The organism is Bacillus cereus group sp. Bce019, assembly GCF_051781745.1.
In the GTDB taxonomy this organism is placed as follows: domain Bacteria; phylum Bacillota; class Bacilli; order Bacillales; family Bacillaceae_G; genus Bacillus_A; species Bacillus_A cereus.
Genome location: NZ_JBPWJX010000003.1, coordinates 343,761 through 394,312, shown reverse-complemented (window position 1 = coordinate 394,312; position 50,552 = coordinate 343,761). Strand labels below are relative to the sequence as shown.

The following is a 50,552-nucleotide window of genomic DNA, read 5'->3' as shown; positions in this document are numbered from 1 at the left end:
AATATTCATTCCGGAAAGACTAGTTTAATAGAGTTTACAAATAATGTAATAGAATAATAGGAATGAATATTCATTCCTAAATAGATTTAAAAAATGAGAGTAGGAGAGGGTATTTGTGCAACTAAAGGAATGAATATTCATTCCGGAAAGACTAGTTTAATAGAGTTTACAAATAATGTAATAGAATAATAGGAATGAATATTCATTCCGTAACTAACGTAAATTTTAATCGCGGGAGATGATGCAAATGAGCAAGCTGAAAAATTGGAGAAATTTATCTTTTCTATTATGGATAGTTATTACCATTACAATGATCGTAACGATGCCTAATATGGATAAATTAGTGAAAGAAAAAGGGCACATTACGATTCCTAATACAGAACAAAGTAGTATTGCTGACAAAATGATAAAAGAAATGGATAAAGACGGGACAGAAAAGTATGACATTATAGTTGTTTTTAATAGTGACAGTAAAACAGCTTTAACGACTGAGCAAAAAGAGGAAATAATAAAAACAATCAACGCTTTGCAAAATGAAAAAGAACAATTAGGAATTAAAGAAGTTGTTTCACATTTAGATAATAAAGAATTAGAGAAACAATTAGTTTCTAAAGATAATACGACTATTTTAACGCAAATATCGATAGATAAAAAGCATGGTGAAATATCGAAAGTTACAAATAACCTTCATAATAAAGTGAAAACGAAAGGGGTAACAACGTACTTAACAGGAAGTGATTTAATAGCAGGAGATTTCCTTACATCTTCTCAAGAGGGAGTGAAAAAGACTGAAGTTATTTCAATCATTTTCATTCTTGTAATATTAATCATTGTATTCCGTTCACCTATTGTTCCAATTGTTTCTCTTCTTACTGTTGGGGTATCATATTTAGTTTCAATGGGGATTATTGCTCATTTAGTAGATCAATTTAATTTTCCATTTTCTAACTTTACACAAGTGTTTGTTGTTGTTGTCCTGTTTGGGGTTGGAACAGACTATAACATTTTATTATTTACGAGATTTAAAGAAGAATTAAGTAAACAAGAAAACGCATTTTTGGCTACGAAAGAAACATTTAAATCGGCAGGGAAAACCGTTTTATATAGCGGGATAGCAGTACTAATTGGTTTTGCATCTCTTGTTTTAGCGAGTTTTAAACTATATCAATCTACTTCAGCGGTAGCAATTGGTGTCGCAGTTTTATTACTAGTATTAACTACGTTAAATCCGTTTTTTATGGTGCTTTTAGGAAAAGGGATGTTTTATCCCGTTAAAACATTTAAAGGTCATGAAGACAGTCGTCTATGGGGATTCTTTGCGAAAAACTCAGTAGTGAGACCATTTGTAGCTTTAATTATTGTATTCGTGATATCAATTCCTTTCATATTAAAGTATTCTAATACACTTAATTACAACGATTTATTTGAAGTAGACAATAAATATGAGTCGAAAATGGGGATTAACGTAATAGAAGAACATTTTCCACCTGGTTTTTCTTCACCAAGTACGTTAGTCATTCAATCAAATAACAAGTTAGATGAGGCGAGTTCGCTTCAAACTTTAGATGAACTAACTGATAAGATTTTGAAAGTAAAAGGTGTTTCAGAAGTATATTCACCGACACGTCCAACTGGTGATAGGATTAAAGAACTATATATAAATAAACAAGCGGGTGAACTAAATACAGGTTTAGGAGATGCCAATGGTGGTATAAAGGAAATTAATGATGGATTAACTACTGCGAAAGATAAGATGGGTAATAAGGACTCAAATAGTCTTGCGAACGTTCAAAAGTTAATTGATGGAACAAATGAAGCGAAAAGTGGTGTATCAGCATTAGGAACAGCTTTAAATCAACTATCCAATGGCATAAATGACGGAGCACAAGGTGCGCAGCAAATTGAGAGTGGGTTAACGTCAGTAAATGAAAATATAAGTGTATTATCTCAAGCAACTTCACAACTTCATGCTGGCTATACACAGTTAGAAAAAGGTTTAAGTTCTTACGATCAATACTTCGGAAGTATTTCTCAAGCGATTGACGGTGCGAAGAAAGGTTATGAACAAATTGAAATGTTAATGACCAATTTCATTCAAACGAAACCAGAATTAGCAAATGATCCTAACATTCTGCAGACGATAGGAATTGCTAAAGAGGCTCAAAAGCAATTAGGTGGGTTTTCAAATGAATTAAATAAATTGAAAGCGCAGCATAATGCGGCGATGGGATCATTTAAAGAAGCGAATCAATCGTTATTGAAAGTGGATAATGGCTTAAAAGAAATGAACAATGGAGTTACTAAGTTACAAAAAGGAGCAGCTGATCTTAAAAATGGATTAAATGAAGGTGCTTCAGGTTCAAAACAAATTGCGAACAAGTCATCTGAGTTACAAACCGGATTAACGAAAATAAACGATGGGCAAGGTCAGCTATTAACCGGACTGAAAGACTTGCAAGAACAGATGGGTCAATTACAATCCGGACTAACTAAAAGTACAGAAGGCCTTGAAAAGGTAAGTAATGGCCTAGGGGATGCTCAGAAATATTTAGGAGAACTGAACGAATCAAAAAGCTCTGAGAAATTCTATATTCCAAAAGAAGTTTTGGAGGGAGAAGATTTCCAAAAAGCTTTGAATACGTACATGTCACATGATAGAAAGACTGCTAAAATGACAATCATTTTAGACGTAAATCCGTATTCAAAAGAAGCGATGCCAATTATTCAAGAAATCAATAACACAATAGATGGTACTTTGAAGGGGTCGGAATTAAATCATGCGAAAACAGCAATCGGAGGAACGACAGCTAGAAACGTTGATTTAAAAGAAGTAACTGGGCAAGATTTCTTACGTACAGCTACAATTATGTTAATTGGAATCGCGATTGTATTAATTGTGATTACACGTTCATTATTAAACACCATCTTTATTATTGGATCGTTACTATTAGCTTACTTTGCATCATTAGGGATAAGTGAACAAATTAGTACGCATATTTTACATGTAGATTCATTAAGCTGGAATGTTCCATTCTTTAGTTTCATAATGATTGTCGCTTTAGGAGTGGATTATAGTATTTTTGTAATGATGAGATACAATGAGTTAGAAGGGGACCCAGCGACGAAAATTGTAACTGCTTCTCGTCATATCGGAGGAGTCGTATTATCAGCGGCACTTATTTTAGGTGGTACATTTGCTGCATTAATCCCTTCAGGTGTATTAACGCTTATACAAGTAGCATCCGTAGTTGGCGTTGCACTTCTTCTATTAGCTTTAATTGTGATGCCGATATTATTACCGGCGTTAATAGGGTTAACGAGTAAAATGAAGAATTATGCAAAGAAATTAAGTGAAAGAAAATAAAAGAATCCCCTTTTAAAAGTAACTGGTTCAGTTATAGGAGATAAATTATAAAATAACATACAAATTAGGAATGCTAAATCACATATGATTTAGCATCCTTTTTTTATATAGTTCACTCAAATAATGGTGTACTATCTTTTTTAAAAGGTAAATGGAAAATTTATGTTAAAATAATGATGGAAATTATGAAAAAATGTTCTTAAACGAACGGTCAGGTTACTTTAAGAAGGGTTTTTCAAAGGAAATGTTGAATATTGTATTTTGAAGGAGTGATTGCAGTGGAGTAAGTAATTTTTTTAATCTTGGTTAAATACTTTGAAGGAAGGGATTTATAACTATGAATACAAAACTAATAATAGTAGAAGGTTTACCTGGATTTGGAAAATCGACCACTGCACAGCTAATAAATGAAATTTTAAGCCAAAATAAAATTGAGGTTGAACTATTTTTAGAGGGAAATTTGAACCACCCAGCCGACTATGATGGTGTATCTTGTTTTAATAAATTTGAGTTCGATAGATTAGTATCTAACAGTGGAGATTTTAAAGAAGTGCTTCTTAAAAGAGTTCTAAAAAAAAGAAGCAATTATTTATTACCATACAGAAAGATAAAAAATGAGTTTGGTGACCAGTTTTCGGACGAATTATTTAACGATATTTCAAGAAACGATATATATGAATTATCATTCGATAAAAATGTTGAATTAATTGCTGGTAAATGGCAGAACTTTGCTGGAATTGCTCTAGAAGACAATAAAGTTTATATCTTTGAATGTTGTTTCATACAAAATCCATTAACGATTGGGATGATCAAATACGGTGAACAAAAAGAAAAAATAATAAATTATGTAATGAAAGTTGCAAAAATCATAGAGAATTTAAATCCAATGTTATTCTATGTAGAACAAGATAATCTTGAATTTTCATTTAGGAAGGCATTAAAAGAAAGAAATCCAGAATGGGCCACAGGAATTGTCGACTATTACACGAACCAAGGCTATGGGAAAGAACATAACCATTCAGGAGTAGAAGGAGCGATAAAAGTTCTTGAAGCTAGAAGGAATTTAGAGTTAGAAATATTCGATATGTTAAAAATGAAAAAAGAAAAAATCAATAATACAAAATATGAAATTGACTCATATAGATCAATGTTAAAAGATAAGTTAACAATACAAATGGTGAAATAGCTTTTTACATTTAATTGAAGAAGGAAATAAAAATGCTCAGAATATTTTCTGAGCGTTTTTATTTGCTATTTATAATAGGAAACGGGGTGCGAAATGCATATAAATTATTTTGTTATTACTACATGCGGTTAAGGAAGTAAGAGATAAACATAATGCTCCAATTATTAATATTTTCTTCAAAATAACCCCTCTTAAAGTGTGTACGTAACTTTAATATAATAAAAAACAAAGGTTTTATTCAAGTTTGGAAAGAAAGGAATAGCAATCAACCGTTGCTATTCATCCAGCTTCTACTATATAATAGCTATAGTCTACAATAATTGAGTCGTAATATGCGATTTTTTAAGACAATCGGTGAGAAAACGCTGAAATAAGCGGTATTAGTAGGAGGACACAAATGATTACAGTAAGTAACGTTAGTTTGCGTTTCGCGGATCGCAAATTATTTGAAGATGTTAACATAAAATTCACGCCAGGTAACTGCTACGGTTTAATCGGAGCAAACGGTGCTGGTAAATCTACATTTCTAAAGATTTTATCTGGGGAAATTGAACCATCAACAGGTGACATACATATTACGCCAGGTGAGCGTCTAGCAGTATTAAAACAGAACCATTTCGAATATGAAGAGTTCCCAGTATTAGAAACAGTAATTATGGGTCACACGCAACTTTACAAAGTAATGCAAGAGAAAAATGCTATTTACATGAAAGAAGACTTTAGTGATGAAGATGGTATGCGTGCTGCTGAACTTGAAGGTGAGTTCGCTGAGCTTAACGGTTGGGAAGCTGAGTCAGAAGCTGCAATCCTTCTTAAAGGTTTAGGTATTGGTGAAGATCTTCATGATAAGAAATTGTCAGAATTAACTGGGGCAGAGAAAGTAAAAGTATTACTTGCTCAAGCTTTATTCGGTCAACCTGACATTCTATTATTAGATGAGCCTACCAACCACTTGGACTTAAAAGCGATTCAATGGTTAGAAAACTTCTTAATGAACTTTGAAAACACAGTTATCGTAGTATCCCATGACCGTCACTTCTTAAATAAAGTATGTACGCACATGGCTGACCTTGATTTCGGTAAAATTCAACTTTATGTTGGTAACTATGACTTCTGGTATGAGTCAAGCCAATTAGCTTTAAAATTAACACAAGATGCTAATAAGAAAAAAGAAGAGAAAGTAAAAGAGTTACAAAACTTCATTGCACGCTTTAGTTCAAACGCTTCTAAAGCGAAACAAGCAACTTCTCGTAAAAAATTATTAGACAAAATTACATTAGATGATATTAGACCGTCATCACGTCGTTACCCATTCGTTGGCTTCACACCTGAGCGTGAAGTAGGAAATGACTTATTAACTGTTGAAGGTCTTTCTAAAACAATTGATGGTGAAAAAGTGTTAGATAATGTGTACTTCACTTTAAATAAAGGTGATAAAGTTGCATTTATCGGCCGTAACGATATTGCGATGACAACATTATTTAAAATTCTTATGGGTGAAATGGAGCCTGATAGCGGTTCATTCAAATGGGGTGTTACAACCTCTCAGTCTTACTTCCCAAGAGATAACTCTAAGTACTTTGAGAATAGTGATTACAACTTAGTTGAATGGTTACGTCAATTTTCTCCACAAGATGAGTCTGAAAGCTTCTTACGTGGTTTCTTAGGCCGTATGTTATTCTCAGGTGAAGAAGTTAAAAAGAACGTTTCTGTATTATCTGGAGGCGAAAAAGTTCGTTGTATGTTATCTAAAATGATGTTAAGTGGTGCGAACGTAATCACACTTGACGATCCAACGAACCACTTAGACCTTGAGTCAATCACAGCATTAAACAACGGTTTAATTGCATTCAAAGGTACAATCTTATTCACATCTCATGACCATCAGTTCGTGCAAACAATTGCAAACCGCATTATCGAAGTAACACCAAACGGTGTAATCGATAAAGAGGCTACTTATGATGAGTTCTTAGAAAATGAGGAACTTCAAAAACAAGTAGATGCAATGTACAAAGGTCAATAATATATAATGAAAAAACTCGCTCTTTTTAGAGCGAGTTTTTTTGTCGAGAAAACGTAACATCGCTGGTCGGTCAAATGAATAATTATTCAAATATAATATTAATGAACAGGAGAATTTTTTCATGTATGAAGGGATGTAATGACTTTAAGATTTAAAGAGTTAGTTGAAGAAGGGAAATGTAAGTGGAGTAATATAATCAAATCGTATTATTTTGTCATGTGAAATATGTACCAAATTTGGAGATAGAATAGTTTGCGAATGAGTTTATAAAGGTATATAGTATGGGGTGTCATAATTAGTGGATGAATCTTGGGAGAAAACAGGAAATGTTACAAATTTATTTTGTTAAATAGAAACCAAGGTCAAAATGTCTAGAAAGAAATAGTTGAATAAATACTAGCTTCAAATTATAATTACTAATATTCTTCATATAGTTAAATAAAGATAATCTATTTGAAGAAGAAAATTTGAATAGAGAGACAGACTTATAAAAAAATAAGCCTTGGATGATCAAAAGAGGTGGAGAAATGAAACAGTTCTTATTAAAGAGCAAAAGTGTGTTAAGCAATCATTTTGGATTCTTTCTGTTTGCCGTTATTTTATTGTGGCTCAAAACATATGCAGCTTATGTAACGGAATTCAATTTAGGAATTTCAAACACAATTCAAAAATTCTTGCTGTTTTTTAACCCGCTTAGTTCAGCAGTTCTATTTTTAGGACTTGCATTATTTGCAAAAGGGAAACGATCTTATATTTGGTTAATTATCATTAATTTGTTATTGTCGATTCTTTTATACGCAAACGTAGTATACTATCGCTTTTTCAGTGACTTTATTACGTTCCCGACATTAACACAAACGAATAACTTTGGAGATTTAGGTGGTAGTATTCTTGCGTTGCTACATCTTTATGATCCATTATACTTCTTAGACACGATTATATTAATTGTGTTAGTCGCAACAAAATTTGCAAATCCAAAACCAATTCGTGTTGCGAAGCATAAATTATCTCTAGTATTTGTAGCAGGTATTTTATTATTCAGTGTTAACTTAGGTCTTGCAGAGTCTGACCGTCCTGAATTATTAACAAGAACATTTGACCGTAATTATATTGTGAAATATTTAGGTGCATACAACTACACAATTTATGATGGAATTCAAAGTGCGAAAGCATCGACAGAACGAGCATTAGCTGATGGCGATAATATGACAGAAGTACGAAATTATTTAACATCAACTTATGCAAGTCCAAATCCTGAGTATTTCGGTAAAGGAAAGGGAATGAACGTAATTTACATTCATTTAGAGTCATTCCAAAACTTCTTAATTGATTACAAATTAAATGGTCAAGAAGTTACACCGTTCTTAAACTCATTTACAAAAGATGCGAATACACTTTATTTTGATAACTTCTTCCATCAAACAGGACAAGGGAAAACATCTGATGCGGAGTTTATGTTAGAGAATTCAATGTTTGGTTTACCGCAAGGTTCTGTCTTTACAACGAAATCTCATAATACGTATCAATCAGCACCAGCTATTTTAGGACAACAAGGATACACATCAGCAGTATTCCACGGTAACTACAAAACATTCTGGAACCGTGACGATATTTATAAATCATTTGGTTTTAATAAATTCTTTGATGCGTCATACTACGATATGAATGAAAAAGACGTAGTAAACTACGGGTTAAAAGATAAACCGTTCTTTAATGAATCTATTCCGTTATTACAAACGTTGAAACAACCGTTCTATACGAAGTTTATTACGTTATCGAACCATTTCCCTTATCCAATCGATAAGGCAGAAGCAACGATTGAACCAGCAACAACAGGTGATTCATCAGTAGATACGTACTTCCAAACAGCACGCTATTTAGATGAATCTGTAAAAGGCTTCATCGATTACTTGAAACAATCTGGTTTATATGATAACTCAATTATTGTTATGTACGGAGACCATTACGGTATTTCAGATAATCATAACGCAGCAATGTCAAAAGTAATGGGTAAAGAAATGAACTCATTTGAAAATGCACAGTTACAACGTGTACCATTAATCGTTCGTGTACCAGGAGTGAAAGGTGGCGTACAACATCAATACGGTGGTGAAATTGACGTTCTTCCAACGCTATTACACTTACTAGGTACAGATACAAAGAATTATGTTCAATTCGGTTCTGATTTATTATCACCAGATCATAAACAAGTCGTTGCGTTCCGTAACGGTAACTACGTAAGCCCAACAGTTACTGCACTAAACGGCAAATACTATGATACAACTACTGGAAAACCTGTAGAATTTACAGATGAAATAAAGAAAAATGAACAAATGGTTCAAAACTCACTAAAATACTCTGACCAAGTCGTGAATGGTGACTTATTACGATTCTACACACCGGAAGGATTCACTCCAGTAGATCGTTCGAAGTATAACTATAACAACCGCGATAAAAACAAAACGAAGGTAAAAACGACTCCGGAAGGAGAAGCTAAATAAATAATAAAAGGCGCTATTCATATGAATAGCGCCTTTTATTTGTAAATATACCATCATTATGAGACAGAACCAGCTGTTGCTTTTTGTTTAGCCTTTCCGAAGAAAACTACACCGATGATGATAATAATGATAAATGCCCATTTAACGAAAGGGTTACTTTCGAAAAATCCAGCGAACCATTTCTCATCTACAATCATTTTCGCGGCAGTATAAGCTAAAACGGCTGCTCCAATCGTAATGATGACAGGAAAACGATCCACCCATTTTAAAATCAATGTACTGCCCCATACGACTACTGGAATAGACACTAATAATCCGATGATTACTAAAGAAAAGTTACCATGGGCAGCTCCTGCAACAGCGAGTACATTATCGATGCCCATTAACGCATCAGCAATAATAATGGTTTTAATAGCAGACCAAAATCCTTCTTCGGCCTTAATATCATGATCTTTGCCTTCAGCAATTAATTTATAAGCAATCCATATAAGGAGTACACCACCAATTAGAAGTAGCCCTGGTATTTTTAACAACCAAACAACAACTAAGGTAGCGAGGGCTCTAATCGCGATTGCCCCGATAGTTCCCCATATAATAACTTTCTTTTGCTGATCTTTCGGTAATCTTCTTGCTGCTAATCCAATTACAATGGCATTATCACCGGCTAACACTAAATCAATTACAATGATGGCAAGTAGGGCGGACAAATATTCAGGTGAAAGAAAATCCATATATATATCACTCCTTAAGAGTAATATGTACTAAAGTGTTGATAATATAAAAAAAGGATTGAAATTGTATATTCAATCCTTTTTTTGTCTGAATTCTGATATGTATGTTTTTATTTTGAATAAGTCGCTTTTGTAGTTTTTTACTTATCGCGTTTCTTTCTTAAATTGATTCCAAGCTTCTTCAGTTTGTACTATAAATACGATCATATAATATCGACTTATTTAAACTAGGTTAAAGATAGCATGTGATATTTCAAAGTTAAATTTATTTGATAAAAGGGAAGGGATGTATAATATTGATATGGTGCAAGCGTGTATAGGTTTTCTCTATAAGGAAATTCTAAAAACGATAAAAAAGACTTGATAACCTACTACAGGGAATCAAGTCTTTTCATTACATACGATTATCATGCCAGAAGTTTAATGGGAAGTGTTCGTTCTCATTATATGCTTCTAATTCATATCCTTTTTCTTTCAGTCCTTTAATAATTCCAGGAACTGCTTTTACTGATTGTGGATGAATATCATGCATAAGGATAACTTCTGTTGGATTTGTAGCACCATGTAACACGTTTTCTACAATTTTAGCAGATGCAGCATCAACTTGCATTTTGTTATATTTCCAGTCTAAAGAATCAATTGTCCAATCCCAAACTTTTAAGCCATTTTCTACAACTTTGTTGCGAAGAGCTTCGTTTAATCCTGGCATAGAGCCGTAAGATGGACGAGTTAATACTGGTGATTTACCTAAAACACCAGCGATTAAGCCTTGGTCTTCCTTCATTTCATCTACGTAATGACCTTCAGTGTAGAGTTTTTTGTAGTTATGAGTCATACTGTGCATCCCAACGTAGTGGCCTTCAGCATCTTCGCGTTTTACAAGATCAGGGAAAGCTTTTACGTTTGAACCAATTAGGAAGAATGTTGCTTTTGCATTTTCTTTCTTTAACATATCTAAAAGCTCAGCTGTGTATTTTCCAGGACCGTCATCAAATGTTAAATAAGCGACTTTTCTAACTTGCCCGTTATAATGTTTTGGCGCTTCTTTCGGAGCAAGAGATGTTTGAATCTCACTTACAAGTTGAACAGATTTTGCTTCATCCTCTGTACTAGCTAGAGCAGTATGTACTGATCCAAAAGCCACTTCGTATGTGAATAATACCCCCGCACAAACTAACATAGCCCTTTTTACTAAAGTTGTCATTCGAATTCCATTGTGCATAATTTTCCTTCTCTCTATAAAAGTTCTACTCTACTATATTAGCAATTATAGGTAGGGAAATGCAAAGAAACTTTTTTACAAGTGTAAAAAAGTTTAGCCAAAAGTATGCAAGATTTTAAAGGAATGTCATTTTTAAAGAAATGTCACAAATAATTGGATAAATTGAATTATTAATTGGAAACAATATAAGGGATATTAATTTTAGGAGGTGCTTTAATTGAATTATAAAAAAATGGTTTCAATATTTATGACAAGCATATTTACAGTAGGATTATTAATTGGTTGTAATCCAGCTCCAAAAGACGAAAAGGAGCCAGATCCAACGGAGGAACCTTCTGAACAAAGACAGGAGGAAAAAAATGAAAAACAAGATCCTGCTAAAGAAAAAAATAATGAATTAAACAAAAAGGATGAACAAGAACCAGACCCAACAGAAGAACCTTCTGAGGAACAAAAGAAGAAAAAAGAAAACGAGTAGTTGTAGTTTAATGAAATATGTAGCGTGACTTTGTAAAAAAGAATACTTTCTAACACATACAACCACTTTTCTTGTTTTATAAAAAGTGGTTGTATAAAACTGTATATGAATTTAAAAATTTCATGGATATAAATTTTGCTTTAAGGCTATTTATTAATTCATATAGTTTGTAATATTTATTTCCCCTAAAATGAAGCTTGAAATCAATATTAATCTCTCTTTACAAACTCTTCAATTATCATATTAAATTCACCTGTTAGTTTTATCAACAAACTTTACATTGTTACTGCCTTCCGTATTAAATACTTCATACAGCATAATTATCTCTCCTTAATTTAAACCTAATACACTCCTGATGTGTAATAGTAAGTATGGTTGTGTTAAAGTTGTGACAAAAAATTAATTGATTCGTTTATTTTATGAAGATTTGTGCTTTCTTTTAATGATTAAAGTGTTAAATATATTAGAAAGTTTTAATAAAATTAAAAACTATTACCTTGGAAGTAGGAAATAAAAAATTTATAGGAATGAGACTAAAGTCTTAAAACCGAAAGGAGGCTAATCATACTTTCGTATCACTTCATTTTCGTTCTAATTATTGATTCGAATATTTGTATTTAGCCGACTATATAATGCATTTCATGGTGTGGTGGAAGATACGAATAAAGCTGTACAAAGATCTGCTGATCGGTATATAAAGGCTCTGCAAGGAGAACTATTTCATACGTAATAGCTTATATTTCATCTCTACATTTATATAACTAGTTTTATATGAATTTTATACTAAAGTCCTATTGTTTATTAATTAATAGGTCTTTCAACTTAGGAAGCTCACACTAATGAGGGGTGTTAAAGGGAATATATGTAACCTATACTAATTACTATAAAGCTTTGGAAAATGAAAAGGAGGAGATTTGCATGAAGAATTGGGTTCAATTTAGAATTGCAAGACCAACAGATAAATTTGAAGAAGTGATAAGTTTTTATGAAACAGGATTAGGATTAAAACGTATAGGGGAATTTCACAATCATGAAGGATATGACGGGGTTATGTTTGGGTTACCAGATGAAGAGTATCATTTGGAGTTTACTTCACATGTTAATGGAAGTCCATGTCCGGCACCGACAAAAGATAATTTACTAGTTTTTTATATGCCTAATAAAGATGAAATTGAAAAGATAGTAAATCGATTAAGTAATATAGGCTATCATGAGGTGGAACCAGAAAACCCGTATTGGATAGAGAAAGGAACCACAATAGAGGATCCAGATGGTTGGAGAATTGTGATTATGAATGCATCTGAATAAGGAAACTATTTTCATATGAAATAGAGTGTAACAAAATGATTTAGACATAAATCCCTACAGTGTTTGTAGGGATTTTTATATAAGAAATTTTTATTGAGAGAGTTATTAAAATGTAGAAAGTATTTTGGCTAAGAACAAATGTAATAAACATAATTTATGAAGGAGGTATAAAAGTATGATAGTAAACCATTTTGAAGAGTTTTCTAAACATGTTGGAAATACACATCTCATTAAAAGTTCTTTCGTAGTTTATATCTTATTCTACGCAAAATTGATATCATCAAAAAACTGTATGTTTAACATATATAGTTTTTTGATGGTGTAGCTGTGCAATGTTTAGAAATTTCACATACCGTATTTTAAAAATAAATATAGGAAAAACAAAAAGTAATGTAGAATATATCGTACATACATATATACAGTCAACATAAAAGATAAAGAGGTGGGTATATGTTACTTGAGGAAGTAATGCAGCAACTAGAGGAATATGGAACAGAACAAAATCGAAAAACGTATAAAAACCACGGAGCGAAAGAGCCGTTATTTGGAGTTAGTTTTGCGAATTTAAAATTGTTAAAAAAGAAGATAAAAAAAGATCACGATTTAGCAGTTGGATTGTGGGAAACGAAAAATATGGACGCAATGACATTAGCAACTTATATTTTAGATCCGAAAAAAATAACGACAGAACAGCTTAATAGTTGGATTCAGGATGTTGATTATTACTGTTTAATGGATGTTCTGATGACATCTATATGTACTTCGCCAATTGCAATAGAAAGAATGGAAGAGTGGACAAAGTCTAATGATGAATGGATTGGAAGAGCTGGCTGGTCTTTATTAGCAAATATAGCGATTAAAAATAAAACGTTACATGATGATTTCTTCTCTCCGTACTTAGAAGAGATTAAAGAAAATATACATAATGAAAAAAATAGAAAAAAAGAAGCGATGAATAGTGCTTTAATCGCAATAGGAATTCGTAATGAAGACTTAGAGCGACAAGCGATTGAAATTGCAAGTGAAATTGGAAAAATAGAGGTTGATCATGGTGCAACATCATGTAAAACACCAGATGCAGAAAGCTATATAAAAAAAGCGAGAGAAAGAGCTGAAAAAAAGAAAGTGAAATAAGAAAAGAGGATCGGTTATGAAACCAATTGAAGCAGCACAAAACATAATTACATTACAATTTCCGAATTGTGATGTAGCTTTACTCGGCGGAAGCGTTGCACGAGGAGAAGCGACGAAAACATCTGACCTTGACATTGTAATAGTCGATCAAAGTTTAACTTCTTGCTATAGAGAATCTTTCTATAGTAATGGATGGCCTGTTGAGGTGTTTGTTTATAATTTCGAAACATATAAAACCTTTTTCAAAATGGATTGTGATCGAGGGAGGCCGTCGTTACCACAATTAGTTTCAGAAGGGATTGCCTTAAAAGGGGAACAGGAAATTGTTGAGAAATTAAAAAAAGAAGCGAATGATTTACTACATAAAGGACCAGCTAAATGGACCGAAGAAACGATTAAGCAGAAGCGATATTTTATTACGGATACTTTAGATGACTTTATTGGTGCAACAAAAAGAGAAGAAGAATTGTTTATCGCTAATTTATTAGCCGATTTAGTACATGAATATGTATTAAGAGTAAATGGTAAGTGGCTTGGGAGTTCAAAATGGTTTATTAGAGTGCTAAAAAGATATGATGAGCAATATGCAAACAAATTTGTAGCGGCTTTTGATCATTTTTATAAAACGGGAGGGAAAAATGAATTAATTCATTTTATAGAAAAGACGTTAGAACAGTATGGTGGAAGAGTGTTCGAAGGATTTTCTATTGGTAAATAAAGAGAGGAGAAAAAAATGAATGTACCATATGTTCAATTAAGAGAATTGACACTAGATGATGTAGAAGATCGCTATCAATGGTCATTAGATAGAGATGTAACAAAGCATTTAGTCGTACCAGATCAATATCCTCCGTTCACTCGTGGAGATACGAGAAACTGGATTGAAGCTTGTATAAGCCGAAAAAATGGTTATGAACAAAGGGCAATCGTTACTGAGACAGGTATACATATTGGATGGGTAGACCTTAAAAATTTTGATAAAACAAATAAAAATGCTGAACTAGGAATTGCGATTGGAAATAAAGACTATTGGGGTAAAGGATTTGGAATGGCAGCTCTAAACAGCATGTTACAAATAGGTTTTTCTCAGTTTGAATTGGAGAAAATTTGGTTACGTGTAGATGAAGATAATACAAAAGCTAAAAAGAGTTATGAAAGTGCCGGATTTGTATGCGAAGGGTTAATGAGAAATGATCGATTGAGACAGGGAAAGCTCATTCATCGCTATCGTTACAGTATATTAAAAGAAGAGTATGAATCAAAAAATAATAACCTATAAAAATATTATGTAAATTAAAAAGGGGAAAATAAAATGATTCGATTACTTACAAAAGCGGATGCAAAAAAATATTGGGAGTTGCGTTTACAAGCACTACAAGTAAATCCAGAAGCATTTATAACGACTTATGAAGAAGCAGTACGTCAAGAAAACCCCCTTGAACGAGTTGCTAGTAATCTTTCATCCAACAGTAGTTTTACATTTGGTGCTTTTAATAATGAAAATCGTTTAGTTGGGGTTGTTACTTTATTAACAGAAGAAAAAGACGCATATAAGCATAAAGGACATATCGTTGCAATGTATGTAGATACTGAAAATCGAAGAAGTGGTCTTGCACGTGATTTAATACGTAAAGCGATTGAAAGGGCAAAAGAGATGAAGCTAGAGCAATTGAATTTAGGGGTTGTGTCAACGAACGAACCAGCCAAACGATTATATGAGTCAATGGGATTTAAAATATACGGAATTGAAAAAAGGGCTATAAAAATGAATGGTGTGTATAGTGATGATGAACATATGGTGTTGTTCTTTTAAGAGAGGAAGTTTTGTATGAAAAAGGGGAAACCGCGACAATAAGATGGGGAATATGGCATATAGCAGATCATAATCGGTATCATCAAGCTCATATAAGTCGATTGAGGAAATTATACAGAGAATATAAACTACATATTCTTTAATTTTTGAATGAACGAACGCCCCTAAATAATAATTAAAGGAGGCGTTTGTTTTTATTCGTTCGCTTTTCTTCCCAAGCTATCATTAAATTTTTATGATAATCTTTTGGTTTCTCAATAGAAAACCAGTAAATTGAATGTGCAATAGTTGGTAGCCATCTTTTATAGCGGATGCGTATATTTTCATGGTGAGTATAGTGGGTCGAGATTAAAGTAGATTTTGACCCTTGAAAATTTTGATATGTAATGGCCTCGATTTCATACCAATGCACTTTATTCCCATGTAAATCTACTACAATTCCTTCATCATCCTAAAGTGAAATGTAAGTTTGAATGTAGATTTTTCATCGCGTATACTAAAATATAGGTCATAGAGATAAAAAATTAAATACAAGGGGTTTTACAATGAAAGCAATTGTTATAGGGATACTGGCATCATTTTTCTTTGCCTTTACTTTTGTTTTAAACAGGGCAATGGACTTAGAAGGTGGAAGCTGGATTTGGAGTGCATCATTACGGTATTATTTTATGGTTCCAATGCTATTACTTATTGTTATGTATAGAGGGAACTTAAAGCAACTCTTTCAATATATGAAAAATAATCCGAAAGAATGGTTAGTGTGGAGTATCGTTGGATTTGGTCTCTTTTATGCACCGCTTAGTTTTGCTGGAGCGTTCGGACCAGGTTGGCTCGTTGCATCAACATGGCAAATTACAATCGTTGCAGGGATTTTGTTAACACCATTTTTTGCGGTGGATCCACTACATAAAAAACTTCCGATGAAGGAATTAGTAATGTCGGGCATTATTTTATTCGGTGTCGTTCTCATGCAAGTAGAACATGCTTCTTCATTAGGTATTCGTGAAACCGTTTTATGTGTAGTTCCTGTACTTATTGCAGCATTTGCGTATCCTCTTGGAAATAGAAAAATGATGCAAGTTTGTAAAGGGGAATTAGATGTATTTCAGCGGGTACTCGGTATGACATTAGCAAGTTTACCATTTTGGTTTTTATTATCTGGTTACGAAGTATCAACAGGCGGATTACCGTCAAGTAGCCAAGTTTTTCAATGTTTTATTGTAGCAGTTAGCTCTGGGTTAATCGCGACAGTATTATTTTTCTTTGCAACAGATCTTGTGAAAGATGATCCGCAAAAATTAGCAACAGTGGAAGCGACGCAGTCTGGTGAAGTTTTATTTGCGCTAGTAGGAGAGTTGATCTGGTTATCTGCCCCAATCCCATCATCATTATCTTGGATTGGTATGAGTCTCGTTATTATTGGAATGATACTTCATAGTTATGTGGCTGTCGTTGTAAAAAAAGAAGAAAAAATAACGGCGTAATGAGATTAGCTCTTTTTATTAAGAGCTAGTCTTTTTTCATAGAAAGGGATGAAAGTATGAATTTACAGTGTGTTAAACAAATTGAGAAAGATTCAATATTGAATGTGCTACAATATGCCGTCGGTCCAAATGAAATAAGCTTAAAGAAGGCAGTAATATTTTATCAAAGTAATAAAGGGACTTTGTACAAATATGAAGAAAAAGCTTGTCTAGGTATTGAAATAATCGGAGAAACTAAAGCACGCATATGTCATATAGCAGTGGCTCCAGATTATCGTCAAAAAGGAATTGCACTGCAAATGATTAAAGAAGTGGTAAGGATATATCAATTGACTTATATAGAAGCGGAGACAGACGATGGGGCGGTAGAATTTTATAAAAGAATTGGTTTTCAAGTTAAAAGTTTAGGAGAAAAATATCCAGGGATAGAAAGACTTCATTGTTACATGGAAAAATAGTATAAAATATGCATATGGAGTATAGTTTGAAAAAATAGGATTTACATTTTTCTTCATTTCAAAAAAACTCTCGCTCATCATTATCTACGATTTTAATAGAGTTTTGAGGCTTCAGTATAATAATATACATATTTTTGTAGTAATGAATATGATTAAGTTAAAAATTGAGAAAAATATGATAATATATTTATATAAAAGTTTAAATTTACGTGGCTAGTGGGGGAACCAATATGAAAATGAATGAAATAGTAGCAAGTACACAATTTCCAAATACAATCGAAACAATAACAAAAGATTTAAAAGCATTAGGAGTCGAAAAAGGAATGACAATTATCGTTCATTCATCACTAAGTTCTATCGGGTGGATATCTGGTGGTGCCGTTGCTGTAGTAGAAGCATTAATGAAAGTTGTTACGGAAGAAGGAACGATAATAATGCCAACGCAATCTTCGGATTTGTCCGATCCGAAACATTGGTCAAGACCACCTGTACCGGAAGACTGGTGGCAAATTATCCGAGATAACGTCCCAGCATTTGATTCACGTATAACCCCAACAAGGGGAATGGGTGAAATAGTTGAATGTTTTCGTACATATCCGAATGTAGTACGTAGTAATCATCCGTTAGGAAGTTTTGCTGCATGGGGAAAACATGCAGTAGAAATAACAATGAACCATTCGTTATCAATGAGCTTTGGAGAAGAATCTCCATTAAGAAAAATATATGATTTAGACGGGTACGTATTATTAATTGGTGTTGGATATGATTCCAATACGTCTGTTCATTTATCCGAGGTGCGTTCTGGTGCATGTGAGTTAATACAAGTAGGAGCACCTATTATAGAAAACGGTGAAAGAGTGTGGAAAGAGTTTGTTGAAATGGATTACGAATCTGAGAAGTTTGTAGAAATTGGTGTGGAGTTTGAGCGAAAAGGAACTGTAAAAAATGGGAAGATAGGGAATGCAACGTGTCGTCTAATGAAACAGCGTGATATAGTTGACTTTGGAACAGAATGGTTTCGTAAGAAAAATTAGTAAGGGATGGTTACAATGAAGGGGAAAAAGGTATTAATTACGAGCGGTGGTTGTCTAGAAAAATGGGATCAAGTACGCGGGCATACGAATATGGCCAAAGGTACAATCGGAAGGATAATCGCAGAAGAACTTCTAGCTAAAGGGGCACATGTTATATATTTACACGGTTATTTTGCGGAGAAACCGAGTGATGTACATAGAGGGTTAGAATTACATCCATTTGAAGGAATCGTTGATTTACAAGATAAAATGAAAAGTATCATATCACATGAAAAGGTTGATGCAGTCATTATGGCAGCGGCTGGATCAGATTGGATTGTAGAGAAAATTTGTGATCAAGATGGTAATGTTCTTAATATGAACGGAAAAATTTCAAGTGATATAGCACCGATTATTCACTTTCAAAAGGCTCCAAAGGTATTAAAACAAATAAAAGAATGGGACCCAGAAACAGTACTTGTTGGTTTTAAACTTGAAAGTGATTTAAATGAAGAAGAACTGTTTGAAAGAGCAAAAAATAGAATGAAAGAAGCAAGGGCGAATGTAATGATTGCGAATTCACCACATTCTTTATATTCGCGCGGGGCTGTGCATTATGTAATTGGACAGAATGGTAAAGGGAAGTTGTGTAATGGGAAAGATGAAACAGCGAAAGAAATTGTCAAAAGCTTAGAGGTATTATGTAATCGTGTCACTGCTTTTTAAAATTAAGTTTTTAGATGAGAATGAATCCGCATAGTAATAAGTAAGCGAAACTTTAATTGGTGGGAATTTTACTTTTACACGAATGTGAAGCGTATACCAATCAAGAGCTATACACAGAATAATTGGTGAGGAGTGGATTCTATGGAACATTTATTAAAGCAAGCTATTAAACTTAGAAATGAAAAGAAATATGCGCAGTCTAAAGAGATGCTTATAGGATTAACAAACTTTACAAAGGATGCAGAAGTACTGTATCAGTGTGCGTGGATACATGATGTAATGGGGCTAGAAACAGAAGCAGTTCCATATTATGAGCAGGCAATCGCAAATGGACTTGATGGCGAATCGCTTTGCGGTGCTTATATTGGTTTAGGAAGTACATATCGTTGTATAGGGGAATATGAAAAGGCAATTACAGTATTAGAAGCTGGGGTGAAAAAATTTCCAGAGAACGCTCCGATGAAAGTATTTTTATCATTAGCAAAATATAACGTAAACGATCACGAATCAGCGATGAAATTATTACTTGAAACTGTCGTGAAAGTAGAGGAAGTAAAAGAATTTGAACGTGCCATTTCATTTTATAAAGACCATTTAAATGAGGTTTTTAAATAAAGGAGTGAACGTATGAAGGTTACACTATCACGAAGGCGAAAAGGTATTTGGATTGGACTCGTCTCTTTAATTATGCTATCAAACTATTTATTGTATGCCCTTCCAATTGTACCAGTTGCGCCGAAAGAAGTTGTGCTTGGGTCATTATTAGATCGCATGTTTGTCATTCCAATCATCATGTATTTCTTCATTATTCGAAAAAGATACTCGTTAACATATATAGTTCCTGTTGTAATAGCTGGTTATATTTTTGCAAGATTTATTATTCCAAGTGATTATTTACAAGCTTTTTCATTCATCTCTTATATTATTGTTGCGGCTGAAATTGCATTTGTAGGTCTAGAATTATTCCTTCTCTATAAAATTGTTAGAGTGCTTCCTAAAATAATAAAAAAATATAAAGAATATAGAAGAGAAAATTATTCCTTTTCTTATGCAATTGATGCAGCGTTTGACGCTACTATGAAAAGAGGTAAGTTAATAGATGTCATTCTAACAGAGTGTAAGTTAATCTATTATGCGTTTTTATCGTGGCGTGAAAAAGTACCAACAGGTAAATCTGTATACTCATATCATAAAAAGACTGGTGCTATAGGTGTGTATATCATGATTATTCATGCAACAGCAATTGAAAGCATTGGTTTTCATTATTTACTACATCAGTGGAATCCAGTAATAGCATGGATTTTACTTATTTTAAATGTATACGCGATGATTTATTTTATAGCTGAAATACAAGCGATGCGCAAAAATCCACTTGTCGTAACAGAAGAACAAGTAATCATTCAAATCGGATTAGGAAAGAAAATTGTTGTGCCATTTACACAAATCGATAATATTGCGTTCTACAAGGGTGAATTGCTAACGGCAAAAGAAGGGAGACAGGTGTTGGATGCAACTGTTATGGAGTTCATAAAAGAACCTGCTACTTTTGAAATAACATTAAAAGAGCCAGTGAAAGCGCAGTTGTTATACGGCTTTTCTAAAACAGTAAGTCGTGTTTACTTAAATGTTGATGAAGAACGAAAATTTTATGATGCGGTTAAGGAAAAGTTAAAACATGAGTAATAGTACTGTTAGTTGCATGAAAACAAATGAGTTTCCGTTAGAAGTGAAAAAATATGAAACATGGATAGTGAAAAACTCTTTCTAAATAAGAAGGAGTTTTTATTATGTACTTGTATAAATCATTATATAAAAAACTATACACTTCTTTATCACTACATAAATAGATATAATTGAGGATAGAACTAGCATAAGGGGAAACAAAATAATGAATAAGTTACTTACATCGAAAATTGAAATTATAGAAAGAAAAATCCGGTATAACTCAACAATAGTAGATCACAATTGCTTATTACTTGAAAAGCAATCACAAAGTATCGTTTTATTTCACGAGGTGCAGTATTCATTTACAATGACTGCGAATGATACTAAGTTAACAATCCCAAAAGGTAGTTATACAATCGCATATTACTGGAGAAATCGTCCGTACAATTTATACGTATGGAGAGATATAAAAGGAAAGTATTTAGGTTCCTATTTTAATATCGTAAAAAACACACAAATAAAAGATGAAGTGGTTTCCTTTGAAGATTTAATCATCGATATTATGGTACTTCCAAATGGAGAATACTTCATATTGGATGAGGATGAATTACCAGAACCATTAGGAAATTTCGAAGGTGGTTATGTGAAGAAAGCTCTTTATGTATTAAAAGAAATCATTCCAAAAGAGCTTCCACCAATAGTTTTGGAGACAGCCAGGGTGCGGAGGAAATAAAATTTAATTACATAAATATTTTGAATGGAAATGAGTGGTCTCAAGTTATATGATCTAACTTTTTTGATAAATCTAAGGTTAGTAGCATATTTCTTGAGATTACTCTTTTTTTGTAGAAATTTCGTCGCTTAGTTATTAAATCGATTTTAAATTTATGAAATAATATTGACTGAATCGAGTTCAGTGGTTTATGATTGAATCAGATTCAGTCGTGGTGAAAACATTGTAGGAGATGACGTATGAAAAGAATATCAAAAGAACCAGATGTAAGACGCCAAGAGTTAATGGATATTGGTTTTGAATTATATATGAAAAATGGTATGAAAGGATTTGGCATAAAAGATGTTGTGAATCATGCAGGTGTAGCAACGGGGTTATTTTATTATTACTTCAAGTCTAAAGAGAATTTTGTTGATGAAGTTTTAAATGACTGTATTGTGAAAAATATGGAGTTAATTGAAGAAATACTTATTTCAAATGAACGGTCTGTCATACAAAAGATGAAAGATTCACTAGATATATTTTGGACATTTATTGAAAAGTTAGCACCCTATAAAAATGTGAGTTCGTTTCAGACGGAACAACATTTTCAACTGGAACAGAAATTATTCGCACGTATGCAACCGTTAATTAGACAAGTAATTGAAGAGGGAGTGAAAACAGGGATTTTTTATACTGATAACTCATTATTAGTTTCTGGGTTTATTTTATACGGTCTTAGCAGTATTGCTCATTCAGAAGTAAAGTTGAATCTAGATACAAAACAAGAAATGGTTAATTTAGTATTAACTACACTACGATACAATCAAAAGGAAGGAGAGAGTATATGAAGATTATAATCGATGGAAATAATATCTCACAAGAGCAACTTATAAAATGGAAAAGAGAACGGATAAAAAAAGTATTATATATATTAGGACATAAAGAGCCTGAAATAAATGATACAGACGTCATGATAAAACAGCTAACGGAAATAAAGTTGCGATATACATACAATGAAATGTACGAAAAGTTGAAATCAAAACTTAGATTAAGTGCAATAGGTATGCGTATCTGTACTCTTTTATCTGGCGATAGACGAAAATTTTCAAAAACTAGTATTTATTTAGATGGGATTACAGCAGAAGAAGCCATACATGGAATTGATAGTTTGATGCTTGAACAATCACGTGAAAATAACAAAGTGAATTTATCTGCTTGTCCTGATCACTATGTACTAAGGCCCTTTGAGGAAAATGAATTAGAGGTTATCGAAACTACTGGTAATTCTCCGTTTCCAGTTCAATTTTTCATTGTTTTTGGTGACGAAACTGGATTGAAAACACCAAGAGATAAATCTTATCAATACCAATCAACAGGTGTTGCACGTATGAAAGATGGTACTACTATTGGTGGAGTTCGACATCAATTTAAAGATACTGATACAGGGATAGAAGTAAGTCTAGTTGTTGAGTTCCCAGCCCTTTGTCCTAATAGTCTAATTAAATCCCATCAAATGCATTTAGCGTGTGAGTTTTCTTATTGGTTACAGTGGATTAAAGATCAGAAAAAATAGTAAGTAAACGATATCGTTTAAATAAACAAAAGTAAAATATTCAAACAAATCATATGTATGTTTTAATAAAACCCAGTTGACTTATCGGAAATATTTGTATAATATGTACTTAATTCCATAACGTATTGCTGATTGGAGAAACCAAAGGCATTTTATCAACAGATAAAATGCCTTTGGTTTTTTTATTGCACAAATACTGAATCTGTTCATTTATATGAATCATTTTAAGGAGGGGAAGAAATGACTGTTTCAATTGATGGGGTATCAAAATATTTTTTGAAACAAACTGGTACGGTTCAAGTGCTAGAGAATATTAATTTTCAATTAGAGAAAGGGGATTTTGTTACAGTAATTGGTCCGAGTGGTTGCGGAAAAAGTACACTATTAAAAATTATTGCAGGTTTAGACAGCGATTTTGAAGGTGAAATCATTATTGACGGGGAGCGTATAACAAAACCGAGTAAGAAGCAAGGATTTATATTTCAAGAACATCGATTGTTTCCATGGCTAACAGTGGAAGAAAATATTGCAGCTGATTTGTCGTTAAAAGATAAGTATGTGAAAGATAAGGTGAGAGAATGGGTTGAAATCGTTCGGTTAGATGGCTTTGAAAAATCGTATCCGAAAGAAATTTCAGGCGGGATGTCACAACGTGTTGCGATAGCGAGAGCGTTATTAAGAGATCCAAATGTATTATTACTTGATGAACCTTTTGGAGCGCTGGATGCTTTTACTCGAAGTCATTTACAAGAAGTATTGCTAAATATTTGGGAGCAGAAGAAAACAACAATGATATTCGTTACACATGATATAGACGAAGCGATATATCTTTCAAACCGAATCATCATTATGAGTGCAAAACCAGGGAAAATACATAAAGTGATTGAAAATAATTTGCCTTATCCGCGAAATAAAACTTCTCAATCGTTCCAACAACTTCGAACGAAAGTATTACAGCAGTTTGAATATGGAGGGTTGATTCAAACAAGTATATAGGAAAAGGGTGATTTTATATGTATAAAAAATTTAAAATTCTTTCTTTTGCTTTAGCTATATCAGTATGTTTATTAGGATGTGAAAAAAGTACAGCAAGTAGTAAGAAAGAAGATGTAACAATACAAATTGGTATACAGCAAGGGTTAAGCCCGCTATTACTAGCAAAGAAAAAGGGGTGGTTTGAAGAGGAGTTTAAAAAAGAAGGAGTTAAAGTGAAATGGACAGAGTTCCAAAGTGGACCTCCTTATTTTGAAGCAATCGCATCAAACCGATTAGACTTTGGTGAAGTAGGGAATTCTCCAGTCATTTCAGCGCAAGCAGCAGGTATTGGATTTACCGAAATCGCCAATACAAGTTATGCAAGAAAAGGAACTGGAATTCTCGTTCAAAAAGATAGCAAGATTGCGAGTGTAAAAGAGTTAAAAGGTAAAAAAATTGCAGTAGCAAAAGGAAGTAGTGCCTTTAATTTATTGTATCGAGCACTTGATAAAGAAGGGATTGATGCAAAAGAGGTAAATGTCATTCAATTACAACCAGATGAAGCGCAGCCTGCATTCGAATCAGGATCAGTAGATGCATGGGCGATTTGGGACCCTTTCATATCATTACATACGTTAAATAAAGGTGCGAAGGTGATTGCAGACGGTGAAACATTAAATGTCTCTTCACCAGAATTTTTAATTACGAGAACAAAATTTGCGAAAGAACATCCAGAATTAGTTGAGAAATTCCTCAAAGTTTATGAGAAAGCACGTGTATGGCAAGATGCTAACTTAGATGAAGCAATAAAAGTATACACTTCTGTAAAAAAGATAGATGCAGAGATCGTAAAAGAAGTGTTTAATCACGACAAACCAATTTTAGTTCCGGTAACGAAGGAAATAATAGCAGAACAACAAAAGACAGCGGATTTTCAATATAAGCTCGGTTCTATAAAGAAAGAAATTAAGGCGGAAAAAGTTGTAGATAATTCTTTCGTAGAAAAAGCATTGAAAGCGAAGTGAAAAGAGGTTTTGTAAAGTGGAAAATACGAAAGCTGTTATTAAACCAGCGAGTATAACGATTGAGAAAAACAGCGTTAAGAATGTGCGAAAGTTAAATGTAAAAGTTTTAGTAAGGGCGATTACTATACCGGTTATTATATTAATAATTTGGCAGTTAGCTGGCGTATTCGGTCTTGTTTCTAAAACAGTTTTACCAACACCATTAGATATTTTTCTAGCTTTCCAAGAGCTTATTAAAACAGGAGAGTTATTCGGCCATTTAAGTATTAGTGTATTCAGGGCTGCGGCTGGTTTCTTTATTGGTGGGGGCTTAGGAATCATTTTAGGAACGATTGTTGGATTTTCAACGAGAAGTGAGCAATATTTAGATCCATCTGTGCAAATGTTAAGAACTGTACCTCATCTAGCTGTTGCGCCACTTTTCGTATTATGGTTCGGTTTTGGTGAAACATCGAAAGTGTTATTAATTGCAGATGGTGCATTTTTTCCTTTATACGTAAACGCATTTTTAGGTATTAGAGGTGTGGATTCAAAGTTATTTGATGTTGCGAGAGTGTTAGAGTTTAGCAAAAGAAAACTAATTACGAAACTCATTTTACCATCTGCATTGCCTAACCTTTTACTAGGAGCAAGGTTATCGTTAGGTGTTGCATGGGTGAGTTTAGTAGTAGCAGAACTTATGGGATCTACAGAAGGTATTGGCTATATGATTATGGATGCAAGGCAATTTTCAAATACAGATATCGTATTTGTCGGCATAATTATCTTTGCATTTGTTGGGAAGTTTTCTGACTCTCTAGTACGTTTACTAGAAGTGAAGTTTTTAAGATGGCGAGATAATTTTAAAGGTGAGACTGGGAATTAACATATAAATTATTAGGGGTAATTTATATAGAATTTGTTAATATACGTTTCAAAATAAATAAGGGGTGTGTAAAGGTATGGAATTATTATGGTTTATTCCGGCTTATGGAGATGGTCGATATTTAGGAACGACAAAACGAGGAAGAGCAGCTGAATATGGTTATTATAAGCAAGTTGCTGCGGCAGCTGATTATTTAGGATATACGGGTGTTTTACTTCCAACTGGTCAAGGATGTGAAGACCCTTGGGTGTTAGCTTCAGCTCTTGCTGCTGAAACAGAAAAACTAAAATTTTTAGTAGCAGTGAGACCAGGACTAATGTCACCTACAGTTGCAGCGAGGATGGCATCTACATTTGATAGAATTTCAGATGGGAGACTACTTATTAATGTAGTAGCTGGAGGAGATCCAGTTGAACTACAAGGAGATGGATTATATCTTGATCATGATGAAAGGTATGAAGCAGCGGATGAATTTTTAAAAGTTTGGAAATCGACATTGCAAGGTGAAACGATCTCTTTAGAAGGAAAACATATTAAAGTTACAGATAGTAAAGTTGTATTCCCACCAGTTCAAACGCCATATCCTCCTATATATTTCGGAGGATCATCAGCTGCTGGAAAAGAAGTAGCAGCTCAACATAGTGATGTATATTTAACGTGGGGAGAGCCGCCAGAGCAAGTGAAAGAAAAAGTAGAAGAAGTAAGAAAACTTGCAGAAGAGAAAGGGCGTACAGTCCGATTTGGCATTAGATTACACGTAATTGTAAGAGAGACAGAAGAAGAAGCATGGGAAGAGGCCGAACGTTTAATTCAATATGTGGATAATGAAACAATTGAGCTTGCTCAAAAGACATTTGCAAGATATGATTCGGTTGGTCAAAAACGGATGACACATTTAAATAAAGGTACGAGAGAGTCGTTAGAGATAAGCCCTAATTTATGGGCTGGAATCGGACTTGTAAGAGGTGGGGCAGGTACTGCACTTGTAGGCGATCCGCATACAGTAGCAGAAAGGATAAAAGAATATGAATCGTTAGGAATTGATACGTTTGTTTTCTCAGGATATCCGCATTTAGAAGAAGCGTATGAAGTGGCAGAATTGTTATTCCCATTATTGAAAGACAAGAAGAAAGAAGAAAATAAAATTGTTGGTGAAATGATTGCTGATGCATATGCATTAAAAAAATAGTTAGAAATAAAGTTTCACTTATTTATTGCTTCATTTTGTTTACTGCCTGTTAATAGGGTATAAAAAATCCGCAAGTTATTCGCTTGCGGGTTTTCATCGTAAATTATTAGAAAATATGGTAAAATCAAAGGGTAACTTAAGGTGCGGTTGGTTGTTCAATTATCACTTCTCCGAGTAGGAGGGGGGTGATAATACGTGAGTGAAATAGCGTTGCTACTGCAGGGTGGACTGTTTCTCGTTGCATTGTTAACGTTCGTCGTCCTTTTAATAGACAAGCTCAAAAAATAACAACCCACCTATGCCTATAGAATGTGGGTTGTTTTGTTTGTAAGAAACAAATAGGATAAATGAACAATCCAATCTGCTAAGTTACGTGGACTAGTGTGTAGCCGCACACTAGTCTTTTTTATTTATATACAATTTATAATTGGTTTATGTGATTGTATTGTTCTTTTCATACTCATTATAACACAGTGTCTTTTCATCAAGAAAGGAGACCGTATGTTCTGGTATCTATTATATAGTAGGTGCTTTTTCTTTGAACAGCCCATCCATATACTGTTTTAAACTTTGGACATAAAATTTCTGTGTATTCACATTATTTACACCGACAATGGGTGATGGAAGGTCAAATCTTTTTTCTGATAAATGAACGACAACATCAAAGATGTCAAACAAGCGAATGAAGCAAAACAGACCGTCTTTATCGCTAAGTAAAATAAAGTAATGATTTTCACTACTTGTATTTAGCGTATTCCATAAAGAACTTTTGCTTAAATCACGTACAATGCTTTTTTCTTTTAGTTCCACGAAATCTGCATTTGAGAGAATGGTAGAGATATCAATCGCATCTTGATTTTCAAAGTAGCCATCAACTGTTTGTACAGCGAATGTATAAGCCATTTTTAATATACTCATTTTATATTTACGGTTATCTAATAGCAATTCACGTTGAATAGAACTCGCTACTTTCGTTACACGTTCCTCTTTCCAAATTTCATTATGTAAGGAAATATCGTGCTTTTTACATAGTTTCATAATTAATGCATTAGAATAAAGAATTTCGTCGCTTACTTCGACAACATCAGTCTCAGCAGCCGCAAGTTCCTCACCGTGCTCATTCGTATAGAGTGGGGAATCAATTTGTCTTTTCATTTGTTCAATCTTAAATTGACTCAATTTATGCCTAATTAAAGGACGATCAATATTTGTTGTCATTTGTTCATGACAAGTATCACAAATTGAGTTTGTGAAATAATATCCACATAATATTTCTGGAATGACATATTGTTCACTAAGTTCTTTCGTATCTTTTCTGCAAATGATGCATTGTGTCATTTTTATCACCTTTACCTGCAAATTTGTATGTAATCTCATTGTAGTGTATTTATTGGTATTTTGGAATATTGTAAAGGAAAATATTATGTGAAATTCATACTTATTTTGGTACAATGAAGAGAAGTGCTAGTTTAAAGGAGGCCATTTTTTTGAAATCAAAAGTGCACTTTTGGACATTAGAAGTGCTAATGGTTGTAGGAATCATATTTATTTGCACAAAAATATCATTTTTATTTCAACCGATTGGTATCTTCATATCAACATTATTTTTCCCAATCTTAATCGCGCTTTTTTTATACTTCATATTTAATCCTGTATTAATCTTTTTGGAGAATAAAAAAGTACCTAGAAATTTAGCGATATTGCTGTTATATCTTTTTATCATAACATTAACTGCGGTTGGCGTTGGAGTAGTTGTTCCTACGATTTCACAACAGCTAATGGACTTAGTAAAAAATATGCCAGGCTACATAAAAGAGGGAAAAGTATACATACAAGAATTATCACATCATAGGTTGTTTGAATGGTTATCTACACAAAACTACGTTTCCATTGAAACAATTGAAAAAAATGCGATTGAATACTTAAAAGATATACCAAATACAATTACGTCGAGTGCAACGGCTTTATTTGGTATTATCACGAACGTTGCATTAGTTGTATTTACTGTACCGTTCATTTTATTTTACATGTTTAAAGATGGACATGCCTTTCCAGGAAAAGCGGTAAGTTTATTACCAGAATCTTACCGTGAAGAGGGGCTTCGTATCATTAAGGAAACGAACGAAACATTATCTGCATATATTCAAGGGCAAGCGCTCGTTTGTATATTTGTAGGTGCGTTTACTTTTATCGGTTATTTAATTATTGATTTACCGTACGCTTTCGTTTTAGGAATTATCGCAGCATTTACAAACATCATTCCTAACTTAGGTCCATTTATCGGGGCAGCACCAGCTGTTATTGTAGGACTGTTCGTATCTCCGATGCAAGCCTTATACGTAATTATTATCGTAACAATTGTACAACAGTTTGAAAGTAATATTATTTCACCACGTATTATGAGCTCGAAATTAAATATTCATCCACTAACAATTATTATTTTAATTTTAGGGGTAGGTAACTTTGCGGGAATTATCGGAATGATTTTAGCAGTACCAGTTTATGCAGTAACAAAAACAGTTGTTTCGAACTTAGTGAGATTGTTTAAGACGAAGAGAAGTAACCGAAAATAGTAAAAACTGAGGGAGATACACCGCTTTTTAAGTGGTGTATCTTTTGTTTATAAATAAATAATTAAAAGCGGGTTGATTTGATTTTATTATATATTTTTTATACATCAAATTCAGTGATAAACTTGTGTGGTATAAGCTCTATAAAATTATGTGGAATCCCTCTGAACTATCCAAATCATTTCCTTACAGCGTGCTATCAACATCATAATCGACTCCTTTCAATTCCATATAGTTAAACGATTAAAGGTGAGTGTAGTATTTGCTTCTACGATCTCGAATTTCATTAATAACTTGTTTATATTGTCTTTCTTGTTTTAATTCATTTTGAGATATTGTTTCTTTTTGAATCGTAATCGTTAAAAAGAAAAGGTGAAACTTCATATGTGAATTCCTCCTTTCGAATTGGAATTACAGATGACTACAGTAATGACTTTGTCTTTCTTTTACAGAATTCATAGCCTGATTAATTTGACGTTCATGAAGCATTTCAGACTCAGAAAATTTATTTTTTTGAATGGTAATGGTTAAAAAGAATACTTTAAATTTCATAAAATAATTGCCCCTTTATAAGTGATTTAGAAAAAACGAGTGTAATAAGAAATTACAGGTGACTACAGTAATGACTTTGTCTTTCTTTTACAGAATCCATAGCCTGATTAATTTGTCGCTCATGAAGCATTTCAGACTCGGAAAATTTATTTTTTTGAATGGTAATGGTTAAAAAGAATACTTTAAATTTCATAAAATAATTACCCCTTTATAAGTGATTTAGAAAAGACGAGTGTAATAAGAAGATTGGCGCTCTTTTACTTCGTCCATAATGTTTTGAATGTGTTGTTCACGTAAAATCTCTTTCTGTGAAAGCTTACGTTTTTGAATGGTGATTGTTAAAAAGAATGCTTTAAATTTCATGAATATATTACCCCTTTAAAATATATTTTTAATACATTTGAGTGTAGTATGAACTTTTAATGTCAGTTATTTTATCAGTCAGTTGTTTTAACTGTTGTTTACGATTGATTTCAGTTTCAGATAAAGTATGTTTTTGAAGTACAGTCGTAAAAAAGAAAATATGAAAAGTCATAAATGAATTCCTCCTTTCGAAAAGGAATTACAGGTGATCACAGTAAAGTGCTTGGCGCTCCTTAACATCATTCATAGCTTTTTCAATTTGCTCATTATGAAGAATTTCATCTTTAGAAATTGTATTTCTTTGAATCGTAATACTTAAAAACAATACGCTAATAGTCATTGAATGTTGCTCCTTTCTTAGAAAAATAATGTAAGAGACTAAAAAATCGCGCAAAAAAACCACAGGAAGATACAGTTCTCCTATGGCTGGGCGTGAAAAAGCCACAGGAAAGTATACGACCTCCTGTGGCGAATTTATGAATTAAATGAAATAAAGTACGATTTTCAATTCTCCATTAGGGTGGTCGAATTCATATTTAATTGTCCAGAAAACACAGGTGCAGTTAACGCTAAAGTTAATGCATGTAATTGTAATTTCATCATTTCCTTCGACCTCCTTTTAGAATTTTTTTCTTACGTTAGTAAGTATATACAATTAATGGATAATTGTAAACATAAAAAATGAAAATTTTTAATTTTGATTAAAATGCGTATATTTAAAAAGGGATTTGAAAGTAAATATTGTAATTAACGAAATATCGATAAAAATGGGGGATGCTAAATGAAATATATGCATCATAACATGATCGTTATGCTAACAATTTTTTTATTCATTGCGGCTTGTTCTAACGGAGAAAGAATAAAAGATATATATGATGTTAGGTCAGATGATTTTAAGAAATATACTGGGACATACGTTGGTAATAATTCAGATGTGGTTGTAATTGTTAATCATTTACCCGGTGGTGGAACAGTTCAAAGTATAAGTTTAGAAAAGTTTGGCGGGAAAATAATAATCATGCTATATGAAAACTTCTCATTTGAGAAGTTTTTTTATTTTTACAGGTAAGCAAAACAAGTTGTTGAAGGGCAGGCTGTCATAGAATATGATACATATTATAATGAGGAAAAGTTGAGAGGATAAAAATGCGTACAATTTTACTTTTTCTAAACAACATGTTCATTAGCGAAATCGAGGACATTAGGCAAAAACATGATCCTTTATTTGGATTAATTTCACCGCATATTACAATTGTATTCCCATTTGAAAGTTCGATTTCAAATGATGAGCTGAAATTACATATTATAAATGTATCAAAACCGATACAGAATATAGAAATTGAATTTACGAATCAAATTACAAGTGAAAGAGAATATTTGTTTTTACGAGTTGAAAAGGGGAAAGAACAAATAGAGGAACTACATAATATTCTATATACAGGACCTTTATTACAATTTTTGAAAGAAGACATTCCGTACATCCCGCATGTAACAGTCGGAAGAAAAGAAAGTGCCGAATTAGCTGCTGAAGTAGTGAAGGAGATTCCTAGTTTTCATGGGAAGTTAAATTGTGTGATTGATAGAATAAGCGTGGAGCGAATTGGAGAGAACGGGGAATCAATTATTGAATTTGAAGTGCCATTTCTAAAAAGCTGACAAAAGTCAGCTTTTTATTTCGTAGCATGAAGTAATGCACCAATTGCACCGCTATTACCACCATCTTGTAAAAAGATTGGTGTTTTATTTTGATATTCGGTGTAGCTACTAATAATATGTTGAAGTTGTACGTTATTACATAAAGTCGAACCAATATAAATAATATGTTCAATGTTTTTTGTTTCAGCGAATTGAAGGCTTAATGCAGTAACGACTTCACCAACAAGTCCTTGTACAGTAGCTAGTATATCGGAGCTACTATTATTTGATTCTGTAATGGCTGCTTTTCCGAAGTTACTAGCAGTTAAGTTATTATCGATAGGGGAAAGAATACCACCATAAATATCTCCAACCGTAATATCTAGTTCTTTTCTAGATCCTACTTTTGTTAGAGGGATTACATCTTCAAAATGATCTATACTTGTTAACAATTTTGAAAGTCCCATAATAGTCCCACCACCAACTCCGGTTCCACCAGCGCGAATATATTGTTGATTATAAACGTAATGGATAGAAGTACCTGTACCGATATTGGTTAAAATAAAATTGCGTATAGCATGTTTTTCTTCTTTTAATATGTATTGGACACCTGCAAGAGTAGCTTCAAATTCGTTTAGCTCTATTATTTTATATGAACCTGTAAGCAGATGCTGTAATAGTTTCGATTTACCACCCGTAATACATATTTGTTTTATGCCATTGTTGTTTTTAATCCAATCTATTATTTTATGTTGTTCATGCGAATAAAATTTTTCAAAAGTTAATAGCTTTTTTTCGTTAAAATAAGCTATTTTCGTTAATGTGCCTCCAGCATCGATACCGATAGTACGTTCCATTTTCCTACTCCTAACTACGTAATATGTTTTCCTATTTACTTAATTGGTTGAGAATAGATATTTCCAACTGATATAAGGAACACTTTAATTTGCTTGATATATTAATAGTTTTTCTATAGTTACAATAGGCTGGTCGTTTACAGTTGCAATACCTTTACCAAGAACAAAACCTCGGCGATTGCGCGTTAGCTCATAATGTAAATCAAGTTTATCACCGGGACATGCTTTTCCATGGAATTCAACTCCATCTAAAGAGGAGAGGAATCCTAGTCCTTCAAAATCACTTGTATGTACAAATGCACTAAGCTGAGCAAGTGCTTCTACAATTAACATATGAGGCATATGTTTTTGACTATCATTTATAAACCATTCGTTATTTGTAATGAGTTTATATCCTGTAACGGATTCACCTTGTTTTACATTTGTTACTTTATCAATCATTAAAAATGGATAACGATGGGGAAGCGTGTCTTTAATATGCATATGAAAGTACCTCCAATTAATAATACCCCTGCTAAAGTTAAGCAGGGGAGTGGGAACTAATTTTTAACTAATTCATCTACTTTTTCAAGGGCGAAAATGCCGCTATTTCTAATGTTTTCAACAACTTGTTGCAACACTTCTTTATCTTGAACGAGTGCAATACGTACGAAGCCTTCTCCGTGAGGTCCAAATGCATGACCAGGTGTAACAACGACATTCGCACGATCCATTAATGCATAAGCGAAGTCTAGAGAAGTCCATCCTTGTGGAATTTCTGCCCAGACAAACATACTACCAGCTGGCTTATCGACATTCCAGCCAAATGTTCGGAATCCATCGACTAAAGTATCTCTCCGTTCTTGATAAATATTGCGGTTTTTCTCACAAAATGCAGCGCCATTTCTTAGTGCTGCAGATGCCGCTTTTTGAATTGGTAAAAATACACCGTAATCGGTATTAGATTTAAATTGAGTAAGTGCACGAACAATTTCTTCGTTTCCAATCATATATCCAATACGGCTACCTGCTAAACTATAACTTTTTGACAAAGAATTGATTTCTACACCAACTTCTTTAGCACCAGGTACAGAGAGGAAGCTAATTGGCTTATTACCATCGAAATAAAATTCAGCATAAGCAAAATCATGGACAACGATAATATTATGCTTTTTCGCGAATGCGATTACTTCTTTAAAGAAATCTTCATGAGCCATTGCTGGAACGGGATTCCCTGGGGAGTTTAAAATCATCATCTTCGCTTGATCGGCAATTTCTTCAGGGATGACTTCTAAGTCTGGTAAGAAACCATTCTCTTTCTTTAAAGGCATGTAGTAAGATGTTGCACCAGCCATTTGAATACCTGTTTCATAAGCTGTATATCCTGGATCAGGAACTAATATAATATCACCTGGATTTGCATAAACCATAGGTAAATGAACGAGCCCGTCTTGTGAACCCATTAATAATAAAACTTCTTTATCCGCATTTAATAAAACGTTATGAGTGTTGTTGTAATATTCAGTTACAGCTTCGTGAAATTCTTGAATACCTGATAATGTATACCCGTAGCTCTCTTTCTCACTCGCTGTATGTACCATTGTTTCTCTTACAAAATCAGCGGGCGGCATATCAGGATTTCCGATGCTCAAATCAATCATGTTATGACCTGCTGCAATTTTTTCTTTTTTATAGGCTCCTAATTCACTAAATATAGAAGATTGGAATGCTTTCATTCTAGTTGCTAACTTGTAAGTCATCAAAACCCCTCCTAAAAACAGTGCTTTCATTCTTCGTTTTTAATTATTCTGAAAACACATGTTTACATTTTATCATTTTTTTATGAAAATTAAAACGATTGACAAATTTAGAGGGAGGATTAGCCTATTTTGAAAAGTATCGATGTAAATAGCGTAGATATGTTAATTGAAATGTGTATTATATGATTCATTTTATATAACTTAAGGTGTTTTCTAGTTTCTATTAAGTATATTTCTCATGCTTTAAATGAAAAAGAATACGAAAACAAGGGCTATTTTTGCGGACGATTTCTAAAGTGAAATAACGCAGAAAATATTTTCTGCGTCTCCTCTGAAATGTAATCATTTCTTTTTATATGTGCATAATTTTTCGGCTGTCAAAAAGTATACATTTAGTGTACCGTCGGCAACTTTTAAAGTTTGGTCCGATGTAAATGAATTACCATAATCAATGTGATATACATTAGAATTTTTGACAAATGAGCCTTTATATAAATCGTCTTTATTCTTTGTTGTTTGCATTTCTACTAAATTTTGCACAATTTCCTCTTTATTTTCTTTTTTGACAACTGTTTCAAATTTATAATATACAGGGCATTCACCTTTTTTATTGTCAACGACTTCCCAAGAACCGTATATATCGTTATTGCTGCATCCACTAAGTAGGATGATTAGTATAGGAATTGTAAGTAGAACCTTTTTCATTTTGTTCTCCTTTCTTTTAAATTTGAATAAACGTGCGAATACGATAGGGATATTATAATAAATAAAGTTTAAATTTTTTTAAAGAATTATTTAATTTCATATAAAAATTTAGGAGAAATTAAATAAGCATGAATCTAGTGTAAAGTCAGATTCATGCTAGTACTATAGCCTACGTTATGTCTTTTTTGAGCATAAATAAAGAGGAAAGCAGAATCACTATTCCATTTAATATATATACGCTTGCGATCATAAAGGCTAACGTACCTGCGCCAAATCCTGCTTTATCGAATATAGAAGTAAATGTTGTGATAGTCAAAAAGATAATGGGAGTCAGTAGTAAAAATATGAAACCTGCCATGATTCTTTTTTTAAAACTATGTCCAGATAAGGAAATGGCTAAAAAGTTTAGGATGCTAAACAGAGCAATTGCAAAGAGCAGGACAATAAATACTTCGATGCCATCAGACATTTTACCACTCCTTTTATAAAGAGTACTTTTTATAATCTATTCGAAATTAAAGGGGGATACTCCTTTAGGTAATTTCAATAAACGTAATAAATAGGCGTATTATAAAACAAAGAAGTATGGATTCAATATTAGATCCATACTTCTTTGTTTATTTTATAAATTCGCAGATTGCGAATGCTGTTTTTCATAATGTTTCTGCTTAGAGAGGGAAATAGAAATAATCAATAATGAAACGACTCCGAAGATGAGAACCATATATTGTAACCCAATTGTATCTAAGGAGAAGCCTGTGCCAAGTAAGACGATTTGGAACATAACCCTCTCAAACATATTACGGAATGAGAAGAGGCGACCGTGATAACTTTTTTCCACTTTCGTTTGGAAAATCGTCGACATAATAGGGAAGAAGCAGCCAACACTAAACCCAAACAAACCAAATGATGTAAGAGCCATCCATTTTATATCGCTAAAGAACAATGACAGGTGTGCAAAAGCAGTACAAACTGCGAAGAAATATAGTAATTTTTCAGGTTTGAAATGATCAGATAGACGTTTAATTACGAAGGCACCTAACATAAATGCGACACCTTCAATTGTATATATGAACCCTTTAATCGTAGGATCATGTTGCATTTCGCTAATGTTAATAACCATTAAATTAAACCCAGCTATAAATAATAGAGGGATGACACTTAATATAAGTGCTGTAAAAGCAATAGGAATTCCTTTTAAAATACGAAATACTTCCATAAAGCTATTATCTTTTGCAGCTTGTTTACTTGGTGTTGTTGATTTCTTGTCTTCGAATTGTAGGAAGAAAGTCGAGAGGAATAATAAGGCGTATGCTGCCATTGAGAAGGCATACATGTACTGTAAACTCATCACAACTAAAAGAATTCCACCTAGTGAAGTACCTGCAATACGAGCAATTGTACCAACATTCATATGTACACCGTTCATTTGTAATAACTCATGTTCACGTACGATGAGTGGAATTACAGATTGTAATGCAGGGAAATAAAATGCTGCTGAAATTTGAAGAGCAACCATAAATGCAATCATAAATGCGATACTTTCAAATTGAATAGCGAAAAACATAAAAATAACACTTAAAACTCGACCAAACCCAGCGTAAAGAAGAACTTTTTTCTTTTCATACTGATCGATGACACGGCCAGCCATAGGTCCAACTAGAACACCGGCTAATAGTCCGATAAATAATATAACTGATTTCATGAAATCAGAAGGGACATATTTTTGCATAAATTCAAGGTTGCCAAGAATACCAAGCCATAATCCTAGACCTGCAATAAACTCCCCAATTAAAACAATCCAAACGTTTTTATTACGCCACATAACATAAAACCTCTCCGTCTTTTAAAATGAAAAACTCGTATATAAAACCTCCTTATTTATGTAGTATTTTTATACAAACTTTTTTAGAGTCAGAGTCTATATTACGTGTTTCATAATTGGATTTCAATCTTTTTGATTTGTAAAAAATTTGATGTATTAATTGATGAAATAAGTGAATCAAAACGCAAAAAAATTATGATTAAAGCTAATAGAAAGTAAGGATAAATATAAAAAAGCAAGAACGTATAACTACGTCTTGCTTTTTTTAAGTATAAAATTAAACATTAATTTCACTTAGCAACATTTACGCTCTTGTCCAATATATAAAGCGCTAAAAGATAGAGGACCAACAACTTCTGCACTTGCACCACTAGTAAGGTTTTCTACAGTTAATGAATATTCGTGTGTCCCACTGCCAACGTTTTGATCTATAGCTTGAAATGTTTGTACGTACAATTGCTTTATTTGGAGAAAAAGGGACTGCAAAAGTTGTTTCATCAGTTTTACTTACAGGATGAGTAGTTTGGACAAATACTAGAATATTTTAATAAAGTCGAAAACAAGTGTTGGAAAGAAGCAATTCACATAAAAGCATCAAGAATATATCACAATAAGATGATATTTTTCTTAATGCTTTTTGTAATTAAGCAGAATATTCTTCTTTACGTACTTCGAAAAATTCATTACGTCGTAAGTAATTATAAATTTTCTCTGAAACCTCTTCTTCTTCAGACACTAAGAAACGATGATCAAAAGCATAGAAAGATTGACCTTTAATTAATTTTACGTAATACATATTAAACGCCTCCTGACACTAGATTATTACTTGCTTCGTATTATAATGGCCTATATGTCTGCTAAAAATACTTGGAGTTTCAAAGGGGCTAAGTAAAGGAATGAAAGAGCTTACAATTCTGTAAGGTTTATGTCACCTTTTTCGATAGTTTACATTCACCAATTTCTTCTATACTACAAATAAGTTACATAAAATAAGGGGGGGAAAAAGATGGATGAAATAATTGGAGAAGTTGTAGCTGGTATTTGTGAATTTGTAGTGGAAGTAACAGCGGATGCTATAGGAAGTTTAGTTTCCGGAAATGATGAGGAAAAAGAAACATTATAATAATTTGTAAAAGAATAAAGTTGATCAAATTATAAAGGCTGATTTCTAAAGGGAATTCAGCTTTTTTATTTTTTACATTATATTAACTTAATTTGAATATTCATTTGTTATCATATTTAAGAAGCCTATATAAGGAGGTGAATAAACGAATATGTCGAATTCAGGGCCTGATTTATCTGTTTCTCGTTTGATTGTGGTAAATATAGAGGAAAAAGAATATCATTTTATTGTTCGTGAACATCCGATTGTAGGGAAATTTATATCGCTATTTGAAAATGGAAAAGAATATGGTTTAATAGATAAACAAATCGCTAATAAAGATAAATTTATTACATCGGAGCTTACTAAATTAGATTATTTTAATATAGATGTTTTATATCGTACACCTGGGTGGATATGGATTGGTATGGATCAATTTGGTTTACATGCTCGTGAGGCTACTTATAACGAAGTAGATGTTATTATGAAGTTGAAAGAGGATTTATATTATATAGATATATACGAAGAAATAAAAATGTAGTAAATATTTAGTCAGGTTAGGGGGCAAGTTCCCGTAGCCTTTTTTTGTTTATAGAATAACGTATAATCATATTATTTTGATTATAAGGGAATGTGATGAGAAGTGAGATGAAAAGAGGATTTGAAAATACATGAAGAGAATTGTAATAATTATATGAGTCGTATATGTAAATAACAATAGAAAGAAGATGATAATATGAGTAAAGAAGAGCTTGTGAAAAAACAGTTTGGCAGTAATGCAGATAAATATGTAAATAGTAAAATACATGCTAAAGGACTGGATTTACAATATGTAGTTCAACAAGTTGAGTCTCGTCATAATAATCGTCTTCTTGATGTTGCTACTGGTGGTGGACATGTGGCAAATATGTTAGCACCTATGTTTGAAGAAGTAGTTGCACTTGATTTAACAGAACAGATGTTAGAAAAAGCAAAAGTTTTTATAAAGCAGAATGGTCATGAAAATGTATCTTTTGTAGCAGGAAACGCAGAGGATTTACCATTTGCAGACCATTTTTTTGATACAATCACATGCCGGATTGCAGCCCATCATTTTACGAATCCGGCTCAATTTATTTATGAAGTAAATCGTACATTGAAGGATAATGGATTATTCATCTTAATAGATAATGTTTCGCCAGAAAATAATGAATATGATACATTTTATAATTTTATAGAAAAAAAGCGAGACCCAAGTCATGAACGAGCTCTAAAAAAGACAGAATGGCTTACTTTATTAGAAAAAAACGGTTTGCAAATGCAGTCATGTCTTACTTTTGATAAGAAGTTTGATTTTGACTGGTGGTGTAATATGATGGATGTCCCTTTACAAAAGCGTGAAAAATTAACAGAATGTATGATGAAAGCACCAAACGAAATGAAGGGATATTTTAATATTCAATTTAAAAATAATAAAGTAGAATCGTTCTATACTGAAATGGCTATGTTTATATGTAAAAAAAGTACAACGTTAAAAAGATAAATGTGTTGCAGTCTTTCTGAAGTACGATATACTTAGTACAGAGAAACTGAGAATTGAGGAATAGTTATAATGATTCGTGTACGCATTGAAGGTTCTGAGGAAGAAATGCTTGAATTTATGGGGAAAATGCCAGACATTCCTGGATTTGAAAAGACACATATGAGAGAGCCGAGAAAAGGAAATAACCCGAAATACGATTCAAGTAAAAATGTACTTGCATATTTGTCTTATAAAAAGATTGAAGTCGCCAATAAATAGGCGACTTTTTTAGTTTGCGCTGTTTCACCGCCTTGTCTTTTTCACATAATAATAATAGTAGATTATGCTTAAGAGGGGTGAGAATAGTTAATAAGAAAATTATCTTTTTTGGAGACTTTGGTATTGATGACGCCGTAGCGTTAATTTATGCAAATAAAACATGTAAATTAGATATTCTAGGTATTGTTGCTGAGTACGGGAATGTATCACGAGATATCGTTACGGAAAATGTTTATTTTTTAGAAAGGTACTATGCTACACAAGTGAAAATTATTGAAGGTGCGAGTAGACCGATGACAGCTGAAGAGCCTTTGTTTTTCCCTGAAATCCACGGGGATCACGGTTTAGGTCCTATTATTCCACCTGAGATGAGAATTTGTAAACGAGAAAATTTTTGTGAATTAATCAAATTAATCGAACCTTGTCCAGAAGATATTATAATTGTGGCGACAGGGAGACTAACGACGCTTGCTACGTTATTTTTATTGTATCCAAATATAATGGATCGTATTTGTTCGTATTATATAATGGGCGGCGCTTTCCTATTTCCAGGTAATGTTACACCAGTATCTGAAGCGAATTTTTATGGTGATCCAATTGCAGCAAATATTGTTATGAAATATGCGAAAAACGCTAGCATATACCCGTTAAATGTAACACAGGGCGCGCTTATTACGCCTGAAATGGCGAATATAATAGATAAACAAGGAACTGGACAGGCGAAACTCATTAAACCAATGATTGATTTTTATTATGAGAATTTCTATAAAAAAGAATATCCGGGTATTGGTGGAAGTCCTATACACGATTTACTACCGTTTATCTCGTTTATAAATGACAGTATTTTCGAATATAAAAAATCGGCAGTGTGGATTAGTACGACAAATGATGTGACTAGGGGCCAAAGTGTAGCAGACTTTAGAAAAATAGCTGAGCCAACAAGGTTTGATGATCGGTCGATTCAAAGAATTGCTGTTGGTTTTAACTATGCAGCTTTTAAAGAAGAGTTTATGCGAACAATATTGAAGCCAGATTGTTCTTAATGTGTGTAATAACAAGTCGGATAAATCGTTAGTTCAAAAAAAGGTTTAATCTGTGTGTATTATTCTCAAAAATCTTAAAGTTGAACAACATGAATAACTTATGAAAAATGTCACATAACTAATGGTAAGCAATTGTTTCTAATTATATTTTGATTGGTGAAATGTAAAGGAGGTTATTATATGATTTGGTCTTTAATCGTCGGTGGTATATTAGGATGGCTTGCGAGCTTAATTACTGGAAAGGACGTACCTGGTGGTGTAATTGGTAATATTATTGCTGGTATTATAGGTTCTTGGGTTGGTTCGAAATTACTTGGTAGTTTTGGTCCAGTCATTGGCGGATATGCAATTATTCCAGCTTTAATCGGTGCGATCATTTTAATTTTCATCGTAAGCTTCTTATTACGAGCAATGCGAAAATGAATGTAAGGACTGTTTACATTTGTAAGCAGTCCTTTTTATATGTTATGCTAGTATTATACAATCAGGAGGTGTCAGCATTGAAATCATTTACAGTAAATTTCCATCAAGAAGATAATGCAAAAGCGACAACAGTACATAAATTAAGTGAAGAGGACTTCAATAAAGCAACTGAAAAAGGTACTCGTCATTTATTTGATTTAGATACAAACGTTGGCTTCTTCGTATTCTTTGATGCAGAAGATGCAGAAGGAAATGATCAATACTTAATGTTACAATATGAAGGGGATCATGAAGAACCAACTGCATGCTACGGATTTGATTTAAAACTATACTATCAATTTTTAGCACTATACTTAAACGATCTTGAATTCCAAGGCGAAACAGATGAGGAAGAGGAAGAATACGGTCCAATTCATCATTTAGCGCATTTACTTTATCATATTGTTGAAGATGGTAAATCAATTGAAGTGTAATATACATATTTGAAGCTGCTCTTTTTGGGCAGTTTTTTTATATGACATTAAAATGGTGTACTGTAAGCTAAATAAGGTGAAATTTTAATCAGTGGGGGTTTTGTTCATTCCCACTGATTATCAGCCCTCACCAATTTAGCTTTTACGGGCAGCAGGGCCCCCACCTAACTTCTTTGTTTCCGCTGAATTTTGAGGTGGGGATCTTACTGCCCAGCAAATAGCGGGATAAATTAATAATAGAAATTTATTTATTACTTTCATGTTAGCGTCGTAAAACACCTGTTATAATGATTGTAATTAAATTCTTGGAGGCTAATTCTATGCTTGTAGATGTAAAAGCTTTTATTAAAGCTGCAGGTTTAGCATGTATTTCATCATTAAGTGGAGATAACACGTTTGCTTATAATTTTGAAACAGTAAAAAACACTATCGCTACATTTTTTAAGAAGCTAAGATTTACCGTTTAATTTCATTTCAACCAGTAGGAAAAGAGTAATCACTTCCTACTGTTTTTTTTGTTTCAAGGAGCTGTTGTGACAGCGTGTTTTAAGTTATAGATAGAGGATATTATCATCGAGAAGAGAAGGTTTAAAGAAGGAGATGAATACGATGATTAACAATATAATTCCAAGTTTTTTAAAATTATGGGAAAGTGACGATTTAGAATTAGAAGTCCTTAATTAATACTATACTTCGCATCCGGTTGATTATCGAAATGAATAAAATACAATAGGGGGTAAAAATGATGAAAGTATATTTCAAAATAGTTATGTTATTTCTTGCTTTTACATGCACATTTGCATTAGCAGCATGTAAAGGGACAGACGAAAAAAAGGAAGCAAATCCAGCCTCGGAAAATCATAAAAATGAACAAAGCAATTCTTCAGAAGAAAAGAAAAATCTTGAAGCAAAACCAAGTAATGAAAAAACAACAAAACCATCAGCTGAGCAAGATTCGAAAGATAGAACACTTAATCAAAAATCAATTAACCACGTTAAAGATTTGTTTGAACTAGCAAAAGAAGGAAAGGTACCTAATGTGCCATTTGGAGCCCATACAGGGGATATTGAAGAAATTGAAAAAGCGTGGGGGAAAGCAAATAAAACCGAATATGCAGGGAATGGAATGTACGCAACTTTTACAAATAAAAATGTTGTTTTCGGATTTAATAAAGGGTCACAAGTTTTTGATGTACGCTCATATCATGCAGAACTAAAATTGATTACATTACAAGAAATTGAAAAAGCATTAGGAAAACCATCTTCAGTTAAAGAGAATGGTGAAGATAAAATATATGTATACAAAGTAAATAACCAGTATGAATTGAAATTTGTCATTCCAAAATCGACTGGTAAGGTCGATCATATTTCCGTATTTTCGCCAGAGGATAGTATTAATAAAATGGCAGGATAAGAAATTAAGTGATTTCAAAAACACCTCACTTTCTTGAAGTGAGGTGTTTTTAGTTGTAAACAAGGAACGTCTCCTGTCATATAAAACATACTTTCATATGCGAAATACTTCACTTTTATTTTTTAGCATTTATCCAATAAGAAATGTTGATCTACTGAAAAAGTAGTAACCTATAAATTATGTGTAGGATGGTTCACGATTTTTTTACGTTCCAAACTTTGAACAAATAGCGCTTGAACAATACCTCCAACTAATAAGAAGCTAGCACAAATATAAAACAGCATACTTCCATTTAACTTACTTAATATAACTGCACCAATAACTGGTCCACACGTTCGAGATATATCCCAGTGTATACCGTAAATTGAAAAATATAAACCACGTTTATCATGAGGTGCAATTTCTGAAACGAATCGTAATAAATGGTTTAGAGCAATACTTTCTCCAATGACTAAAAAGAGTAAGGTGAAGAATAACGACAATATCGTCGTTGAATAACTAAAGCCAACTGCAGCTATTGTATAGCAGGCGTAAGAAATAAGGATGATTTTCGCCATAGAAAATCGTTCAGACCATTTTACGAGGAAGATTTGTAGAATGATTTCCAAAATGGCTTTGCATGTTGAAATAAATGCGAGTATGAATACGAGATTAGGAAATACATGTTCTGCAAAAATACGATAATTCGTCTCAGTTTGTGCATAAAAAAAACTAATAGGAAGTGTAGAAACCATAAGACCGAATATGGCGTAATGTTTAAAAACAAATTGCTTTGGTGAACTTGCCTCAACTGTTTGTTTCGACTTACTTATAGGTGGAATAGTTTCTGGGAGCTGGGTCCAAACAACAACGGCATATATCGTAAGAGTTACACTTTGCACGATAAATAAATATTCTGGGTGAGTATTATAAAAACTTGCACCGATTAAAGGGCCGACTACGGATCCGATTGCTCCCATCGTTTGTAGGAGAGCAAAAATTTCTGCTTGCTGCTCTTGTTTTGTTAAATCAGCAATTTGTGCACGTTGAGCTGGAATATATAAGGAACGGCCAATACCATTAATGACATATAACAGTGCAAATATAAAAACGGATTGAGCGAAAACGAAACTACCGATTGCAACACCTTGTAGTAATAATCCGAGTAACATAATCTTTTTTCGGCCATATTTATCAGTAATTCCTCCAGCAATAAGTGTAAATAAAATGTCTGAAAGTGGCTGCAGTCCGAAAATCAGCATAGTTATTATTACATTGCCGTTTAACATTTTATTGACGTAAATAATCATAATGAGAGCTAACATAGATTCAGTCGTTCGGGTTAATAATTCACCGCACAGTCTAATGAAAATAGGTTTATTGTAACGAAGTAAGAGATAATTCAATATTAATTCCTCCTTTCTATATTGAAATGATAAGATGAAAGGAGAGTTGGAAAAAGGGTAGAAACAATAGGGAGTATTTTTCACCTTTTAGGGGGAGTATGATGTTTATTTTAGATCAATACATTGAACTATGGATTGCTTATGGAAAAGGGAAAAAAGAGGGAGAACGATTGGAAGTAACAGTGCAAAATATATCTGAAACATTATTTTGCACAGAGCGTAATAGTAAATTAATTATAAAAAAATTAGATGATTTAAATTGGATTAAGTGGTTTCCAGGTCGCGGCAGAGGAAATCGTTCTAAGTTAATATTTCAAAAGCACCCGATTTCTTTAGTTTTAGATAGAGGAAAAGAAATAACGAAAAAAGGGGATGTGAAAAGCGGAAGCATATTTGTGGAACGCTATAGCTCGCATTTTCCATCGGTAAAGGGAGAATATCACTGCTGGGTGGATTCAATATTTGGTCATAAGGTTGAAATGACATCTGAAGGGAGAAGAGATGTACTCCGGTTGCAAGTACAAATGAATTTAGATATCACATTAGATCCTGTATACGCTACAATGCGTTCAGAATGCCATATGGTAAAACATATATTCGACACACTCGTGTATGTAGACGGTAATACAAACATTATAGAGCCAAGACTTGCATTTCACTGGGAATATAATGACGCTGAAAAAATATGGACGTTTTACTTACGAAAAGGAGTTCACTTTCATAATGGAAAACAACTTACTGCACATGATGTTATATACTCGTTGAATCGATTTATGAAGCTGGAAAATAATGCACACGCATGGATGTTACAACACGTTGAAAATATCCGTTCAGTGGATGACTACGTTTTCGAAATTCAATTACATACGGAAAATCGAATGTTTTTACATATGCTAAGTGCAGAACAGTGTTCTATCGTGAATGAAGATGAAGCAGGAGGGTTAATTGGAACAGGGCCTTTTCAATTATATAAAAGTAATGAAAATCTGTTCATTTTAGAAGGACATCCTTTATATTTTCGTGAAAGACCTTTTTTAGATCGTATTGAGTTGTGGAATGTAGAACAAGGTGTAAGTACATACGATGTTTTAGTAAAGGCGCAGTATAAAGATAAAGAAAAACATAATAAAGAATTGTCTCGGCTTGAGTCGAACGTGACATATATAACATGTAATCTTACGAAAGAAGGACCAATGCAAGATGCGTTATTTCGGAAAGCGTTATATCAAATCATTCATGGTTATACAATCGTTCAAGAACTCGGCGGAGAACGTGGAGAAGTGGCAAAGAAACTAATATTAGCAAATGAAAGCATAGTAGATATTGACGAAGATATCGAAAGTTTAATTAAAAGGAGTACTTATCATAGTGAAGTGCTACAACTCTACACATTTACAGGACGAGATCATGTTGAAGATGCACAATGGATACAAAAAGAGTGTGCGAAGTACGGGATTCGTGTAGAAAATAATTTTCTTGAGATAGAAGAGCTATTGGAAGTAAGTACGATACAAAAGGCCGATATGATGCATGATAGTGCCACAATAAGTGAACGAATAGAAGATAGTTTATTATATATGTTTCTTACAAAAAATAGTTTTATTCATGGACAAAGCAGCATGGACTTTCATGAAAAGTTGTCTCCTTATTTTAGACAAGAAGAATTAGAGAAAAGAGTTACACTGTTACGCGATATCGAGGATACTTTGTTACGTCAAATTCATATTATTCCTTTATATCGTAATAAACAAGAGGTAAGTACACATGAAAAAGTTCAAAATATAATGATTAATTCACAAGGTTGGATTGATTTTTATAATATTTGGTTTAAATCTTGATATATAAGGGCTTTTGCACATTTTCATAAGATGTGTAAGAGCCTTTTTTTATGTGAGAATAGGTTTGTTTTACACATTGTTACGCTACTTGTGATAAAAGTCTATTTACAGCGTAACAGTGTTATGTTACATTGTTATCAGGAAGGAGTGTTATACAGTTGAGTACAGATTTAATTTCAAAAAAAGATTTATTAGAACTAACTGGTATTTCATACGGACAGTTATATAGGTGGAAAAGAAAAAATTTAATTCCGGAAGATTGGTTTGTACGAAAATCAACGTTTACAGGTCAAGAGACATTTTTTCCGAAAGAAAAGATATTAGAGCGTATCGATAAAATCCAAACGATGAAAGAGGATTTATCACTTGATGAACTAGCGAACATGTTTTCACCGAGTGTGAGAGAAATTCTTTTAACAAAGGAAGAGATTTTACGCAAGGGGATTGCATCAGAACCAGTTTTACAATTTTTCATAGAACAAACGAATAAAACAGCAGAGTTTCAATTTGTAGACATTCTTTATGTGTACATGTTAGAAGAATTACTACAATCAGGAGAGATTAGTTTAGAAGAAGGAAAAATGGTCTTGCAAGTTTTACGTGAAAGTTATGAAGCAATGAAACATAAAACTTGTGACTTAATCATTGTCCGAAAGTTAGGTATTTCTACATGTTTATTAGTTTCAAACGTGGACGATTTAATTTTTGAAAAAGGCACCAAAATCGTTTTACGCGAAGCGATTATGAAATATACCGAAGCATTAAAAACTAAATTGTTGTAGTGGAGGAGAAAGTATGCGTACAGATAATTTGATTATAAATGGTTACGGTTCATCGAATGGTGGCGAGTTTCATAAAGTGCAATTAAACGGAAAAGGAACTGTGAATGGAAATGTTGAATGTGAGCAATTTGAATGTAACGGTTACGGTGCAGTTACTGGCGATTTGAAAAGTAGCAGTGCACGAATTAGCGGATCTGGTAAAGTTGATGGCACAGTTCATGCTGAAACGATGCGAATTGATGGAAAAGCAACAATTACGCAAAATGTAAAAGCAAACAGTTTGAAAATTGCAGGAAAAGGTACGATAGGTGGAAATGTCACTGGTGAAGAATTTAAAGTCAATGGTCAAGCTACAATTGACGGTAATTGTGAAGTGGATACTTTTTCTTCAGAAGGACAATTTACAATCGGTGGTTTATTAAGCGCAGATGAAATTAATATAAATATTCACGGTACATGTCGAGCGAAAGAAATTGGTGGTCAAACGATTAAAGTAAGACATAGATCAGGTACATTTAGTAGGCTATTTAAAACAGTATTTGGCTTGCAGTTAGAAGCTGAACTATTAGAAGGTGACAATATCGATATTGATTATGCTCACATAAGAACGGTAAGAGGAAACAATGTTACAGTAGGAGCAAACTGTGAGATTGAACTGATTGAATATACGGGTGTTCTTACTGTTGATAAAAATGCAAATGTAAAAGAAATTAAGCAGGTTTAACGGAAGGGAGAAATCAGTATGGAACATCCACATAGTCTCACAGTAAATGGTTCTGGTAATTCAGCAGGCGGAGATTATAATAAAGTGAAGATTCGCGGTGAAGGAACAATTACCAATGATATGAGTTGCAATGAGTTTAAAACGTACGGAACGAGTGATGTACGCGGTAATGTGAAAGTGAAAAACTATGTCGTGTATGGAGATAACGAAGTACAAGGAAATGTAGATGCGGAATATGTAAAAGTATATGGTAATACACAAATTCATGGTGATGCTCATATTGAAAAAACAAAAGTTAGAGGTATGATAGATATTGCAGGAAAGTTTTCAGGTGATTTCGTAGATGTAAAAGGTGCTTTAAATGTGAAGGGAGATATTGAAATAGAAGATTTATCATTAACTGGTGGTCTTGAAAGTGCTGGATTACTTAATGCTGAAAATATTCAAATCTCACTTCGTTATGAAGGCAGTAAGGTAAGAGAAATTGGTGGTAAAAAGATTACTGTTCGTAAAAAAACGAGATTTATTCCTTTTACTAGTCATGCTGGAAACCTCCAAACTTCGATTGTTGAAGGAGATGATATCTATTTAGAACATACGATTGCTGAAGTTGTAAGAGGCAACAACGTCACAATTGGTCCTGGATGTGAAATTAGTGTTGTAGAATATCATACTAGTTTTAATCAAAAAGGTAATGCAGTCGTAAAAGAACATAAACAAATATAAGTAGTATGAGGGAGAGCAAGAGATATGGTTGAGAAGAATAATAAGCTCGGCTTTGTTGTGGCGGGCTTATTGCTAGGTATTTTAATGGCATCGATGGATAATACCATTGTCGTAACGGCGATGGGAACAATCGTTGGTGACTTAGGAGGCCTCGAAAACTTTGTATGGGTCGTTTCTGCCTATATGGTCGCAGAAATGGCAGGCATGCCGATTTTCGGTAAGCTATCAGATATGTATGGTAGAAAGAGATTCTTTATTTTCGGTTTAATTGTCTTTATGATTGGTTCGGCACTTTGTGGTACTGCTGAAAATATTACACAGTTAGGTATTTATCGTGCCATTCAAGGTATTGGCGGCGGGGCATTAGTGCCAATTGCGTTTACTATCGTTTTTGATATTTTCCCACCTGAAAAACGCGGGAAAATGGGTGGCTTATTCGGAGCGGTATTTGGATTATCTAGTATTTTCGGGCCATTACTTGGCGCTTATATTACCGATTACATTAGCTGGCACTGGGTATTTTATATTAACTTACCACTTGGCATTTTAGCACTTATTTTTATTACATTCTTTTATAAAGAATCACGCGTTCATAGAAAGCAAAAGATTGATTGGTTTGGTGCAATTACTTTAGTTGGTGCAGTAATTTGTTTAATGTTTGCTTTAGAACTAGGTGGACAAAAATATGATTGGGATTCTAGCTTTATTTTAAGCTTATTTGGTGGATTCGCCATTTTAATCATCGCATTCATTTTTATTGAACGAAAAGTAGAAGAACCAATTATTTCATTTGAGATGTTTAAGCAGCGCTTATTCGGAATGAGTACAATTATTGCTTTATGTTACGGTGCTGCATTTATGTCAGCAACTGTGTACATTCCGTTATTTATTCAAGGTGTATACGGTGGTACCGCAACAAACTCAGGATTATTACTTTTACCGATGATGTTAGGATCAGTCGTAACAGCGCAGTTAGGCGGATTTTTAACAACTAAACTTAGCTACCGAAACATTATGATTATTTCTGCGGTTATTATGCTAATTGGACTATTCTTATTAAGCACGTTAACACCAGAAACAAGTCGTGCATTATTAACAGTTTATATGATTATTATCGGATTTGGAGTCGGTTTCTCATTCTCTGTACTAAGTATGGCAGCTATTCACA

At 33.2% G+C, this 50,552-nt stretch carries 55 protein-coding genes and 5 pseudogenes (1 of these 60 only partly in view); 42 read left to right on the top strand and 18 right to left on the bottom strand.

Features of this window, described 5'->3' with window-relative positions; genetic code table 11:
- Positions 1-247 precede the first annotated feature (247 nt).
- The 4 genes from ACS2QP_RS08270 (at position 248) to ACS2QP_RS08255 (ending at position 9,074) form a co-directional block, all read left to right on the top strand.
- The gene (locus tag ACS2QP_RS08270) at positions 248-3,364 is read left to right on the top strand and encodes an MMPL family transporter (protein ID WP_438882326.1); all 3,117 of its coding nucleotides are present in this window, start codon (positions 248-250) and stop codon (positions 3,362-3,364) included.
- Positions 3,365-3,701: 337 nt separating this feature from the next.
- On the top strand, positions 3,702-4,550 hold the full coding sequence (locus tag ACS2QP_RS08265; protein ID WP_001093216.1) for a hypothetical protein: 849 nt from the start codon (positions 3,702-3,704) through the stop codon (positions 4,548-4,550).
- Between the two features lie 397 nt (positions 4,551-4,947).
- Positions 4,948-6,573, top strand: coding sequence for an ABC-F family ATP-binding cassette domain-containing protein (locus tag ACS2QP_RS08260; RefSeq protein WP_000633864.1), 1,626 nt, complete (start codon positions 4,948-4,950; stop codon positions 6,571-6,573).
- Between the two features lie 527 nt (positions 6,574-7,100).
- Entirely contained in the window at positions 7,101-9,074 is a 1,974-nt protein-coding gene (locus tag ACS2QP_RS08255) for an LTA synthase family protein (protein WP_000808770.1), read from the top strand.
- A 56-nt stretch (positions 9,075-9,130) separates the two neighbouring features.
- Here the strand turns inward: ACS2QP_RS08255 and ACS2QP_RS08250 are convergent, their stop codons facing one another.
- Positions 9,131-9,805, bottom strand: coding sequence for a TerC family protein (locus tag ACS2QP_RS08250; RefSeq protein WP_000346943.1), 675 nt, complete (start codon positions 9,803-9,805; stop codon positions 9,131-9,133).
- Between the two features lie 394 nt (positions 9,806-10,199).
- Positions 10,200-11,027 (bottom strand): peptidoglycan-N-acetylglucosamine deacetylase, encoded by an 828-nt coding sequence (locus ACS2QP_RS08245; RefSeq protein ID WP_000551452.1) that lies wholly within the window; start codon positions 11,025-11,027, stop codon positions 10,200-10,202.
- A 217-nt stretch (positions 11,028-11,244) separates the two neighbouring features.
- Here ACS2QP_RS08245 and ACS2QP_RS08240 point away from each other — a divergent pair, with 217 nt between their 5' ends.
- From ACS2QP_RS08240 to ACS2QP_RS08135, 22 genes and pseudogenes are all read left to right on the top strand, one after another.
- Positions 11,245-11,505, top strand: coding sequence for a hypothetical protein (locus ACS2QP_RS08240; RefSeq protein WP_001106988.1), 261 nt, complete (start codon positions 11,245-11,247; stop codon positions 11,503-11,505).
- Between the two features lie 616 nt (positions 11,506-12,121).
- Positions 12,122-12,235, top strand: a pseudogene (locus tag ACS2QP_RS08235) (hypothetical protein); the annotation flags it as partial.
- A gap of 188 nt (positions 12,236-12,423) precedes the next feature.
- Positions 12,424-12,813, top strand: coding sequence for a VOC family protein (locus ACS2QP_RS08230; protein WP_000800665.1), 390 nt, complete (start codon positions 12,424-12,426; stop codon positions 12,811-12,813).
- A gap of 450 nt (positions 12,814-13,263) precedes the next feature.
- Entirely contained in the window at positions 13,264-13,947 is a 684-nt protein-coding gene (locus ACS2QP_RS08225; protein WP_061457364.1) for a DNA alkylation repair protein, read from the top strand.
- 16 nt (positions 13,948-13,963) lie between these two features.
- A pseudogene (locus ACS2QP_RS08220) lies at positions 13,964-14,724 on the top strand (nucleotidyltransferase domain-containing protein).
- A complete protein-coding gene (locus tag ACS2QP_RS08215; RefSeq protein ID WP_001102499.1) occupies positions 14,681-15,226 on the top strand; it encodes a GNAT family N-acetyltransferase in 546 nt (181 codons plus the stop codon). Before ACS2QP_RS08220 ends, ACS2QP_RS08215 begins: the two are co-directional and overlap by 44 nt.
- A 33-nt stretch (positions 15,227-15,259) precedes the next feature.
- Positions 15,260-15,760 (top strand): GNAT family N-acetyltransferase, encoded by a 501-nt coding sequence (locus ACS2QP_RS08210; RefSeq protein WP_000620313.1) that lies wholly within the window; start codon positions 15,260-15,262, stop codon positions 15,758-15,760.
- Positions 15,757-15,903 (top strand): annotated as a pseudogene (locus ACS2QP_RS08205) (DinB family protein); the annotation flags it as partial. The gene ACS2QP_RS08210 and the pseudogene ACS2QP_RS08205, both read left to right, overlap by 4 nt.
- 402 nt (positions 15,904-16,305) lie before the next feature.
- Entirely contained in the window at positions 16,306-17,244 is a 939-nt protein-coding gene (locus tag ACS2QP_RS08200; protein ID WP_000644594.1) for a DMT family transporter, read from the top strand.
- 56 nt (positions 17,245-17,300) lie between these two features.
- Positions 17,301-17,702 (top strand): GNAT family N-acetyltransferase, encoded by a 402-nt coding sequence (locus ACS2QP_RS08195; protein WP_001053116.1) that lies wholly within the window; start codon positions 17,301-17,303, stop codon positions 17,700-17,702.
- A 230-nt stretch (positions 17,703-17,932) separates the two neighbouring features.
- Positions 17,933-18,736: an aminoglycoside N(3)-acetyltransferase gene (locus tag ACS2QP_RS08190; protein ID WP_000783346.1), complete on the top strand. Its 804-nt coding sequence runs from the start codon at positions 17,933-17,935 to the stop codon at positions 18,734-18,736.
- A gap of 15 nt (positions 18,737-18,751) precedes the next feature.
- Positions 18,752-19,441: a phosphopantothenoylcysteine decarboxylase domain-containing protein gene (locus tag ACS2QP_RS08185; RefSeq protein ID WP_061457363.1), complete on the top strand. Its 690-nt coding sequence runs from the start codon at positions 18,752-18,754 to the stop codon at positions 19,439-19,441.
- Between the two features lie 141 nt (positions 19,442-19,582).
- Positions 19,583-20,056 carry a tetratricopeptide repeat protein gene (locus ACS2QP_RS08180; RefSeq protein WP_000400636.1) on the top strand — a complete coding sequence of 158 codons (474 nt, stop codon included), beginning with the start codon at positions 19,583-19,585 and terminating at the stop codon, positions 20,054-20,056.
- Positions 20,057-20,068: 12 nt separating this feature from the next.
- Positions 20,069-21,124: a hypothetical protein gene (locus tag ACS2QP_RS08175; RefSeq protein WP_438882325.1), complete on the top strand. Its 1,056-nt coding sequence runs from the start codon at positions 20,069-20,071 to the stop codon at positions 21,122-21,124.
- 205 nt (positions 21,125-21,329) lie between these two features.
- Complete coding sequence (locus ACS2QP_RS08170; RefSeq protein ID WP_061457362.1) at positions 21,330-21,839, top strand: DUF402 domain-containing protein; 510 nt, start codon at positions 21,330-21,332, stop codon at positions 21,837-21,839.
- Positions 21,840-22,078: 239 nt separating this feature from the next.
- Positions 22,079-22,669 (top strand): TetR/AcrR family transcriptional regulator, encoded by a 591-nt coding sequence (locus tag ACS2QP_RS08165; protein WP_061457361.1) that lies wholly within the window; start codon positions 22,079-22,081, stop codon positions 22,667-22,669.
- Complete coding sequence (locus tag ACS2QP_RS08160) at positions 22,666-23,394, top strand: hypothetical protein (protein WP_061457360.1); 729 nt, start codon at positions 22,666-22,668, stop codon at positions 23,392-23,394. The genes ACS2QP_RS08165 and ACS2QP_RS08160 overlap by 4 nt, the downstream gene beginning before the upstream one ends.
- Positions 23,395-23,634: 240 nt before the next feature.
- Complete coding sequence (locus ACS2QP_RS08155) at positions 23,635-24,390, top strand: ABC transporter ATP-binding protein (protein WP_061457359.1); 756 nt, start codon at positions 23,635-23,637, stop codon at positions 24,388-24,390.
- A gap of 17 nt (positions 24,391-24,407) precedes the next feature.
- Positions 24,408-25,394, top strand: a complete 987-nt coding sequence (locus tag ACS2QP_RS08150; protein ID WP_000276909.1) for an aliphatic sulfonate ABC transporter substrate-binding protein — start codon at positions 24,408-24,410, stop codon at positions 25,392-25,394.
- A gap of 16 nt (positions 25,395-25,410) precedes the next feature.
- Complete coding sequence (locus tag ACS2QP_RS08145; protein WP_061457358.1) at positions 25,411-26,259, top strand: ABC transporter permease; 849 nt, start codon at positions 25,411-25,413, stop codon at positions 26,257-26,259.
- Positions 26,260-26,335: 76 nt separating this feature from the next.
- Positions 26,336-27,448 (top strand): FMNH2-dependent alkanesulfonate monooxygenase, encoded by a 1,113-nt coding sequence (ssuD, locus tag ACS2QP_RS08140; protein WP_438882322.1) that lies wholly within the window; start codon positions 26,336-26,338, stop codon positions 27,446-27,448.
- Between the two features lie 195 nt (positions 27,449-27,643).
- The gene (locus tag ACS2QP_RS08135; RefSeq protein ID WP_438882320.1) at positions 27,644-27,736 is read left to right on the top strand and encodes a putative holin-like toxin; all 93 of its coding nucleotides are present in this window, start codon (positions 27,644-27,646) and stop codon (positions 27,734-27,736) included.
- A 228-nt stretch (positions 27,737-27,964) separates the two neighbouring features.
- Here ACS2QP_RS08135 and ACS2QP_RS08130 read toward each other — a convergent pair whose 3' ends face one another.
- Positions 27,965-28,786, bottom strand: a complete 822-nt coding sequence (locus tag ACS2QP_RS08130) for an HNH endonuclease (RefSeq protein ID WP_000189713.1) — start codon at positions 28,784-28,786, stop codon at positions 27,965-27,967.
- A 149-nt stretch (positions 28,787-28,935) separates the two neighbouring features.
- On the opposite strand from ACS2QP_RS08130, the gene ACS2QP_RS08125 reads away from it, so the two are divergent.
- A complete protein-coding gene (locus tag ACS2QP_RS08125; protein ID WP_000837892.1) occupies positions 28,936-30,021 on the top strand; it encodes an AI-2E family transporter in 1,086 nt (361 codons plus the stop codon).
- Between the two features lie 240 nt (positions 30,022-30,261).
- Here ACS2QP_RS08125 and ACS2QP_RS08120 read toward each other — a convergent pair whose 3' ends face one another.
- From ACS2QP_RS08120 to ACS2QP_RS08095, 6 genes are read right to left on the bottom strand one after another with little or no spacing between them, the layout of a single operon-like run.
- Positions 30,262-30,402, bottom strand: coding sequence for a YrzI family small protein (locus ACS2QP_RS08120; RefSeq protein ID WP_000668498.1), 141 nt, complete (start codon positions 30,400-30,402; stop codon positions 30,262-30,264).
- 27 nt (positions 30,403-30,429) lie between these two features.
- On the bottom strand, positions 30,430-30,570 hold the full coding sequence (locus tag ACS2QP_RS08115) for a YrzI family small protein (protein WP_000669806.1): 141 nt from the start codon (positions 30,568-30,570) through the stop codon (positions 30,430-30,432).
- A 52-nt stretch (positions 30,571-30,622) separates the two neighbouring features.
- A complete protein-coding gene (locus ACS2QP_RS08110; RefSeq protein ID WP_000669805.1) occupies positions 30,623-30,763 on the bottom strand; it encodes a YrzI family small protein in 141 nt (46 codons plus the stop codon).
- Between the two features lie 26 nt (positions 30,764-30,789).
- A complete protein-coding gene (locus ACS2QP_RS08105; protein WP_000668963.1) occupies positions 30,790-30,933 on the bottom strand; it encodes a YrzI family small protein in 144 nt (47 codons plus the stop codon).
- A 28-nt stretch (positions 30,934-30,961) separates the two neighbouring features.
- The gene (locus ACS2QP_RS08100) at positions 30,962-31,105 is read right to left on the bottom strand and encodes a YrzI family small protein (protein ID WP_000142712.1); all 144 of its coding nucleotides are present in this window, start codon (positions 31,103-31,105) and stop codon (positions 30,962-30,964) included.
- 27 nt (positions 31,106-31,132) lie between these two features.
- On the bottom strand, positions 31,133-31,273 hold the full coding sequence (locus ACS2QP_RS08095) for a YrzI family small protein (RefSeq protein ID WP_000156193.1): 141 nt from the start codon (positions 31,271-31,273) through the stop codon (positions 31,133-31,135).
- Between the two features lie 441 nt (positions 31,274-31,714).
- Between ACS2QP_RS08095 and ACS2QP_RS08090 the strand changes: the two are divergent.
- Together ACS2QP_RS08090 and ACS2QP_RS08085 are read left to right on the top strand one after the other, a co-directional pair.
- Positions 31,715-31,945, top strand: a pseudogene (locus tag ACS2QP_RS08090) (DUF4825 domain-containing protein); the annotation flags it as partial.
- 134 nt (positions 31,946-32,079) lie between these two features.
- Complete coding sequence (locus tag ACS2QP_RS08085; protein ID WP_001259199.1) at positions 32,080-32,589, top strand: 2'-5' RNA ligase family protein; 510 nt, start codon at positions 32,080-32,082, stop codon at positions 32,587-32,589.
- 14 nt (positions 32,590-32,603) lie between these two features.
- On the opposite strand, the gene coaW is transcribed toward ACS2QP_RS08085, so the two are convergent.
- From coaW to ACS2QP_RS08045, 8 genes and pseudogenes are all read right to left on the bottom strand, one after another.
- Entirely contained in the window at positions 32,604-33,425 is an 822-nt protein-coding gene (gene coaW / locus ACS2QP_RS08080) for a type II pantothenate kinase (RefSeq protein ID WP_153582123.1), read from the bottom strand.
- A gap of 84 nt (positions 33,426-33,509) precedes the next feature.
- The gene (locus ACS2QP_RS08075) at positions 33,510-33,908 is read right to left on the bottom strand and encodes a 3-hydroxyacyl-ACP dehydratase FabZ family protein (protein WP_153582122.1); all 399 of its coding nucleotides are present in this window, start codon (positions 33,906-33,908) and stop codon (positions 33,510-33,512) included.
- Positions 33,909-33,964: 56 nt separating this feature from the next.
- Positions 33,965-35,164: an LL-diaminopimelate aminotransferase gene (locus ACS2QP_RS08070; RefSeq protein ID WP_438882317.1), complete on the bottom strand. Its 1,200-nt coding sequence runs from the start codon at positions 35,162-35,164 to the stop codon at positions 33,965-33,967.
- A 342-nt stretch (positions 35,165-35,506) separates the two neighbouring features.
- Positions 35,507-35,869, bottom strand: coding sequence for a hypothetical protein (locus ACS2QP_RS08065; protein ID WP_000757017.1), 363 nt, complete (start codon positions 35,867-35,869; stop codon positions 35,507-35,509).
- 169 nt (positions 35,870-36,038) lie between these two features.
- On the bottom strand, positions 36,039-36,338 hold the full coding sequence (locus ACS2QP_RS08060; protein WP_438882315.1) for a hypothetical protein: 300 nt from the start codon (positions 36,336-36,338) through the stop codon (positions 36,039-36,041).
- A gap of 153 nt (positions 36,339-36,491) precedes the next feature.
- Positions 36,492-37,694 (bottom strand): MFS transporter, encoded by a 1,203-nt coding sequence (locus ACS2QP_RS08055; RefSeq protein WP_438882313.1) that lies wholly within the window; start codon positions 37,692-37,694, stop codon positions 36,492-36,494.
- Positions 37,695-37,988: 294 nt separating this feature from the next.
- Positions 37,989-38,156, bottom strand: a pseudogene (gene exsC / locus ACS2QP_RS08050) (exosporium protein ExsC); the annotation flags it as partial.
- Between the two features lie 181 nt (positions 38,157-38,337).
- The gene (locus tag ACS2QP_RS08045) at positions 38,338-38,490 is read right to left on the bottom strand and encodes a YqbF domain-containing protein (protein WP_000291905.1); all 153 of its coding nucleotides are present in this window, start codon (positions 38,488-38,490) and stop codon (positions 38,338-38,340) included.
- Between the two features lie 478 nt (positions 38,491-38,968).
- Between ACS2QP_RS08045 and ACS2QP_RS08040 the strand changes: the two genes are divergently transcribed.
- The 8 genes from ACS2QP_RS08040 to ACS2QP_RS08005 all read left to right on the top strand — a co-directional run bounded on the left by ACS2QP_RS08040 (position 38,969) and on the right by ACS2QP_RS08005 (position 43,929).
- Positions 38,969-39,337 (top strand): hypothetical protein, encoded by a 369-nt coding sequence (locus ACS2QP_RS08040; RefSeq protein ID WP_000071480.1) that lies wholly within the window; start codon positions 38,969-38,971, stop codon positions 39,335-39,337.
- A gap of 195 nt (positions 39,338-39,532) precedes the next feature.
- Positions 39,533-40,318 carry a class I SAM-dependent methyltransferase gene (locus tag ACS2QP_RS08035; RefSeq protein ID WP_075677168.1) on the top strand — a complete coding sequence of 262 codons (786 nt, stop codon included), beginning with the start codon at positions 39,533-39,535 and terminating at the stop codon, positions 40,316-40,318.
- 69 nt (positions 40,319-40,387) lie between these two features.
- The gene (locus tag ACS2QP_RS08030) at positions 40,388-40,576 is read left to right on the top strand and encodes a DUF3970 family protein (RefSeq protein ID WP_000621873.1); all 189 of its coding nucleotides are present in this window, start codon (positions 40,388-40,390) and stop codon (positions 40,574-40,576) included.
- A 77-nt stretch (positions 40,577-40,653) separates the two neighbouring features.
- Entirely contained in the window at positions 40,654-41,619 is a 966-nt protein-coding gene (locus tag ACS2QP_RS08025; protein ID WP_152121863.1) for a nucleoside hydrolase, read from the top strand.
- 180 nt (positions 41,620-41,799) lie between these two features.
- Positions 41,800-42,042, top strand: coding sequence for a GlsB/YeaQ/YmgE family stress response membrane protein (locus ACS2QP_RS08020; protein WP_000638306.1), 243 nt, complete (start codon positions 41,800-41,802; stop codon positions 42,040-42,042).
- Positions 42,043-42,119: 77 nt separating this feature from the next.
- Positions 42,120-42,515: a hypothetical protein gene (locus tag ACS2QP_RS08015; RefSeq protein WP_000834883.1), complete on the top strand. Its 396-nt coding sequence runs from the start codon at positions 42,120-42,122 to the stop codon at positions 42,513-42,515.
- 320 nt (positions 42,516-42,835) lie between these two features.
- The gene (locus ACS2QP_RS08010) at positions 42,836-42,982 is read left to right on the top strand and encodes a chorismate mutase (protein ID WP_326264678.1); all 147 of its coding nucleotides are present in this window, start codon (positions 42,836-42,838) and stop codon (positions 42,980-42,982) included.
- Positions 42,983-43,257: 275 nt separating this feature from the next.
- The gene (locus ACS2QP_RS08005) at positions 43,258-43,929 is read left to right on the top strand and encodes a YjgB family protein (protein ID WP_002025942.1); all 672 of its coding nucleotides are present in this window, start codon (positions 43,258-43,260) and stop codon (positions 43,927-43,929) included.
- 170 nt (positions 43,930-44,099) lie between these two features.
- On the opposite strand, the gene ACS2QP_RS08000 is transcribed toward ACS2QP_RS08005, so the two are convergent.
- The gene (locus tag ACS2QP_RS08000) at positions 44,100-45,314 is read right to left on the bottom strand and encodes an MDR family MFS transporter (protein WP_438882309.1); all 1,215 of its coding nucleotides are present in this window, start codon (positions 45,312-45,314) and stop codon (positions 44,100-44,102) included.
- Between the two features lie 101 nt (positions 45,315-45,415).
- On the opposite strand from ACS2QP_RS08000, the gene ACS2QP_RS07995 reads away from it, so the two are divergent.
- The 5 genes from ACS2QP_RS07995 to ACS2QP_RS07975 all read left to right on the top strand — a co-directional run.
- Positions 45,416-47,152, top strand: coding sequence for an ABC transporter substrate-binding protein (locus tag ACS2QP_RS07995; RefSeq protein ID WP_153582118.1), 1,737 nt, complete (start codon positions 45,416-45,418; stop codon positions 47,150-47,152).
- A 158-nt stretch (positions 47,153-47,310) separates the two neighbouring features.
- On the top strand, positions 47,311-47,934 hold the full coding sequence (locus ACS2QP_RS07990; RefSeq protein WP_119683549.1) for a YhbD family protein: 624 nt from the start codon (positions 47,311-47,313) through the stop codon (positions 47,932-47,934).
- 13 nt (positions 47,935-47,947) lie between these two features.
- Entirely contained in the window at positions 47,948-48,658 is a 711-nt protein-coding gene (locus ACS2QP_RS07985) for a bactofilin family protein (RefSeq protein ID WP_001258384.1), read from the top strand.
- An 18-nt stretch (positions 48,659-48,676) separates the two neighbouring features.
- Positions 48,677-49,384 carry a hypothetical protein gene (locus ACS2QP_RS07980; protein WP_017673238.1) on the top strand — a complete coding sequence of 236 codons (708 nt, stop codon included), beginning with the start codon at positions 48,677-48,679 and terminating at the stop codon, positions 49,382-49,384.
- A 24-nt stretch (positions 49,385-49,408) separates the two neighbouring features.
- Positions 49,409-50,552, top strand: partial view of an MDR family MFS transporter gene (locus ACS2QP_RS07975; protein WP_000229612.1) — the 5' portion only. 392 nt of this gene lie beyond the right edge of the window; the window shows 1,144 of its 1,536 coding nt (coding positions 1-1,144); it begins with the start codon at positions 49,409-49,411; its stop codon lies beyond the right edge, outside the window.

Bases quoted from the DNA above. Each gene is read 5' to 3' on its own strand.
- ACS2QP_RS08270 (WP_438882326.1), top strand. From the start codon at position 248: ATGAGCAAGCTGAAAAATTGGAGAAATTTATCTTTTCTATTATGGATA.
- ACS2QP_RS08265 (WP_001093216.1), top strand. From the start codon at position 3,702: ATGAATACAAAACTAATAATAGTAGAAGGTTTACCTGGATTTGGAAAA.
- ACS2QP_RS08260 (WP_000633864.1), top strand. From the start codon at position 4,948: ATGATTACAGTAAGTAACGTTAGTTTGCGTTTCGCGGATCGCAAATTA.
- ACS2QP_RS08255 (WP_000808770.1), top strand. From the start codon at position 7,101: ATGAAACAGTTCTTATTAAAGAGCAAAAGTGTGTTAAGCAATCATTTT.
- ACS2QP_RS08250 (WP_000346943.1), bottom strand. From the start codon at position 9,805: ATGGATTTTCTTTCACCTGAATATTTGTCCGCCCTACTTGCCATCATT.
- ACS2QP_RS08245 (WP_000551452.1), bottom strand. From the start codon at position 11,027: ATGCACAATGGAATTCGAATGACAACTTTAGTAAAAAGGGCTATGTTA.
- ACS2QP_RS08230 (WP_000800665.1), top strand. From the start codon at position 12,424: ATGAAGAATTGGGTTCAATTTAGAATTGCAAGACCAACAGATAAATTT.
- ACS2QP_RS08225 (WP_061457364.1), top strand. From the start codon at position 13,264: ATGTTACTTGAGGAAGTAATGCAGCAACTAGAGGAATATGGAACAGAA.
- ACS2QP_RS08215 (WP_001102499.1), top strand. From the start codon at position 14,681: ATGAATGTACCATATGTTCAATTAAGAGAATTGACACTAGATGATGTA.
- ACS2QP_RS08210 (WP_000620313.1), top strand. From the start codon at position 15,260: ATGATTCGATTACTTACAAAAGCGGATGCAAAAAAATATTGGGAGTTG.
- ACS2QP_RS08200 (WP_000644594.1), top strand. From the start codon at position 16,306: ATGAAAGCAATTGTTATAGGGATACTGGCATCATTTTTCTTTGCCTTT.
- ACS2QP_RS08195 (WP_001053116.1), top strand. From the start codon at position 17,301: ATGAATTTACAGTGTGTTAAACAAATTGAGAAAGATTCAATATTGAAT.
- ACS2QP_RS08190 (WP_000783346.1), top strand. From the start codon at position 17,933: ATGAAAATGAATGAAATAGTAGCAAGTACACAATTTCCAAATACAATC.
- ACS2QP_RS08185 (WP_061457363.1), top strand. From the start codon at position 18,752: ATGAAGGGGAAAAAGGTATTAATTACGAGCGGTGGTTGTCTAGAAAAA.
- ACS2QP_RS08180 (WP_000400636.1), top strand. From the start codon at position 19,583: ATGGAACATTTATTAAAGCAAGCTATTAAACTTAGAAATGAAAAGAAA.
- ACS2QP_RS08175 (WP_438882325.1), top strand. From the start codon at position 20,069: ATGAAGGTTACACTATCACGAAGGCGAAAAGGTATTTGGATTGGACTC.
- ACS2QP_RS08170 (WP_061457362.1), top strand. From the start codon at position 21,330: ATGAATAAGTTACTTACATCGAAAATTGAAATTATAGAAAGAAAAATC.
- ACS2QP_RS08165 (WP_061457361.1), top strand. From the start codon at position 22,079: ATGAAAAGAATATCAAAAGAACCAGATGTAAGACGCCAAGAGTTAATG.
- ACS2QP_RS08160 (WP_061457360.1), top strand. From the start codon at position 22,666: ATGAAGATTATAATCGATGGAAATAATATCTCACAAGAGCAACTTATA.
- ACS2QP_RS08155 (WP_061457359.1), top strand. From the start codon at position 23,635: ATGACTGTTTCAATTGATGGGGTATCAAAATATTTTTTGAAACAAACT.
- ACS2QP_RS08150 (WP_000276909.1), top strand. From the start codon at position 24,408: ATGTATAAAAAATTTAAAATTCTTTCTTTTGCTTTAGCTATATCAGTA.
- ssuD (WP_438882322.1), top strand. From the start codon at position 26,336: ATGGAATTATTATGGTTTATTCCGGCTTATGGAGATGGTCGATATTTA.
- ACS2QP_RS08130 (WP_000189713.1), bottom strand. From the start codon at position 28,786: ATGACACAATGCATCATTTGCAGAAAAGATACGAAAGAACTTAGTGAA.
- ACS2QP_RS08120 (WP_000668498.1), bottom strand. From the start codon at position 30,402: ATGAAGTTTCACCTTTTCTTTTTAACGATTACGATTCAAAAAGAAACA.
- ACS2QP_RS08115 (WP_000669806.1), bottom strand. From the start codon at position 30,570: ATGAAATTTAAAGTATTCTTTTTAACCATTACCATTCAAAAAAATAAA.
- ACS2QP_RS08110 (WP_000669805.1), bottom strand. From the start codon at position 30,763: ATGAAATTTAAAGTATTCTTTTTAACCATTACCATTCAAAAAAATAAA.
- ACS2QP_RS08105 (WP_000668963.1), bottom strand. From the start codon at position 30,933: ATGAAATTTAAAGCATTCTTTTTAACAATCACCATTCAAAAACGTAAG.
- ACS2QP_RS08100 (WP_000142712.1), bottom strand. From the start codon at position 31,105: ATGACTTTTCATATTTTCTTTTTTACGACTGTACTTCAAAAACATACT.
- ACS2QP_RS08095 (WP_000156193.1), bottom strand. From the start codon at position 31,273: ATGACTATTAGCGTATTGTTTTTAAGTATTACGATTCAAAGAAATACA.
- ACS2QP_RS08085 (WP_001259199.1), top strand. From the start codon at position 32,080: ATGCGTACAATTTTACTTTTTCTAAACAACATGTTCATTAGCGAAATC.
- coaW (WP_153582123.1), bottom strand. From the start codon at position 33,425: ATGGAACGTACTATCGGTATCGATGCTGGAGGCACATTAACGAAAATA.
- ACS2QP_RS08075 (WP_153582122.1), bottom strand. From the start codon at position 33,908: ATGCATATTAAAGACACGCTTCCCCATCGTTATCCATTTTTAATGATT.
- ACS2QP_RS08070 (WP_438882317.1), bottom strand. From the start codon at position 35,164: ATGACTTACAAGTTAGCAACTAGAATGAAAGCATTCCAATCTTCTATA.
- ACS2QP_RS08065 (WP_000757017.1), bottom strand. From the start codon at position 35,869: ATGAAAAAGGTTCTACTTACAATTCCTATACTAATCATCCTACTTAGT.
- ACS2QP_RS08060 (WP_438882315.1), bottom strand. From the start codon at position 36,338: ATGTCTGATGGCATCGAAGTATTTATTGTCCTGCTCTTTGCAATTGCT.
- ACS2QP_RS08055 (WP_438882313.1), bottom strand. From the start codon at position 37,694: ATGTGGCGTAATAAAAACGTTTGGATTGTTTTAATTGGGGAGTTTATT.
- ACS2QP_RS08045 (WP_000291905.1), bottom strand. From the start codon at position 38,490: ATGTATTACGTAAAATTAATTAAAGGTCAATCTTTCTATGCTTTTGAT.
- ACS2QP_RS08040 (WP_000071480.1), top strand. From the start codon at position 38,969: ATGTCGAATTCAGGGCCTGATTTATCTGTTTCTCGTTTGATTGTGGTA.
- ACS2QP_RS08035 (WP_075677168.1), top strand. From the start codon at position 39,533: ATGAGTAAAGAAGAGCTTGTGAAAAAACAGTTTGGCAGTAATGCAGAT.
- ACS2QP_RS08030 (WP_000621873.1), top strand. From the start codon at position 40,388: ATGATTCGTGTACGCATTGAAGGTTCTGAGGAAGAAATGCTTGAATTT.
- ACS2QP_RS08020 (WP_000638306.1), top strand. From the start codon at position 41,800: ATGATTTGGTCTTTAATCGTCGGTGGTATATTAGGATGGCTTGCGAGC.
- ACS2QP_RS08010 (WP_326264678.1), top strand. From the start codon at position 42,836: ATGCTTGTAGATGTAAAAGCTTTTATTAAAGCTGCAGGTTTAGCATGT.
- ACS2QP_RS08005 (WP_002025942.1), top strand. From the start codon at position 43,258: ATGATGAAAGTATATTTCAAAATAGTTATGTTATTTCTTGCTTTTACA.
- ACS2QP_RS07995 (WP_153582118.1), top strand. From the start codon at position 45,416: ATGTTTATTTTAGATCAATACATTGAACTATGGATTGCTTATGGAAAA.
- ACS2QP_RS07985 (WP_001258384.1), top strand. From the start codon at position 47,948: ATGCGTACAGATAATTTGATTATAAATGGTTACGGTTCATCGAATGGT.
- ACS2QP_RS07980 (WP_017673238.1), top strand. From the start codon at position 48,677: ATGGAACATCCACATAGTCTCACAGTAAATGGTTCTGGTAATTCAGCA.